General features: G+C 42.7%; 35 protein-coding genes and 7 pseudogenes (1 of these 42 running past the window's edge). 22 read left to right on the forward strand and 20 right to left on the reverse strand.

What is annotated here, in order from left to right; genetic code table 11:
• Together dnaK and JCM10512_RS13940 are read right to left on the reverse strand one after the other, a co-directional pair.
• A protein-coding gene (dnaK, locus tag JCM10512_RS13935; protein ID WP_044164006.1) for a molecular chaperone DnaK crosses the window boundary here: on the reverse strand, positions 1-499 show its beginning. 1,403 nt of this gene lie to the left of the window's left edge; the window shows 499 of its 1,902 coding nt (coding positions 1-499); the start codon lies at positions 497-499; its stop codon lies off the left edge, out of view.
• A gap of 316 nt (positions 500-815) precedes the next feature.
• Complete coding sequence (locus JCM10512_RS13940) at positions 816-1,607, reverse strand: META domain-containing protein (RefSeq protein WP_044164073.1); 792 nt, start codon at positions 1,605-1,607, stop codon at positions 816-818.
• Between the two features lie 150 nt (positions 1,608-1,757).
• Between JCM10512_RS13940 and JCM10512_RS13945 the strand changes: the two genes are divergently transcribed.
• The 4 genes from JCM10512_RS13945 (at position 1,758) to recA (ending at position 5,924) form a co-directional block, all read left to right on the forward strand.
• Positions 1,758-3,044 (forward strand): hypothetical protein, encoded by a 1,287-nt coding sequence (locus tag JCM10512_RS13945; protein ID WP_044164008.1) that lies wholly within the window; start codon positions 1,758-1,760, stop codon positions 3,042-3,044.
• Positions 3,045-3,152: 108 nt separating this feature from the next.
• Entirely contained in the window at positions 3,153-4,346 is a 1,194-nt protein-coding gene (locus JCM10512_RS13950) for a saccharopine dehydrogenase family protein (RefSeq protein ID WP_044164010.1), read from the forward strand.
• Between the two features lie 14 nt (positions 4,347-4,360).
• Complete coding sequence (gene bcp / locus JCM10512_RS13955; RefSeq protein ID WP_044164012.1) at positions 4,361-4,816, forward strand: thioredoxin-dependent thiol peroxidase; 456 nt, start codon at positions 4,361-4,363, stop codon at positions 4,814-4,816.
• A 115-nt stretch (positions 4,817-4,931) separates the two neighbouring features.
• Entirely contained in the window at positions 4,932-5,924 is a 993-nt protein-coding gene (gene recA / locus JCM10512_RS13960; RefSeq protein ID WP_044164013.1) for a recombinase RecA, read from the forward strand.
• A gap of 106 nt (positions 5,925-6,030) precedes the next feature.
• Here the strand turns inward: recA and JCM10512_RS13965 are convergent, their stop codons facing one another.
• Together JCM10512_RS13965 and JCM10512_RS13970 are read right to left on the reverse strand one after the other, a co-directional pair.
• Positions 6,031-7,023 carry a YeiH family protein gene (locus JCM10512_RS13965; protein ID WP_044164075.1) on the reverse strand — a complete coding sequence of 331 codons (993 nt, stop codon included), beginning with the start codon at positions 7,021-7,023 and terminating at the stop codon, positions 6,031-6,033.
• A gap of 552 nt (positions 7,024-7,575) precedes the next feature.
• Positions 7,576-7,908 (reverse strand): YegP family protein, encoded by a 333-nt coding sequence (locus JCM10512_RS13970; protein ID WP_044164015.1) that lies wholly within the window; start codon positions 7,906-7,908, stop codon positions 7,576-7,578.
• A gap of 215 nt (positions 7,909-8,123) precedes the next feature.
• On the opposite strand from JCM10512_RS13970, the gene JCM10512_RS13975 reads away from it, so the two are divergent.
• The 10 genes and pseudogenes from JCM10512_RS13975 to JCM10512_RS23100 all read left to right on the forward strand — a co-directional run bounded on the left by JCM10512_RS13975 (position 8,124) and on the right by JCM10512_RS23100 (position 17,736).
• Positions 8,124-9,107: an aldo/keto reductase gene (locus JCM10512_RS13975; RefSeq protein WP_044164017.1), complete on the forward strand. Its 984-nt coding sequence runs from the start codon at positions 8,124-8,126 to the stop codon at positions 9,105-9,107.
• A 148-nt stretch (positions 9,108-9,255) separates the two neighbouring features.
• A complete protein-coding gene (locus JCM10512_RS13980; protein ID WP_317168520.1) occupies positions 9,256-10,101 on the forward strand; it encodes a helix-turn-helix domain-containing protein in 846 nt (281 codons plus the stop codon).
• Positions 10,102-10,187: 86 nt separating this feature from the next.
• On the forward strand, positions 10,188-10,757 hold the full coding sequence (locus tag JCM10512_RS13985; RefSeq protein ID WP_044164022.1) for a flavodoxin: 570 nt from the start codon (positions 10,188-10,190) through the stop codon (positions 10,755-10,757).
• A gap of 32 nt (positions 10,758-10,789) precedes the next feature.
• Complete coding sequence (locus JCM10512_RS13990) at positions 10,790-12,313, forward strand: 4Fe-4S binding protein (protein ID WP_044164077.1); 1,524 nt, start codon at positions 10,790-10,792, stop codon at positions 12,311-12,313.
• Positions 12,314-12,325: 12 nt separating this feature from the next.
• Positions 12,326-13,732 (forward strand): aldo/keto reductase, encoded by a 1,407-nt coding sequence (locus JCM10512_RS13995; protein ID WP_044164025.1) that lies wholly within the window; start codon positions 12,326-12,328, stop codon positions 13,730-13,732.
• A 6-nt stretch (positions 13,733-13,738) separates the two neighbouring features.
• A pseudogene (locus JCM10512_RS14000) lies at positions 13,739-14,163 on the forward strand (DUF1893 domain-containing protein).
• 17 nt (positions 14,164-14,180) lie between these two features.
• The gene (locus tag JCM10512_RS14005) at positions 14,181-16,058 is read left to right on the forward strand and encodes a TonB-dependent receptor plug domain-containing protein (protein WP_052517230.1); all 1,878 of its coding nucleotides are present in this window, start codon (positions 14,181-14,183) and stop codon (positions 16,056-16,058) included.
• An 18-nt stretch (positions 16,059-16,076) separates the two neighbouring features.
• The gene (locus JCM10512_RS14010) at positions 16,077-16,589 is read left to right on the forward strand and encodes a hypothetical protein (protein ID WP_044164027.1); all 513 of its coding nucleotides are present in this window, start codon (positions 16,077-16,079) and stop codon (positions 16,587-16,589) included.
• Between the two features lie 5 nt (positions 16,590-16,594).
• Positions 16,595-17,329, forward strand: a complete 735-nt coding sequence (locus JCM10512_RS23095) for an aldo/keto reductase (RefSeq protein WP_200869105.1) — start codon at positions 16,595-16,597, stop codon at positions 17,327-17,329.
• Positions 17,320-17,736: a 4Fe-4S dicluster domain-containing protein gene (locus JCM10512_RS23100; RefSeq protein WP_200869106.1), complete on the forward strand. Its 417-nt coding sequence runs from the start codon at positions 17,320-17,322 to the stop codon at positions 17,734-17,736. The genes JCM10512_RS23095 and JCM10512_RS23100 overlap by 10 nt, the downstream gene beginning before the upstream one ends.
• Positions 17,737-18,500: 764 nt before the next feature.
• Here JCM10512_RS23100 and JCM10512_RS14020 read toward each other — a convergent pair.
• The gene (locus JCM10512_RS14020) at positions 18,501-19,397 is read right to left on the reverse strand and encodes a LysR substrate-binding domain-containing protein (protein WP_044164029.1); all 897 of its coding nucleotides are present in this window, start codon (positions 19,395-19,397) and stop codon (positions 18,501-18,503) included.
• Between the two features lie 19 nt (positions 19,398-19,416).
• Positions 19,417-20,003, reverse strand: a pseudogene (locus JCM10512_RS14025) (DUF6621 family protein).
• Between the two features lie 374 nt (positions 20,004-20,377).
• On the opposite strand from JCM10512_RS14025, the pseudogene clpB reads away from it, so the two are divergent.
• A pseudogene (gene clpB, locus JCM10512_RS14030) lies at positions 20,378-22,964 on the forward strand (ATP-dependent chaperone ClpB).
• Between the two features lie 275 nt (positions 22,965-23,239).
• Here clpB and JCM10512_RS14035 read toward each other — a convergent pair.
• The 8 genes and pseudogenes from JCM10512_RS14035 to nusB form a co-directional block, all read right to left on the reverse strand.
• Entirely contained in the window at positions 23,240-24,331 is a 1,092-nt protein-coding gene (locus JCM10512_RS14035; protein WP_044164031.1) for an OmpA family protein, read from the reverse strand.
• Between the two features lie 87 nt (positions 24,332-24,418).
• Complete coding sequence (locus JCM10512_RS14040; RefSeq protein ID WP_044164033.1) at positions 24,419-28,090, reverse strand: coiled-coil domain-containing protein; 3,672 nt, start codon at positions 28,088-28,090, stop codon at positions 24,419-24,421.
• Positions 28,091-28,647: 557 nt separating this feature from the next.
• Positions 28,648-29,585: pseudogene (locus JCM10512_RS14045) on the reverse strand (tyrosine-type recombinase/integrase).
• Positions 29,586-30,600: 1,015 nt separating this feature from the next.
• Positions 30,601-31,041, reverse strand: a complete 441-nt coding sequence (locus JCM10512_RS14050) for a DUF5606 family protein (protein WP_044164035.1) — start codon at positions 31,039-31,041, stop codon at positions 30,601-30,603.
• A 13-nt stretch (positions 31,042-31,054) separates the two neighbouring features.
• Positions 31,055-31,682, reverse strand: a pseudogene (coaE, locus tag JCM10512_RS14055) (dephospho-CoA kinase).
• Positions 31,672-32,694: a CdaR family protein gene (locus tag JCM10512_RS14060; protein WP_221240106.1), complete on the reverse strand. Its 1,023-nt coding sequence runs from the start codon at positions 32,692-32,694 to the stop codon at positions 31,672-31,674. Before JCM10512_RS14060 ends, coaE begins: the two are co-directional and overlap by 11 nt.
• Before the next feature lie 17 nt (positions 32,695-32,711).
• Entirely contained in the window at positions 32,712-33,032 is a 321-nt protein-coding gene (gene yajC, locus JCM10512_RS14065) for a preprotein translocase subunit YajC (protein ID WP_044164037.1), read from the reverse strand.
• 40 nt (positions 33,033-33,072) lie between these two features.
• Positions 33,073-33,998: pseudogene (gene nusB / locus JCM10512_RS14070) on the reverse strand (transcription antitermination factor NusB).
• A 168-nt stretch (positions 33,999-34,166) separates the two neighbouring features.
• Here nusB and JCM10512_RS14075 point away from each other — a divergent pair.
• The 4 genes from JCM10512_RS14075 to JCM10512_RS14090 all read left to right on the forward strand — a co-directional run bounded on the left by JCM10512_RS14075 (position 34,167) and on the right by JCM10512_RS14090 (position 36,399).
• Positions 34,167-34,562, forward strand: coding sequence for a PUR family DNA/RNA-binding protein (locus tag JCM10512_RS14075; RefSeq protein ID WP_044164085.1), 396 nt, complete (start codon positions 34,167-34,169; stop codon positions 34,560-34,562).
• 137 nt (positions 34,563-34,699) lie between these two features.
• The gene (locus JCM10512_RS14080; protein ID WP_044164039.1) at positions 34,700-35,290 is read left to right on the forward strand and encodes a 50S ribosomal protein L25/general stress protein Ctc; all 591 of its coding nucleotides are present in this window, start codon (positions 34,700-34,702) and stop codon (positions 35,288-35,290) included.
• A 118-nt stretch (positions 35,291-35,408) separates the two neighbouring features.
• Positions 35,409-35,975: an aminoacyl-tRNA hydrolase gene (pth, locus tag JCM10512_RS14085; RefSeq protein WP_044164088.1), complete on the forward strand. Its 567-nt coding sequence runs from the start codon at positions 35,409-35,411 to the stop codon at positions 35,973-35,975.
• Positions 35,976-35,979: 4 nt separating this feature from the next.
• Positions 35,980-36,399 carry an RNA-binding S4 domain-containing protein gene (locus JCM10512_RS14090; RefSeq protein WP_044164041.1) on the forward strand — a complete coding sequence of 140 codons (420 nt, stop codon included), beginning with the start codon at positions 35,980-35,982 and terminating at the stop codon, positions 36,397-36,399.
• Between the two features lie 74 nt (positions 36,400-36,473).
• Here the strand turns inward: JCM10512_RS14090 and JCM10512_RS14095 are convergent, their stop codons facing one another.
• From JCM10512_RS14095 to JCM10512_RS14115, 5 genes and pseudogenes are all read right to left on the reverse strand, one after another.
• On the reverse strand, positions 36,474-36,899 hold the full coding sequence (locus JCM10512_RS14095; RefSeq protein WP_044164043.1) for an HIT family protein: 426 nt from the start codon (positions 36,897-36,899) through the stop codon (positions 36,474-36,476).
• Between the two features lie 48 nt (positions 36,900-36,947).
• On the reverse strand, positions 36,948-39,218 hold the full coding sequence (locus JCM10512_RS14100; RefSeq protein WP_044164045.1) for a cation:proton antiporter: 2,271 nt from the start codon (positions 39,216-39,218) through the stop codon (positions 36,948-36,950).
• A gap of 398 nt (positions 39,219-39,616) precedes the next feature.
• A complete protein-coding gene (gcvT, locus tag JCM10512_RS14105) occupies positions 39,617-40,702 on the reverse strand; it encodes a glycine cleavage system aminomethyltransferase GcvT (protein ID WP_044164046.1) in 1,086 nt (361 codons plus the stop codon).
• Between the two features lie 52 nt (positions 40,703-40,754).
• Positions 40,755-41,977, reverse strand: a pseudogene (gene pepT / locus JCM10512_RS14110) (peptidase T).
• A 120-nt stretch (positions 41,978-42,097) separates the two neighbouring features.
• Complete coding sequence (locus JCM10512_RS14115; RefSeq protein WP_044164048.1) at positions 42,098-43,504, reverse strand: amidophosphoribosyltransferase; 1,407 nt, start codon at positions 43,502-43,504, stop codon at positions 42,098-42,100.
• Positions 43,505-43,666: 162 nt separating this feature from the next.
• On the opposite strand from JCM10512_RS14115, the gene crcB reads away from it, so the two are divergent.
• From crcB to eno, 3 genes are all read left to right on the forward strand, one after another.
• A complete protein-coding gene (crcB, locus tag JCM10512_RS14120) occupies positions 43,667-44,047 on the forward strand; it encodes a fluoride efflux transporter CrcB (protein ID WP_044164052.1) in 381 nt (126 codons plus the stop codon).
• Positions 44,048-44,151: 104 nt separating this feature from the next.
• Complete coding sequence (locus JCM10512_RS14125) at positions 44,152-44,724, forward strand: pentapeptide repeat-containing protein (RefSeq protein ID WP_439644380.1); 573 nt, start codon at positions 44,152-44,154, stop codon at positions 44,722-44,724.
• 172 nt (positions 44,725-44,896) lie between these two features.
• On the forward strand, positions 44,897-46,177 hold the full coding sequence (gene eno, locus JCM10512_RS14130) for a phosphopyruvate hydratase (RefSeq protein WP_044164056.1): 1,281 nt from the start codon (positions 44,897-44,899) through the stop codon (positions 46,175-46,177).
• Positions 46,178-46,397: 220 nt separating this feature from the next.
• Here the strand turns inward: eno and JCM10512_RS14135 are convergent, their stop codons facing one another.
• On the reverse strand, positions 46,398-46,691 hold the full coding sequence (locus JCM10512_RS14135; RefSeq protein WP_044164058.1) for a hypothetical protein: 294 nt from the start codon (positions 46,689-46,691) through the stop codon (positions 46,398-46,400).
• Positions 46,692-47,182: the final 491 nt, after the last annotated feature.

Here is a 47,182-nt window from a genome sequence, read left to right on the forward strand (position 1 = left end):
CAATACGTTTAACTTCTAATCCTGCGATCTGTCCGGCTTCTTTTGTAGCCTGACGTTGAGAGTCAGAGAAGTATGCGGGTACAGTAATAACTGCTTCAGTCACTTCCTGTCCCAAATAGTCTTCAGCTGTTTTCTTCATCTTCTGAAGAATCATGGCCGAAATTTCCTGTGGAGTATACAAACGTCCGTCAATATCAACGCGTGGAGTGCTGTTATCACCTTTCACCACTTTATATGGTACACGCGCAACTTCTTTTTGCACTTGATCCCAGTTCTCACCCATGAAGCGTTTGATAGAGAAAATCGTACGTTCCGGGTTTGTGATAGCCTGACGTTTAGCTGGATCTCCTACTTTACGTTCGCCTCCATCAACGAAAGCTACTACAGAAGGCGTTGTACGCTTTCCTTCGCTATTTGCAATTACAACCGGTTCGTTGCCTTCAAATACAGAAACACAAGAGTTTGTTGTTCCTAAGTCAATACCAATAATTTTTCCCATGTTTGTTATCTTATTAATTTATTATTATTCGATTTATTAATATTCCAGTTTCAAGGCTGAATAATTATCCGTCTAATCGGATTCTTTTCAACCAGACGCTTACTAAAAAACAAACCGTGTGCCAAAGATTGAACCGCCGGAGTAATGACACGGTCTCTGCCAAAACGACAGAAATCGAGCGTAGTATTCTGCCAGAGTAACGCATCGGACAGAAGGATTTATACGAACCGGCAGCCCTCCTTTTCTACTTCTACAAAAAATCCCTGACATACATAAATATATCAGGGATTTATCGTTTTCGGAATATATCCGCTTCTTATTTTTTCTTTAAAGACAATGCAACTCCGTTGCTAGCATCATAAAGAGCTAATGTGCCATCTGCCTGCACTTTGAACGACTGAACCTCATTCAACGCTTTCATCACTTTACCTTCCACTTCCATATCGGGACAAGCCATCATTGTAGACATGACAGCCGGGAAAGAAATAGCTTCCGCATTCTCAACGCTCGTTACAAAACCTCCGTTCATAAGATTACATCCTGCACAGCCATGAATCGTTTTATCTTTCACATTAAATTTAATGAAAGGTTGTTTTTCCATGCCGGTTGGTATTGCTTCTCCATGAACTTTCTGAATCAACCATTCTCCGTTTAAAGACGAAAGGCCGGGATCGGCTGCCTTCTTTTCCAACATCATTACCGGACGTTTGGAAGCATTGCAGAGATACATCTTATTCTTACCGGCTTTTTGATAGCTTTTCACCTGAGCTAAAGCATTCAAAACATTATTTTCTGTAGTCATATCCGGGCACATCATCCGTGTACTTCCCATTCCTTTAAACTCCAGCGTTCCGGGAGTGGAATTTACATCAAAGCTTCCCATCATACGATTACATCCACTACTACCATGCACACGGCCTTCAGTAGTATCAAAGCCAATAAAAGGAGCCGTGCGATTTTCTCCGGAGACAACTTTAGCCCCGTTTACTTCTACGATATTCCATTCGCCGCTGATTGATGACAAAGATACCGCTTTCTCTACAGTGCGGCATGAAGACATGACAAGAACTGCACTTACCATGCAAATTGAAACTAATACTTTTTTCATTGTTGCTATAATGTTTAAGTTAAAATAGATGGCAAAGTTATCAAAAAAGCTGAATACTTCCACCCTTTATTCTATAAAATTCATATATTTGCTGTCACTATAAACAAATACGGTTCCAATATAGTTCACCATAAAAAGATTAAAACGTATATGAGAATAATTGTCAGTATTCTTATTTTCACCTTTTATAGTATCCTGAGCGTTATTGCCCAGAATGAGTATCTTGTTAAGACCTCATCGCCTCAGCAAGCGTCGTCAGCAGATGAAGAAGAGCTATTCATCGAAAAGAATTTCCCATTGGAACTCCTTAATAAATGGACGCCAGGTACAAGATTCATGTTCATCCCCAACAACCGTAATGCAGCTTTTCCTGTTTTTTCTGACTATGAAAGTGAGAAAGACGTTGATAACTATTCATTGAAGAATAAGATCCTAAGCTTTGTCGGCACCGAGGAAAAAGTCAGTAATCTATCCATTGGAACTAATTACTCAACGCGTTTTATTTTTGAATGTGACAGTAAAATGTACTATCATGAAATTAAAAATATGCGTCTGGATGAGATCACTGAGAAGAATCCCCGAGCGGCTATTAACGGACTTATTTTCCTGAAAGATGTAGATAAAGCCAAAGAACTTTTATTAGGACAAACGATCTATATACAGACAGAGTCTGCCCGCATAGACGATGCAAATAGTTACTCCGGTTATAAAGAAGTTCCGATTCCTAAAAACATGTCGGCAACGGTTACAGCTATCGGCGTAGGTAATCAAAACTATCCGGTAAAGATCGTTTTTCAAAATCCACAAGGCCAGTCATACTATTTAGAAGTCGCCATTTCGCGTACCAATTCCGGAATGGATATCAGCGACTTCCAAGCTGATAAGAAGATGAAGTATTTTGCCAATGCCATCAGTCTGACAGATAAAGCGACAGATATAGTGAGCCGGATAAAAAGCAAATACCTAAACCACCCGGTTTATCCCAAAAAGACATTGGAAGCTAAACGTCAAATTTCCCTTGAAACTGATAGAGAAACATCTCGTGTCCTTTTAATACGATATACACCTTTGACAATCAAAGCCATTGAAGCTTACGGCACAAAAAATCAGGCGATTGTGACTCTTGAAGATCAAAACGACATTCTGTATCAAGTAGAAGTAGACTTGAAATATGATGTGATTATAAAGAATGAAAAATACATTGAAGACCTTTTCTGCTTTGAGGATATCCGAAAGAAGTATCCGGGCATTACCGTTGCGCGTTGGAAATTGATTGCTAACGGTAATGTGGAAAGTGGTATGAGTACCGACGAATGCAGACTGTCTTTAGGAAATCCATTCGAGATTCAGTTCAAAAAAGATCATCGTTTTGAAACTTGGTTCTATAACGGGAAAACACTTGAGTTTGAGAGTGGCACCTTGCTACACATCAAATAAAAAGGAGTACGAACAACCGATAATCTAAAAATAATAACGTATATTTGCTCAATCAATTTAGGAAAATTGATAGTTCTAAAATTATAATTAATCATTCGTAGATAGAAAATGGGTAAAGTTCTTATTATCGGTGCAGGCGGAGTTGGTACCGTTGTTGCACACAAAGTGGCACAAAATGCCGATGTTTTCACTGACATTATGATTGCTAGTCGCACAAAAGAGAAATGTGACAAGATTGTAGCTGAGATAGGTAATCCCCAAATAAAAACGGCCAAAGTCGATGCAGACAATGTAGCGGAATTGGTTGCTTTATTCAATGATTTTAAACCGGAAATGGTGATTAATGTCGCTCTTCCATACCAGGATTTGACGATTATGGAAGCTTGCCTGCAAGCAGGAGTCAATTACCTGGATACCGCCAACTATGAGCCGAAAGACGTAGCTCATTTCGAATACAGCTGGCAGTGGGCTTATCACGAACGTTTCAAACAAGCCGGACTAACAGCTATTTTGGGCTGCGGTTTCGATCCGGGAGTTAGCGGTATTTATACAGCCTATGCAGCTAAGCACTATTTCGACGAAATCCACTACCTGGATATCGTTGACTGTAATGCCGGCAATCACCACAAAGCTTTCGCTACTAATTTCAATCCGGAAATTAACATACGTGAGATTACTCAAAACGGACGTTACTACGAAAACGGCAAATGGGTTACCACCGAACCGTTGGAAATACATAAGGATCTGACTTATCCGAATATCGGCCCGAAAGACTCTTACCTTCTTTATCATGAAGAACTGGAATCATTAGTAAAGAACTTCCCGACTATTAAACGGGCACGCTTCTGGATGACTTTCGGACAAGAGTATTTGACTCACCTACGCGTAATTCAAAACATTGGAATGGCGCGTATTGATGAGGTTGACTACAATGGTGTGAAGATCGTACCGCTTCAATTCCTGAAGGCAGTTCTTCCTAACCCACAAGATTTAGGAGAGAACTACGAAGGCGAAACATCAATCGGATGTCGCATTCGCGGACTGAAAGATGGTAAGGAACGCACATATTACGTTTACAACAATTGCAGTCACCAGGAAGCTTATAAAGAAACCGGTATGCAGGGAGTAAGCTATACAACAGGAGTTCCGGCTATGATCGGAGCCTTAATGTTCTTCAAAGGCGAATGGAAACGCCCGGGAGTAAACAACGTAGAAGAATTCAACCCGGATCCATTCATGGAACAACTAAACAAACAAGGATTGCCATGGCATGAAGTGTTTGATGGAGATTTGGAACTATAAAAAAAGTAATAAGCATGATTAATGTAGGAGACCATGCACCTGAAGTTTTGGGTGTCAATGAAAAAGGAGAAGAGATTCGCCTAAGCAATTACAAGGGACAGAAGATTGTGTTGTATTTCTATCCGAAAGACAACACTTCGGGATGCACCGCTCAAGCTTGTAGCCTGCGCGATAATTATGCAGACCTACGCAAAGCCGGTTATGAAGTGATCGGAGTAAGCGTGGATAACGAAAAGTCACACCAGAAATTTATTGAGAAGAATGATCTCCCATTCACACTGATAGCGGATACTGACAAAAAGTTAGTAGAAACATTTGGCGTATGGGGAGAAAAGAAACTTTATGGACGAGCATACATGGGCACTTTCCGCACAACATTCCTAATCAATGAAGAGGGAATAGTGGAACGGATTATCACTCCTAAGGAAGTGAAGACGAAAGAACATGCCGCACAGATTTTAAATCAGTAAAATCCGGCAATCCAAACAGTACTTTATAGACATTCTTGGAGAGAAAAACAACTAAACTTATAGATAAAAGGTATATGCCAAGAAAGACGAACTTAATTTTGAAACAAGTAATAAAATGGCAGCAAGCGAAAAACTGAAAGCCTTACAGGCAGCCATGGAGAAGATAGAAAAGAACTTCGGTAAAGGTTCTATCATGAAGATGGGAGATGAGAGTATTGAACAGATAGAAGTAATCCCGACAGGATCGATTGCACTAGACGTGGCACTTGGAGTCGGAGGTTATCCGAGAGGACGAATTGTCGAAATATACGGACCAGAATCATCAGGTAAAACAACTTTAGCTATCCATGCGATAGCTGAAGCTCAAAAAGCCGGTGGCATTGCTGCCTTTATTGATGCCGAGCATGCTTTCGATCGTTTCTATGCTGCTAAATTGGGTGTAGATATCGATAACCTATTAATATCACAGCCGGACAACGGTGAACAAGCATTGGAAATTGCGGAACAATTGATCCGTTCTTCTGCTATCGATATTATTGTAGTTGACTCGGTAGCAGCATTGACTCCTAAAGCTGAAATCGAAGGTGATATGGGAGATAATAAAGTAGGCTTACAAGCACGCTTAATGTCGCAAGCATTACGTAAACTTACGGGTGCTGTAAGCAAAACCCGCACGACATGCGTTTTCATTAACCAGTTGCGTGAAAAGATCGGTGTTATGTTCGGTAATCCCGAAACTACAACCGGTGGTAATGCTTTGAAGTTCTATGCATCTGTACGCTTAGATATCCGTGGTAGTCAGGCTATCAAGGACGGAGAAGAAGTTCTTGGTAAACTAACCAAAGTGAAAGTTGTAAAAAACAAGGTAGCACCTCCTTTCCGCAGAGCAGAATTCGACATCATGTTTGGTGAAGGAATCTCGCATACCGGAGAAATCATTGACTTGGGAGCAGAGCTAGGCATTATCAAGAAAAGCGGTTCATGGTACAGTTATAATGACACGAAACTCGGACAAGGTAGAGATGCTGCAAAACAATGCATGGCCGACAACCCGGAATTGTGTGATGAACTGGAAGGTTTGATTTTTGAAGCATTAAAATCGAAATAAGTACAACCGGATAAAACCGTTTCATATAATAAGGTGGGGAGCATCTGTTTTAGACAGATATTCCCCACCTTTATTTATTGTCAGACAATTGTAGTTTGCTGGCTTATTAAGTCAGATAAATATAGGCAAGCGTACTCAGGCTAATAATGATCCACAATAATACTCCCTGAATCAAAGGCTTTACCCCTACAGTTTTCAATACATCAAACGAAAGCGATGCACCAATAAAAAACATAGTAATGGTCAGCGTCTTACGAGCAAACTTATTAATAGCCTCTCCCAGTTCCGGCACCCCGTTCAAGAAATAGGTATTAGCAACCATTGCCAACACAAAGAAGAATATAAACCAAGGTATGCTAATTTTCTGTCCCTTACTTTTAAATAGAAATGAGGAACCAAAAGCAACCGGAATAATCCACAATGCACGAGTCAGTTTAATAGTAGTGGCAACTCTCAGAGCCTCTTCTCCGTAAGCGGCCCCCGCTCCTACTACCGAACTCGTATCATGAATAGCAATAGCCGCCCATGTACCAAATGCGTGCTGGCTCATATTTAGTGCATGCCCAATTACCGGAAAAATAAAAAGCGCAATCGCATTCAGCACAAAAATAGTACCTAACGCAATCGACATTTCACTATCTTTTGCATTCAACACAGGACCGACTGCCGCTATGGCACTACCTCCGCAAATGGCAGTCCCTGAACTAATCAGATACGAAGTGTTCCGATTTATCTTCAAGACTTTCCGCCCGATAAACCAACCAATCAATAAGGTGCCCACTACAGATAGTATTGTAAATTCCATGCCTTCTTTGCCGGAAGCTAATGCAGCATGCAAATTCATGCCGAACCCCAATCCGACCACGGAGTATTGCAACAAATATTTAGAGGTCTTTTTATTAAACTTAGGATGTGCTTGCCCGCAAAGTAATGCAAAAAGAAGCCCGAGGAATAAAGCAACTGGCGGAGTCACCCACGCCGCCCACGCTGTTAAACCCGGAATATAATCTAAGAATAAAAACAGAGTCAATATAGAAAGTAACGCCACATAAATAGCTTTATTATTCTTTTGCAATGTTCTGGTAGCTACTGAAATCATATGTATAACTTTTAATTTGTTTTCCGGCTGCAAAAATACAGCAAACAATTAGTTTCTGCCAATCACATCTATCTATGCAATATAACTTCTCGTTATAACAGAGTTATATTCTTGGTTAAAGTACTTCTTGCGCAGTATAAACAGTGGACTTCTAAGGAGAATCAAGAAGAAGGTAGAAAATTAATTGAAAAGGTATTGGTAGTTTCAAGGCAATACAACCAGTGGCATAACTATTCTAAGCTGTTGTCACAGCGGTATTCCCTATTGTCAAAGTGTGCCATGTAGTTGGCACGGTCGTGCCAGTGCGATGTCACAACTGTGCCATGCGGTTGGCACAACTGTGACAAGGGTTTGGCATAGCCTGGCACTCTACTTACTTTTAGAAAGAGATAGTATGTAAAGCTAAAAAGCCCAGACGGTTTTCAACCAAATAACAGAAGAGCCAAGTGACTCAGCAACTTCCGACTGATCGGTATACGTAAATTAAAACCGCTATAAGTTTGTAGAAACTCAATAGCGGTTTTAAAAGCCAGAGATGAAATCTTTACTGGGTTACAAAGTTAAATCTACGACCGTAGCAATAGGAGCATTTTTCTTAACAGAAGCAACTCCACCTTCGCAATTAGCTTTGTTTTCGTACATCTGACTTGTACCAATTACTTGCCCATTGGTTGCCTTTAGATTAAAGTACCACTTACCGTTCTGAGATTCTTTACGTTCATACCGATTATCATCGACAGAATTACTTTTAACGGAATCTATTCCATTCTTACAATTAGGCTTAGTGGTATAGCCTTCACTAGTTAGGATAATCTCGCCATTAGCTGCTTTTAAATTGAACTGGAACTCATTGTTTTTCCGCAATGTGATTTCAAATTTACTCATAACTGTATATTTTATAGATTATTATCCCATAACAACACAAAGAGGGAATAAGTTTTTTCAAATGAATGAATTAGATTAAATTAAATGTAAAATAGGCAGATAGCTAAACGATTTATCGAAATTGTTTGTTTTAAACAAGTTATAGTTTGAATCGCGAAAGTGCATAAGTTCATCTATTCGTACCTTTGTATCTATCTAAAATAAATAGCAACATTATGGAAACAAGAAAATTAGGCAATAACCTCGAAGTATCAGCAATCGGGCTGGGATGTATGGGGATGAGTTTTGCATACGATCCAATACCCGATAGAAAAGAGATGATCTCACTGATTCATTCAGCCTATGAGGCCGGAGAAAGATTCTTTGACACAGCCGAAGTATACGGTCCTTATACAAACGAAGAGTTACTGGGTGAAGCTTTGGCCCCATTTCGAAGCAAAGTTGTGATAGCTACTAAATTCGGTTTTAAAATAGTTGAAGGAAAGCAAGCCGGATTGGACAGCCGCCCTGAGCATATCCGTAAGGTAGTTGAAGAGTCATTGAAAAGACTGAGAACCGATTATATCGACCTGTTATATCAGCACCGCGTTGATCCGAATGTTCCGATTGAAGACGTTGCCGGAACCGTGAAAGATTTAATTCAAGAAGGCAAAGTAAAACACTTCGGTCTTTCGGAAGCCGGTGTAAAGACGATACGCCGTGCTCATGACATACAGCCCGTTACTGCGTTGCAAAGTGAATATTCACTTTGGTGGAGACATCCCGAGCAAGAATTAATCCCCGTATTGGATGAACTGGGAATTGGCTTTGTACCCTACAGCCCGCTGGGAAGAGGCTATCTGACCGGTAGTCTGAATGCCGGAACAACGTTTGGTAAAGGAGACTTCCGGAATTTTCTTCCACGATTTACACCGGAAGCATTAGCTGCCAATCAAGCCATTGTAGATCTGCTCCAATCGATAGCCAACGAGAAAGAAGCGACTCCCGCACAAATAGCATTAGCCTGGTTACTAGCTCAAAACTCCCGAATCGCTCCTATTCCGGGAACGACCAAGTTACATCGTTTGAAAGAGAATTTAAAGGCGGCCGACATCCAATTAACAGCAGAAGATTTGGCCAAGATTAATGAAGCAAGTGCCCGAATAAGTCTAACAAAAGACCGATATCCGGAAGAACTGGAGCGGACAACCGGAATCTAAATACACAAAAAAATTAAAAAGTAAGGGTGCATACACATGTATCCTTACTTTTTTTAATAAAGTTTCGTATATTTAGAAGCAAATTTCACTAAACATGATAGAAAGCCTTACCGATTTTTATAAAAGGATTAATAACAACAGCCCAGTTATGCCAAACGCTAACGAGGAATATGTAGATGTGTCACCTAATAAATGCCATATAGGCAAAACATCTTTCAGCTACCGTGACTTCTATAAAGTCGCTCTCGTGCTCGACATTGGCAAATTATATTATGCCGATAAGTGGATCATGGTAGACCGCCCGGCCATTCTTTTTTCCAATCCGCTGATTCCTTATGCCTGGGAAGCCATTGAAGCCGGAAAAGAGAGAGGAATATATTGCATCTTCAATGAGTTCTTTCTCAAAACCAGTGACCGTAACAGTTCGCTGGCCGAATCTCCCCTACTCGATATTACGAAAGAACGGATTTATTTTCTGGACGACTCCACAGTTGAGAGGGTTCAGGAGTTATTCAGAAAGATGGAAGAAGAGTTTCATTCGAGCTACGCGGGGAAGTCCGACATTCTCCGCAGCTATCTCCACATCATTATTCACGAAGCGATGAAGTTACAAACGAAAAGCGTTTATCTTCCTCAGAAAAATGCCGGACAACGCACCGCCGAACTATTTCTAACACTGCTGGAAAGACAGTTTCCGGTTGAAATACCCCAACGTGCTCTTACACTTAAAACGGCAAACGATTATGCCGAGCGCTTGTCTGTACACGTTAACCACCTGAATCGGGTCGTGAAATCGACTACCGGAAGAACAACCTCCACCTTGATTACACATCGCATTGTGCAGGAGGGCGTGCAGTTGCTTCAACACTCCAGTTATTCAGTAGCCGAAATCGCTTACGCGTTAGGCTTTGAAGAGCCGGCATCTTTCAGTAATTTTATTAAGAAACATACAAATATATCTCCAACAGCGCATAGAACCTTACAAGCGGTTTGATTTGAACAAGTATTGGTTTGATTGGCAATGATAAAAATAAATACATCCGCCTATTTTTGCAACATAGTAATCAAAGAACTATAGACATGAAAACAAAATCTTTATTATTGCTCATTATTATTATGTTATTTGCCAATGGAACCAACAGTTATGCTCAATCCGCCAAAGGAAATCAGAAAATCCTGATAGCATACTACTCGCTACGCAATGGAAACACCCGCATCGTAGCCGAACAGATTCAAAAGAATGTAGGAGGTGATATCTTCCGAATCGAAACCGTCAACGCCTACCCCAGTGTCTACAACGACGTGACCAGTCAGGCCAAGAAAGAACTCCAATCCGGTTATCGTCCGCCGCTTAAAAGTAAGGTTAAGGATTTCGACCAATATGACATTATCTACCTGGGATCTCCCAACTGGTGGAATACAATTGCTCCGGCTGTGATGACATTTCTGGAAGGTTATAATTTCGGGAACAAAACGATTGTGCCTTTTATCACACACGAGGGTAGCCGCCTAGGTGCCAGCGTCACCGATATAAAGAAACTGACACCACAAGCTAACGTACTGAAAGGGCTTCCAATTCGTGGCGGATCGGTAAACGATGCGATGTCCGATGTGCAACAATGGCTGAGAGAACTTAAAATGATAAAATAAATTGCTTAACTTCTAATACAGTAACGAGAATGATGCTACGAAAGGTTCGGATTCTAATTGCAAGCCTGTTTTTCTTTCTATTAACCTTGTTGTTCCTCGATTTCACCGGAACACTTCATGCGTGGTTAGGCTGGATGGCCGAAGTACAACTTATACCTGCTATATTGGCAGTGAATGCAGGTGTACTGATTGTTTTAATTCTTCTAACCTTCATCTTCGGGAGGTTATATTGTTCGGTGATATGCCCTTTGGGGATCTTTCAGGATTTGATATCCAGCATATCCGGAGTCCGGAAAGGAAAGAAAAACCGCTTTCGTTACTCCCGAGCCAAATCGTGGCTGCGTTATGGAGTATTAGGACTCTTTGTAATCGCACTCTTCGCAGGCATCAGTAGCATCGTATCTCTGCTCGATCCGTATGCAGCCTACGGGCGTATCGCTTCCGGCATGTTTGCACCTCTATATAGATGGGGCAATAATCTGTTGGCCATGGCGGCCGAAAGCATCGGAAGCTACGCCTTTTACTCCACCGAAGTGTGGATGAAAAACTGGATTACCTTCGGCGTGGCAGCACTCACCTTGTTCATTATCGGATTGCTGGCCTGGCGACATGGACGCACCTATTGCAACACCATTTGTCCCGTAGGCACCACCCTCGGTTTGCTATCGAAAGTATCGATATTCAAACCCGTTTTCAACACCGATAAGTGCAACAGCTGCGGACTCTGTGCCCGCAATTGCAAGTCAGCCTGCATGGATGTAAAAAGCCACCAGGTAGATTACAGCAGATGTGTCACCTGTTTCAACTGCATAGACAAATGCAAAACGGGAGGGATTAAATATGTTCCAACCATACCGGGAAAGATAAATAAAAGACAGACAACCGGCTCCGAAGCTAAAATATCGGATAACTCAAACGCGACGAAAGACCTCTCCCGCCGGAACCTGCTGACGCTATTGGGAACAATTGCCCTATCCGGCCTGGCCAAAGCGCAAGAAAAGCATGTAGACGGCGGATTGGCAACTATTGAAGACAAGAAGATTCCCGACCGAAAGACATCCGTTTTACCTCCCGGCGCATCAGCCGCACAAAACATGAAGGCACATTGCACCGCCTGTCAATTGTGCGTGTCAGCCTGCCCCAACGATGTGCTACGTCCATCAAGTCGGTTGGAAACGTTCATGCAACCGGAAATGTCTTTTGAAAGAGGATATTGCCGACCGGAATGCGTAGAGTGCTCGCAAGTCTGTCCCGCCGGCGCCATTAAACCGATAACTCCGGCCGACAAAACGGCGGTATCTATCGGGCAGGCGATATGGATTAAGGACAATTGTGTGGTAAACACGGACGAGGTACAATGTACAAACTGTGAACGCCATTGCCCCACAGGTGCTATTACATTAGTCAGCCGTGATCCTCAATACAGCGATTCGCTCCGGATACCGGTAGTCGATAAAGAACTCTGCATCGGATGCGGAGCTTGCGAGAACTTATGTCCTGCACGTCCGTTCAGTGCCATTTATGTAGAAGGTTATATCCGGCACCACGCAGTGTAAAAAAGTAAAAGTATGGAAAAGAAAAACCGAAAATCAATTAACCGCCGGAGCTTTCTCAAAGCATTAGGTACCGGATCTGTTATTACAACAGCCGCCATATACGGGTGCAAGCCGACTAATAAAGTCTCAGCAGAAGGAGGTTACGTAGGCGAAGTACCTAAAGATAAAATGACTTATCGCATCAATCACAACACCGGCGATAAGGTTTCGCTCTTGGGATACGGATGTATGCGTTGGCCGTTGCGCCAGAAAGCCGACGGAAGTGGTGAAGAAATCGATCAAGATGCGGTCAACCAATTGGTAGACTACGCTATCGAGCATGGAGTCAACTACTTCGACACCGCTCCTCCTTATATACGGGGATGGTCGGAGAAGGCAACAGGTATAGCCCTCAAACGCCATCCACGAGAGAAGTACTTCATAGCAACCAAACTTTCTACGCAACGGGAAGATCCGAATTTACGATCACTGCAAGGTTCCACAGCTTTGTACCATCAATCCTTTAAGGAGCTGCAGGTAGACTACATAGACTATTATTTGCTGCATGCCATCGGAATGGGTGGAATGAAAGCCACCATAGACCGATTCTACGAGAACGGTATGCTTGATTTCCTAAAGAAGGAAAAAGAAGCGGGCCGCATACGCAACTTAGGGTGGTCTTATCACGGAGACATTGAAGTGTTCAACTATCTGTTGACGCAACACGACGAGGGCAAAGTACATTGGGACTTCGCTCAGATCCAGTTGAACTACATCGACTGGCTACACGCTTCGGGGTGGAATACCAACGCTCAATATCTTTTAGGTGAACTGGAAAAGAGGAACATACCCATCGTTATAATGGAGCCTCTTCTGGGTGGCCGCTTATCGCGCCTAAGTGCCGAAGCTCTGAATCTGTTGAAAGAGATTCGTCCCGAAGAGAGTGCCGCGTCATGGGCTTTTCGGTACGCCGGAACTCCCGAAAGCGTGCTTACCGTACTCAGCGGCATGGTGTATATGGAACATTTGCAAGAGAACATTCGTACCTATTCGCCCCTTGATCCGGTCAACAAAGCCGAATACAGCGCCTTGGAAAAGGTTACGGAAATCATGCTGAATGATGACTATGTACAGTGTACCGAATGTAAATATTGCATGCCCTGCCCCTACGGAGTCGATATTCCCGAAGTGTTCTCTCACTACAACCGAATCATTAGCTCGGGGAAAAGGCTGAAAAGTTCGAAGGACGATAACTACAAAGAAGCCCGGCGTGCGTTCCTCGTTGGTTACGACCGCAGTGTGCCGAAGCTCCGCCAGTCTAATCACTGCATCGGCTGTGGCATATGCAAACCCCATTGTCCGCAAACCATCGACATCCCGAATGAGATGCGACGGATCGATTTATATACCGAACAATTGAAACAACAGAGTAGCTTTTAAAATCAAATGAAAGAGATTATCGACATACTACACGAGGGCAATTACTCTTGTGTAATCAGAAACAACGATCAGATATACACATTCACACAACGAGGTGTAGCCGACTTGTATGACCTGATTAAAACCCAACCGGATTTATTGAAGGGCGCATTCCTGGCCGACAAAGTAGTAGGTAAAGGGGCAGCGCCTTAATGATTTTGGGAGGTGTGACCGAGATATACACCGATATTATCAGTCTTTCCGCCTTGATGCTACTCCGAGAAGCGGGAGTACAGGCCGACTACGGACAGGTAGTACCTTTTATCCAGAACAGAGATCAGACCGGTTGGTGTCCGGTGGAAGCTATGTGCTATAACGAAACTTCGGCGGAAGCCATATTTCCGCTCATTGAAGGATTCATTACTAAAATAAGACTCGCAAAACAATTGTAGAGCCCATCATACATAAAATGAAGAAAATCATCTATATCATTACCTTATTTATATTTCCTCAGTTCGCCTCCGGCGAGAACCAAACAGACAGCCTATCAACAAACAAGAACCATCGGCTCGGTGAAGTCGTGATTACGGGTACTCGGAATGAAACCGACGTCCGGCATCTGCCTATGACCGTTTCCGTAGTGAACAGGGACCGCATTGAAAAAAGTTATGAACAATCGCTACTGCCTGTCCTGACCGAACAAATACCCAACTTCTTTACCACCAGCCGGGGCATACTCGGTTACGGGGTTTCAGGGGGAGCGGCAGGTGGCATGACTTTGCGGGGAATCGGTGGCAGCCCCACTGCCGGACTGCTCGTCCTGATAGACGGACATCCGCAATACATGGGATTGATGGGGCATCCGATTGCCGACGCATACCAAACCATGCTTGCCGAAAAGGTGGAAGTATTGCGAGGCCCGGCTTCTGTTCTTTACGGCTCGAATGCGATGGGTGGTGTGATCAACATTGTCACCCGCAAACAGTCGGAAGATGCTATCAAGAATCATCTCCGTGTGGGCTACGGCTCGTACAACACGCTTACCACCGAAGCATCAAACAGCATCCGAAAGGGAAAGTTTACAAGCTTCGTCACCGCATCTTACAACCGTACGGACGGACACCGAAAGGATCTTAACTTCGAACAATACGGTGGATATGCCAAAGTGGGATATGATTTCAGCAACAGTTGGCATCTCTTCACCGATGTCAACGTGACGCACTTCAATGCATCCAACCCCGGAGCAATCAGTGCACCGATCCTCGACAACGATTCCCGCATTACGCGGGGAATGACTTCCGTCTCACTAGAGAATACGTATGCTCAAACATCCGGTGCTTTGAAGTTTTTCTATAACTGGGGACGCCACAAAATAAACGATGGGTATAAAGAGGCCGAGCAACCGTTGGAACACCGGTTCAACTCCAAAGATCAGATGTTGGGCATTAGTTGGTATCAGAGCGCAAGCCTGTTTGAAGGAAACCGACTCACGGTTGGCCTAGATTACCAACGGTTTGGCGGAGAAGCATGGAATCGCTTTGTGACTGACGGACATGAAGTTGAATTGTCCGACAAAACAGAAGATGAGATAGCAGCCTATGCCGACTTACGCCAAACGTTCGGACGTTTTACGTTTGATGCAGGCGTCCGGTTCGATCATCATTCCATAACCGGAACCGAATGGATTCCCCAAGTCGGCCTGTCGACCGAATTATCTCGCAGCGCAAGCTTGAAAGCAATGGTTAGCAAAGGCTTTCGCAACCCTACGATTCGGGAATTATATATGTTCAATCCGGCTAATCCCAATTTATTGCCCGAACGTTTGTGGAATTACGAACTGTCTTTCTCGCAAAGCGCATTGAACAACGCTCTCTTTTACGAAGTAAACCTCTTTTATATCAAGGGGGACAACATGATACAAACCATACGCGTGGAAGGCCGGCCGTTGAACATGAATACCGGAGAAATAGAAAACTGGGGTGTAGAGCTGCAAACGGCCTATCGGATTAACCGCAACTGGCGAGTTTCCGCTAACTACAGTTGGCTTCGGATGGTGCATCCGGTGGTTGCCGCTCCCGAACATAAACTCTATGCCGGAGCTGATTTCAGCAAAGGGCGATGGGACATTTCAACCGGAATGCAGTACATCAACGGACTGTATACCGGAAGCAATCTCGCTCAGAAAGAGAGTTTCGTGCTATGGAATGTACGAGGAAGCTATCAACTTCACAAAGCGGTAAGGTTGTTTGCCAAAGGAGAGAATCTGCTGGCGCAACGTTACGAGATAAATGCCGGTTACCCGATGCCTAAAGCCACCGTAACCGGAGGTATTAACTTGACATTTTAATAAACAAACAATATTGATATGGAAACAACTACTCTAAAACTGTACTCGTTGAGCTACAGAAGTGCTAAAACTTATTTGGCGGCGTCACTTTTCATTGTGGGCAATGTGCTGCTGCCTCAGCTTTGCCACCTGATCCCTAACGGTGGAATGACTTTGCTGCCCATTTATTTCTTCACGCTCGTCGGGAGTTATAAATACGGTTGGAAAGCCGGGTTATTGATTGCAATCTTCTCTCCGTTGGTGAACTCTGCCCTATTTGGTATGCCGATGCCGGCAGTGCTACCTGCGATCTTACTTAAATCCGTCCTGTTAGCAGGTATTGCCGGAATAGCAGCTAAAAGATTTCAACGTATCTCGCTCCCCATTCTGGCGTTGGTAGTCTTGTCTTACCAACTGATCGGTACGTTGGGCGAATGGTTTTTATCGGGAAGTTTCTTCCTGGCTATACAAGACTTCCGCATAGGCATACCGGGTATGCTACTGCAAATTATCGGAGGTTTCTTAATCATTAAACACATACTTAAAGAATAGAACAGATGGAATATCGTAACATAGGAAAAACAGGAATGGCTGCCAGTGTAATCGGACTGGGAGCGGAACATTTGGACGGCAAGCCGTATGCCGTAGTGGAAGAAACAATTCACGCGGCGTTGGAACACGACATCAACATCATCGATATCTTCATGCCGGGCGACGAAATACGGAGTAATATCGGAAAAGCACTGGGTAGCCGCCGGAAAGATATGATTATACAAGGACATATCGGTTCGGTGGATTTGAGCCAGCAGTACGACATCAGTCGGGACTTGGATACTTGCAAAAGATATTTTGAGAAACTGCTAACGAACTTGCAAACCGACTACATTGATGTAGGTATGCTCTTTTTCATGGATACGCACGAGGCGTTTCAGCAAATACAAGATAACGGAATTATAGATTATGTGTTAGAACTGAAGAAGCAAGGCGTTGTCCGTTCCATCGGCACCAGTTCGCACAATCCGGAAGTAGCCCGCAAAGTATTAGAAAGCGGTATCGTCGACTTAATGATGTTCAGCATCAATCCGGCTTTCGACATGACTCCTGCCGAGACCGATGTATTGGGAACAATCGGCAATCTGGCCGAGCAGCAATATGTAACCATCGATCCCGTGCGTGCGGAACTTTATAAGTATTGCGAACAGCAGGAAATCGCCATAACAGTCATGAAGACGCTGGGTGGCGGACGACTTTTGTCTTCCGAACACTCTCCTTTCAAGAAGCGATGTCGGTGACACAATGCATTCATTACGCGTTGACTCGTCCGGGAGTGGTAAGCACCCTCGTCGGATGTCAGTCGGCCAAACAGGTGGAAGAAGCGGTGAGCTACCTCAAAGCTACGGAAGAAGAACGAGACTATATGCATATAATCGATGGCTATCAGGGCGAACTCAGCGGAAAATGTGTTTATTGCAATCACTGTCAGCCGTGTCCCAGTGATATTGATATTGCCATGGTTAATAAGTATCTGGATATCGCAATGCTGGACACGAACAAGATCCCGCCAAGCATTAAACAACATTATCAGTCGCTATCGGCTAGCGGAGCGGATTGCATCGCTTGCGGAAGCTGTGAAGATCGGTGTCCGTTCTCCGTTCCCATCATTGAGAATATGGAACGTGCGGCTACATTGCTCGGATAAAAGAAGAAGCAGGCTGATAGAATCTCTTGGTTGGTGATGCAGATAGAGCAATGCCTCTAAGAAAGCATTCTCCTCTCTCAAGAAATGAAGCAACATATAACGAGAAGTGTACCTAAAATTGATGAGAGATCCCACAAAAATGATGAGAGATAAGTCAAAAAAGGGGCAAAAACGCGAGAAAATGATGAGAGATACCGCTTTTCAAAAGTATCTCTCATCATGTATATTACTGATTATATGATAATTAAAGAAAAATCATGAGACCATGAGAGATCAAATATTTTTTCTACTTGTAGAGGGGATGGATGCAAGTACCAAACGAAAGCGTTAGGTGAGAGAGAATCAGGCTCTCTTTCAATCGACTTCTCAACTAACAACACTTAAGTTTTCAGGCATTAACAGACTATCAGTCAAGTATTAACAATCGAAAACTCAAGTATTAACAGGCTAGTAATCGGGGTACTTCATCCAAAGACTCGGGATGCTTCAACGAAGTAACAGGGTTACCCTAACCAAGTATAAGGGTTGCCTCAATCAACTACAAGGGTCAATCCGATCAAGTACAAGGGTCAATCCAACCAACTACAACGGTCAACCCAACCAACTACAACGGTCGATCTAATCAAGTACAAGGGTCAATCCGATCAAGTACTAAGCCCGAATGCTCTTAGCTAATAACAGAAAGCCTCAACCGATTGCCGGACTTTACTTAGTAATCCGGTAATCGGTTGAGGTTTATTATGACCTTAAGGAGAAACTTTTGTTTATAAGTCTTTGCTATGATGTCCGGCAAATCGCATAAAGGCTTGTGATAGCCCACCTGCCTGACCTTGCAGTTGTACGAAGTTAAACTGGCGTTGCATCGGCATCCCTTTGATGTCGACCACCCGCAAACGTCCCGTCATTAGTTCCTGCCGGACAGAACGGATCGAAACAATTCCCATGCAATTGGTATGTTCCAAAAACAGTTTAATGCTTTCTGTGCTACCCAAATACATCAATACTTGCATAGACGAGAGTTTGAGGTTATGTTGCGACAACGCTCGCTCGAAGACATCCAAGGTTCCCGAACCTCTTTCCCGGAGCACCAACGGAATGTCCGGCAACATCTCCGGAAGTATTTCATCAGCCGTACAGAACTTATGCCGCGCATCTACCACAGCTACCAGTTCGTCTTCCAGAAAAGTCGTATATTTCAAGTTAGGCAAACGGAGAATACCTTCTACCAAGCCCAGATCAATGCGATGTTCTTGCAAAGCCATCTCAATCTCACGGGAGTTGCCATTGAGCAAAGACAGGTTGACCTTCGGATAGCCGGCAATAAACTTAGCTAGCAGTGGCGGGAGTACATATTGGGCAATGGTCGTGCTGGCTCCGAGTTTTAGTTCGCCGATGTATTCATCATGCAACAGATGCATTTCATACTCCAACTGTTTATAATCGTCCAGAATCTTATCGCTGTGCTGCAAAAGAAGTCTGCCGGCATCAGTCAGAGAGATTCGCCCGCCTTGCCGATCGAACAGACGTGTCTGATAGCATGTCTCCAGTTCCTGAATATGGCGTGTGATGGCCGGTTGACTAACAAACAGCTCTTGCGAAGCCTTCGTAAAACTCAGGTTCTTGGCCACACTCTGAAATACCTTTAAACGAAAATCGGACATGAGCGAACGATGAAATGATTTACTGAAGTTCCTCAGCTTTGATGCCGAGTGCCTGCATAATAGGGAAAGCTAGCATATCCCATTTGTATTCGATAACCGATTCGGGTTCGTCCATGCGAAACTGAATCACCTCTTTTTCTTTCACCTCATTCAAGAAGTTGGTTACCTTATGACCGTATTCTTCGTTGTAAGAGATGACCATCATCTTTTTCACATCGGCTGAATCGGCAACAATAGCCAAAAGATCCATAAACAAATCTCCCCGCGAAACCATGCCTTCCGAAGGTACGCTGGCAAACGAGTACTCCCCATAGGGCGACTGAAAGGCAACTCCATTGAGTTCGTTCTGCAAATCGGCCGGGTAACAGTTTTGTAATCGGCCCGACTCTTGATCATAAATAAAGAAGAACTGCACCTCGTTGTTTTCTCCGCTAATGCCCGCATCAAGGGTAAGGAAAGTGACTAAAGTAGAAAGGTCGATGTCTTGCAAAGGGCGTTGCAGAGTTTTCTCGAAGTAGCCTTCATATCTGTTATTACAAAGTTTAGGAAAGCAGCATCAATCAATACCACTGCTTCTGAAAGCTTTATCTGCGGTTTATCGCTCATAGTTTGTTGTTTTTATTGCGGATAAAGATACTACAATACTTTTATTTATCCACGCTTCGCGTTTTCATTTTCTATTCTTTAACCTGCCGACCGAATGACGGGAGTAGTCGTTAGAGCCAAAAGACACCGCTGCTTCGCTGCTTCACACAGCAATCAGTAAACACGGGAAACTTTTTTCTCGTTCGGAGAACACGAACTATTACTTGGCGAAGCATCCTCCTGTTAAACCGTCAGTGGTTCGGATGAGAAACAAGTCAATTTGTCTTCTAACTCCCTAGCTACCATGCTATTTTGTCACATTTTTATACTTGGCAAATCTTTTGCGCCCTTTGAAGTGTTATTAGAAATGTAAAATAAGAAAGGAGAACAACTATATGAATTTCAACAATTTTACCATTAAATCGCAAGAAGCAGTGCAAGAAGCTGTCAATTTGGTACAAAGCCGGGGACAGCAGACCATTGAGCCTGTACATATTCTGCACGAGTTAATGAAGGTGGGCGAGAATGTAACCAACTTCATTTTCCAGAAGCTAGGAATGAATGGGCAGCAGGTAGCTCTTGTGGTTGACAAACAAATTGATTCGCTACCGAAAGTTTCCGGTGGAGAACCGTATTTAAGCCGTGAGGCCAATGAAGTGTTGCAAAAAGCAACGCAATATTCAAAAGAGATGGGCGACGAATTCGTCTCATTGGAACATATTCTGTTAGCCCTGCTGACGGTTAAAAGTACCGTTTCTACAATCTTAAAAGATGCCGGAATGGTAGAAAAAGAACTACGCAGTGCGATCAGCGAATTGAGAAAAGGCGAGAAAGTAACGTCTCAATCAAGTGAAGATACGTACCAGTCGCTCGAAAAATACGCCATCAACCTGAACGAAGCCGCACGCAACGGTAAACTCGACCCGGTCATCGGACGTGATGAAGAGATACGCCGGGTGTTGCAGATTTTAAGTCGCCGTACCAAAAACAATCCGATCCTGATTGGAGAACCGGGTACCGGTAAGACGGCAATTGTGGAAGGTTTGGCTCACCGTATCCTCCGTGGTGATGTGCCCGAGAACCTGAAAAACAAACAGGTCTATTCATTAGATATGGGTGCATTGGTAGCCGGAGCTAAATACAAAGGAGAGTTTGAAGAACGCTTAAAGTCGGTGGTCAACGAAGTGAAGAAGTCGGAAGGCGACATCATTCTGTTCATCGACGAGATACATACGTTGGTGGGTGCGGGCAAAGGAGAAGGAGCTATGGATGCCGCCAATATCCTCAAACCGGCACTGGCTCGTGGCGAACTACGCTCCATCGGTGCGACAACGCTCGACGAATACCAGAAGTACTTCGAGAAGGATAAAGCTTTGGAACGCCGTTTCCAGATTGTGATGGTGAACGAACCGGATAACCTGAGTACCATCTCGATTCTTCGGGGACTGAAAGAGCGGTACGAGAACCATCATCATGTACGTATCAAAGATGATGCTATCATAGCGGCTGTCGATTTGAGTAGTCGTTACATCACCGATCGTTTTTTACCGGACAAGGCCATCGACTTGATGGATGAGCTGCCGCCAAATTACGTATGGAGGTAGATTCTGTTCCGGAAGAGTTGGATGAGATCTCTCGTAAGATCAAACAGTTGGAGATTGAGCGTGAAGCGATTAAACGCGAGAACGATAAGCCCAAACTGGAGCAAATCGGCAAGGAACTTGCTGAGTTGAAAGAACAGGAGAAATCTTACAAAGCCAAATGGCAAAGTGAGAAGACCTTGATGGATAAAATCCAACAGAACAAAGTAGAAATAGAAAACCTGAAGTTTGAAGCTGAAAAGGCAGAGCGCGAAGGTGACTATGGCAAAGTAGCGAGATTCGGTACGGCAAACTTCAGGCTCTTGACAAGGAGATTGAAGAGACACAGCAAAAGCTTCGCGAGATGCAGGGCGACAAGGCTATGATTAAAGAGGAAGTAGATGCTGAAGACATTGCCGATGTTGTTTCCCGATGGACGGGAATCCCGGTCAACAAGATGCTTCAAAGTGAAAAAGATAAATTGCTGAATCTGGAAGAAGAACTACATCAACGTGTCATCGGGCAAGACGAGGCCATTGAAGCAGTAGCTGATGCGGTTCGCCGGAGCCGTGCAGGGCTGCAAGACCCTAAACGCCCGATTGGTTCGTTTATATTCCTCGGTACGACCGGAGTCGGCAAAACAGAGTTGGCTAAAGCTTTAGCGGAATTTCTGTTCGACGACGAAAGCATGATGACTCGTATCGACATGAGTGAATATCAGGAGAAACATAGCGTTTCGCGTTTGGTCGGAGCGCCTCCGGGATATGTAGGCTACGATGAAGGTGGTCAGCTGACGGAAGCCATTCGCCGCAAACCGTATTCGGTTGTCTTGTTTGATGAGATTGAAAAAGCGCATCCGGATGTATTCAATATCTTGTTGCAAGTATTGGACGATGGACGTTTGACGGACAATAAAGGAAGGGTGGTGAACTTCAAGAACACGATCATCATCATGACTTCCAACATGGGTAGTTCGTACATCCAGAGTCAAATGGAGCGTTTGAACAGTTCCAATAAAGAACAAGTGATTGAGGAAACCAAACGGGAGGTGATGAATCTGCTGAAGAAGACCATTCGTCCGGAGTTTCTGAACCGTATTGACGAAACCATTATGTTCTTGCCATTGACAGAAGCTGAAATCAAACAAATTGTACGCTTGCAGATTCAAGGTGTACAGAAGATGCTTGCCGAAAATGGTGTCAAACTGGAGATGACGGATGCCGCATTGGACTTCTTATCACAAGCAGGATATGATCCGGAGTTTGGAGCTCGGCCGGTAAAACGTGCTATTCAGCGCTACCTGCTGAACGACTTATCAAAGAAACTGCTTGCTCAGGAAGTTGATCGCAGCCAGACCATCACCATTGATTCCGACGGTCAGGGTCTGACATTTAGCAACTAAGAGAATATATAAAAGAAGAAGCCCGTACTTTCGCAAGCGCGGGCTTCTTTTATCAGTGGGGTTTACTTTTATATAAAAATAAACCGCACTGAAGAATTGGGGAATATGTTAATTCTCAAAAAGATATTAAATCGATTGAGAACTAGGAGAACATTTCTAATAAAGGGATGAAATGTTCCCTTAACATTACAATCGAAAAGCCGGGCTTTCACAAGTGCGTACTTCTCTTATCTTCTAAAAGGGATTTCTTTAATTCCAATTAATGTATTATTATGTTATTCAGCAATACAAATACTTACCCGGTTTTCCGTAGGATTGGAATACGGTTGTACCGTATCTCCTTTGAAGTCGACAGTGATTCGGCTATCTGCAATACCTCTTGCTTTCAAAGCATCGGCTACATTTTTGGCACGAGCCATTGACAACCTCATGTTTATGCTGGCATTACCGGTGTCTTTATCCGCATATCCCGTTACGCTGACTTTGGCAGCAGGATTCTTTTCCAAGTAATCAACCAACGCAATAATCTTTGCTTGTTGGGCATCTTGGATACGAGCGGAATTCAGTGCAAAGAAAATATCTTTCTTTATCGCTTGTGGCACTACAATTTCTTTTTTAGGTTGCGGCTGCTCTACCACAGGGGTAGGCTTTTGCTCTACAACAGGTGCCGGCTCAGCTTTATAATATACCGGAGCTGTTTTCGTATCGCTTTTGCCCAGCTTGATACTCAAACCAACCAGGGCGTTAAACTGCCAGTCGCTATTACCGGCTTTCTTTGAGTTAAACTTATCAGAAAGTACATTGGCGTTGGCTTCTATATTGAAAGCCACGCGATCGCTTAAACGAAGATCACATCCCAATCCGAGACGTCCGGCAATTAAGTTCTTACTATCTTGCCATAAATACTCCATTTCGTGTGTTCTTGTATCCAGCGCATTCGCCTCGTCGTTATCAAACGCATGATTCAAACCTGCACCGGCAAAAAGATAGCCGTTAAAGACGCGCTTCGGATTGAAACCACAGAAGAGAGCACTCAAATCAGTCATTAAATCGACATTCCCCTGTATATACTTAAATTGGTAGTTTTGTTCCGGATTCACCCATCCGCCTTTAGCCTGCCATCCACTTGCACCGGCACGTACACCGAACGCAGGTGCGAACTTATATCCGAAATTAACCGCCGCTGCCGGAGAGATCAAATCTGTAAACTTTACTTCACCAACGGTGTGAGCAGCTCCTACTTGCGCTTGCATAAACCAATGGGGCTTAAAGACAGTTTTACCTTCTTCTTTAATCTGCCTGTCTTGGGCAAACACAACTACGCTATTGGTAATTAGTATAGCTATTAGTAAATTTCTTATTTTCATAAATTACATGGATTATAAAAAGGGTGCTCTAAAACTCAGAGCACCCTTTTAAATGGTATGCTTAAGAATTGAGAAAAAACTTAATTCTTATTTTACCGGGTTCACTGTAATTGTCAATTGAGAAGAAGTTGTTCCCCAACCGTAAGTTACAGTAGCCGGAATATAGATTTCAAAAGAATATCCAATCGGAGCACCTACGTTCTCATACTTAACAGTATTACCTACTTGTACTAAAGTAGCATCTGCAGGCAATTTACCGCCATTATAGGTTAAGCTAGTAGTCGCTTTCGATACATCAGCTACAATATTGCTGAAGTTTCCATAGAAATTCCAATACTGTCCGGCATTCCAGTTAGGCTGAGTCCAGCTAACTTTCGTCCATTCCCAACATCCTGAAGTTTCTCCATAGGTACTACCTTCATGAGTCGGACGACCTGTATGAACGTGTGGCTTCATCTCATATTTACCATCTACCCACTCATATACTGCAGGAACGTAGTCAATACTCTTCACATACGTGTACTCAATAGTTTGTCCCTGAGATACTTTTGATTCAACATATGTGATATCACCAACTCTGCTTGCGATTCTATGATTACTACCAAGTGTCAGCTTATATGCAGCTAATTTAGCATCAAGACCAGCTTCTACTTCTGACTTAGAAAGTTTCTTGTCGGTTATTTCGAATGTTACATTCTTATCATGAACCCAGCCTAGTATGGCAACTCTCTTTTGTTGTTCATAGACAACCTCACCAGTGTACATAGTTACCTCAGTAGTAGCAACAAATGAAACTTCACCATATTCAACATTCAATTTAGCAGGTGTTATCTCTACATAGTGTCCGTCTACATATTCAAATTCCGGTGTACATACACGCTTCCAATACGAACGAACTTTATCAACCCAACTCCAAGTCGAAGCTACAATAGCTTCATTTCTCCAGTCAGTCAACAAACCATTCCATTGGAAGTCTGCAATATCACCACCAGTTTTTGCATCCACAACAGTTACTCCGCTTGGCATATTCAAGTTCACCGGACGGATGAAGTTAACCAAGAACTCATTAACTACGAGTTCATCACCATTCTCTAGCTTATAGATATGCTGTACCTGTGCTTGCAAGCCCTTTGCACTATTCAGAGCCTTCTCAACAGCAGCATTGTTTTTCTTCAAGCAGATATCCAAATTGTTCACATAAACTCCACTCATCACAATTGATGTTGCTACACCGTTATCAAAAGTCTTAACTACTTTAAAATAATTTTCGGTGCAAGTGTTACTTGGTTTGAAACCTACCTCATATTTGCTGTATGCGGTTGGTAGAGAAGTATTAAACAGACACTCGGAAGCCGGAGATGTTTGCGTATTCGGAACCTGGACATTTACTTTGAAAGCCAGATGCTTATCACCGTCTTTTTGCCAGTAAATATCGTTCTCTGTCTTAGCAAGAGTATAAGTCGGCAATGTTACGTTAACAGTAAACTTGAAGGTTACATGAGCCGGGAATTCAGAAGAAACTAACTTGTTCTTCACAGTTACACTACCTACCAATTGAGCGCCAGAACCTACACTACCAATTTGACCATGTGTAAATTTCCAAACGATCTTCTTAGTAGCTGTTCCTGTACCTGTATCACCATCTACAACCGCAGGAGCAGTGATGCCGATAGCTTGGCCATTCTTCATTACTCCACTCTTCTCAAACTCATACATGTTCCAGAATTCTTCATGGCTCAAGCTGGTTTCTTTTCCGTTTGTAATTACACGGTATACGTTTTCACGAATATAATCTTCGTTAAGTTCGTATGTAGCTGATGTACTATTACATAGGAATACAAGGTCGTGAGAAGTACCAACAGTCAGGTCATTAGACTTGTCAACACCGATTTGTACTTTCACAAATGCACGACGTACTACGTTGTCGGATGCGTCTACCAATTCTACTTTCAGAATCGGAGTACGGCCAATAGCTTCTTTGCTAAAGTCTGTAGCTTTGAACAATCCTTCTTTCGCATCGGTACATTCAATCCATTTCTGCTGGTTTGTAGTTGTGTTACCACTCGTAATATTAAATGCACTGGTTGCTACAGAGAATTTGTATTTCAGATTGTAAGCATCAATATCAAATGCTGTATGAATACCGTTAGCCAGACAAGTTTCAATTTTTTCTTTCAGATTGAAGATTTTGTCATAAGCCATATCTATATACCAAATCTTATCTGTCTTAGCGTCGTTGAAAGTGATTGGATAATGTGCAACGTTACCTGTTGACAAAGTAGCCTTGTCAGAGATACGAACATGGTCTGCAGTCAAGAAATCATCTTCAATGCGTACATACGGTGAAGTAACTACTGCACCCGATTCGCCCGCATCAATAGCGTCTCCCTTCAGAGTTGCTTGCAAAGCAATTATATTCGCTTGACTTGATCCCGGTTGAGTAGAGTGAGCATTCAAACGAAGCAATTGGAAGTCTACCGTTCCACTAGCTACATTCAATACCGGTTCACCCTTGATTTCAACCCATTTACTAGCAGCAGCACGAGTCCCGCGAATCTCAGCCGTACGATCAATGAAACCATAATCAGCATTCTTCAATTTAAAGCTAGCCGGATTGAAATGATAACTTGCCGTAGCTAATGCAGCTGAAGAGAGCTTATAATTTGTCGGAATTGCCGAGTTTTCATTAGCAGGGATGTTTGCGTATTTCAGCGTATTGAATATGATTGCTTCAACACCACCTACGAAAGCATCCGGAGCAAATGTGATAGCTGTCAAACGACAAACAATCAAAGTATGCAGACTCGCCAGATTACCTTCAATAGCTATAATCTTATTATTGATATCTACAATATCAGCTTGAATGCCTTTAATATCTTTCTTAACAGCATCCAATTTATCTTCAATGTCACCCTTCAGTGTCTCAATGCTTGCGTTGGTAGCTTTTAAGTCTTGAGTCAGAAGTTCAACAGATGAAGTATTGGCGTCGATCAAACCTTTAAGTTCTTTCTTATCTGCCGTCAACTGATCCCATAGCTTCTGAATGTCAGCCTGAGCTGCTTCAATATCGCCTTGAGCTGTTTCAATAGCTTCTTTGTTGTCAGTAGCTAAGTCTTGAGTAGCTTCTGCATACTCCTTCAACGCCTTCAATTGGGTATCAAGGTCTACATTAGCAGCAATCAGATTGGTGATAGCATCTTGTGCACTTTCAATGGCATTCGCATTTTCTACGATTTTACCATCAATTCCCTCAACCGTATTTTGCAATGTACCCAAATCGGTCTGAATACCATTAATCTTAGCGTTAACTGCTTCAATAGCTGCATTGAAATCTGTTAGATTTACTTTTGAAGCAAGTGCGTTTTCCATAATAGTCTTCAGGTCGGCAACTTCTTTCTTAGCAGCATCAATAGCATCTGCTTTAGCTTTTGCAGCAGCAGCAATGGCCTCTTCTGCTTTCACTTTAGCCGTAGCGGCATCAGCAGCAGCAGTGTCACCGGCCGCTTTAGCAGCATCAGCAGCAATTCTAGCTTCATCAGCAGCTTTCTTAGCAGCATCAGCAGTAGACTTAGCTGCTTCAGAAGCAGTCTGCAATGTAGTCAACTGAGACTGCAAAGCGCTAATAGCACTCCCGCTTTTGTCGACTTGCTCTTGCAGACCATTGATGTCGTCATCGTAGTCTTTACAAGACGTAAATGTCCCTATAGAAGTCGCCATTAACGCTCCAAACAGGGCAACACTTAAAAATTTTTTGTTCATAATAAGAAATTAATTAATTTATAAATTAAAAAAAAATAAAATTTCACTGTTAGATATATGTGCTTCTGTTCTCATATCCTCTCCTGTATAACCTCCTTTTTTTAATACATTTTCATTTGCTCTATCTTTTACTTATTATTTGCAGCCTCCCTAATAACCCTTTAAGAATACCTGGGAAGCTGCATTATATTTCTGATTCATACTAAAAACATTCAAATAACGGAACATAAAAATTCCGGCTTCTCCCCGTTACTTCGTAGGTAACGGGAAAGCCTTTACACCTATCTGCTGGAAGCAGAATACATGAGATACTAAAAGAAAAACATAAAAAGTATTTTACCCCTGCTTTGAAGAAGTGGCAGGGGGTGGGAATTCATTGGCTAAAATTAGAGGTTAACAAAGCTCTAGGACAAGGAAATCAGATGTTTTATCTATTCTATTCTCTTTTTTAGTAGAATATTAAAAAAAAAAGTCAATTATGTTTGCTTGTTTTCAGAAATATTCTCATATTTGCACCGTTGTAGGTTCCCGTTACCTACGAAGTAACAGACTCCCCATCAAGGCTTTAATACCGAAACTGAGTTTATCACGTAGTCCAATACCCGCTTGTTTGCTTCATCAATTTTCTTATCACGGAAAGGCTTCAGATAGGTCTCAGTTACTACTATAGAGGAATGCCCCATAGCTTCAGAGATAATACCCGGATGAATTTCGCAATAATAAGCTGTAGTAGCCCAAGTGTGACGTGCGGTATATGAGCTTAATCTCTCCTGCAAACCTAACTGTTCTCCCAATAAAGCCAATTGGTAATTAAAACTACGCAAAGCTAATTGATACTCGCGGTAAGCTGCATCTGCACTTTTTACGCTCCGAAGAATCGGAAATAGATAAGGAGAAGAGGCATCTTGACTCATATAACGCTCCAACAAAGCCATTGCTTCGGTAGTTAGCGTTACTGACAACGGTCGGCCAGTCTTTCGACGACGATAAGTAATCACATTCCCACGCAGATCACTCTTACGAAGGTAAGCCAGATCTACAAAAGGTAAACCACGAAGCATAAACATGAGCATAAACAACTCATGTGTACGCTTAAGTTCGGCACGAACAATACTAGAAGATGAAGTTGAAGAGAAAACCTTTTGCAAGTCATCGTCCACCAACGCACGCCTACGATCTGCCGTGTGCCGGTATAAACCGAGCGAAATAGGTGAGGCACATAATTGGCCTTCCGCCTATCTATGGCACGGTTATAGACAGCGCGCAGCGTACGCAAGTAAGTCGATACAGTATTCCAACTGCAACCACGTGCACGAATGCTACCCTCGAAGCGTTTCAACCATTCAGGTGTTATCTCCTGAAAAGAAAGTCGTTCATTCCCCTGAAATGCAATTATAGCATTTAAACTGCTATAATATACATGTGCAGTTCCCTGATTCCCATTTTCTCGTAGCTCATTGGCTACTTCCCGCATAAATACAATAAAATTCCCCATTATACTACTTAAATAAATAATGAAACAATTTTAGTCCTTACACCCTATTTACAAGAAAACTTGGGGCATAAAAACCAATTCATACACACCAAGAGAAAGTGAAAAACGCGTAATTGTCTATAAATATAAACAATTCAAAAGAGGAATACAATTATATTTGTAAATAAAGAATTGAAAACAATAGTAATGGAAGACTTACTGAACATATACTTATCTGCAACATTAGTTAGAATGTTTATAAGAAATTATTAGCTATCAAGCAGGCTACAGCTGATTATCAAGTCACAGCCATATCGCCTACAAAGCACAAACATCTCATTTACAGGGTATAAATAGACTTCCAGTCTATCATCTCTTATCTTTTCTTTCCAAGATAAAAAATAACATACAGGAAGATAGAGGTAGAAGAGACTCTCTAACAGAGTATCTTTTTTTTCGCCAGGGCATATCAATGAAGACGATAAAATCCGTAGCGATACATTACTTTCAGAAGCACACAGCTAACAGACTGCGTATAGAAACAGAACGCAAAAGAAGAAAAAATAGCCAAACAACCCGCTTTTCTTTAAATATATAATTTATATTTTATCGTTTGTTATAAGTCTGATGATAGCCTTACTTACCTACCGGTTAAAGACAGTTTAGCAGCGCAAAAAGGTCGATGGTTTAAAGTAGTTGTGGCAGTTGTATTGTGTTCAAGATTTCGGTTGGGAACAGAGGCAATCTACGGATGAACGTACGATATAGGAGAGTTAAAACTCGAAAGGAGTCGGCAGCGAATGAAAGTTTCTAATCAACGTATAACATCAGGGCATCATGATTACTCTCCATACTTTCCCGAGTGACTCCAATCCGCTATGCTAATAAACGTCCTCCCCTACTAAATTAAGGCCTATTTACAAAAAAGATGTAGCATTACTTTCTGAATTAAGAAATATAATGCTACATCTTTAGCTCGTGTGTTACTCATTTATACGCAACACCGTATTTTATCTTAAGTTAAGAGAGCAAGGGTTTACTCTGCCTCTTTCACTTCTTCAGATTCGTCAGCTGGTTCTTCAGCTAATTTAAAATCTGTAATATCATTCGTAATCAAGATATTGTACCAAGAAATTAACTTCTTAATATCGGCTACATAAACCCGTTCGCGATCAAAAGTAGGCAACACTTCTGCCAAATACTCACGAAGTTGTTCAGGAGTAGCTTTTTTCGGATCAATCGAGGCTTTTTCACCATTCTCTTTCTCTTTCAAAGAGCTCAGAACATCAGCCAAAGGAACCTCTTCATCGTCTGTATACATTGCGATATCTGCTAATGAAATAACTTTCTCTGTTCCATAAGCCGGAGAACGTTTTTTATCAGCACTGATTGATTCTACAATCAACATATTCTTTCCTTGTGAAATTAGTTTGTACAGTCCAGGTTTGCCGGAGATCGACAAGATTGTCTTCAACATAGTTGTTAATATATTAATTTTTAATTGAGTTATTTTTTGCTGGGCAAAGGTAAGAATTATTTTTAGATAGCAAAGAGATTAGATTTAAAACCTGCGGGATTAGCGGTGTTTCACCATCATTTATCAGCACAAAATCGGCATGTCCACGCTTCTCTTCGTCACTCATCTGCGAATCAATACGTTTCATGATCTGCTCCCGCAAAGCACCGTCTCTACGTACAGCCCTATCAACTTACGTGCAAAGGAGCGTACACCATTACTACATAATCAACCTCTTCCCTGAAGCCGGCTTCCACCAGAATGGCAGATTCGATTCCGATTAAATCATAGGTGTCGCGGCAAGCCGCCCATTTTCTAAAGTCGTCTTTTACTCGCGGATGTATAATCGCATTCACGGCCTTCGTATGATCCGGATGTCCAAACAAATAAGCAGCTAATAAAGAGCGGTTCAGCTCCCCATCTACCAAAATACCCTCTCCTACTAAAGCCGACAACTCGCGAATAATATACTCATCGGTACATGTAATTCGCTTTGATTCGATATCGGATATATAGACAGGTACTCCCATGATTTCCAACAGGCGGGAAACAATACTTTTCCCACTCCCGATTCCACCGGTTATACCAATCTTAGTACTCATCGGGAACTGGTATTTGCTCTATTAAGAAATCAACCTCCTCCGGTGTGAAACGTACTTGATTAACTCCATGTGGGATCGCTTTCAGCTTAACGGTATATTTGTCGGATCCGAGTTTCAATAATTCCTCATAAGAAACATTAATGACAAAGTCACTTGCTTTAATTCGCCGGAAACGCTTTAAGCCGACTTGGAAAGTAACTGTCACCTTGGAGGGAAAGGTACGCAATACCTTACCAGCAGGGAAATTAACCCCACGTAATGGAACTTCGACTGTTTTTTCGGTGTAGATATCAACAGGGAAAGTCAATTCGATCGCACCCGGAACAAACTTGGCGCCTTTAACATAAGCCAATGCGACTTGATTACGTATCGTATCCGATATATTCTCATACGCCATTCGTTGCGTAAAAGCTGTAGTTATGGTATCTAAGATATTTTTCGGAGCATATACCAATACAGAATCCGGTTTGTAAAGCGTATCGGAAACATAATACTGAGCACCGGCCGACACTTCTCCTTGAAATCGCACAGGTACGCGCTTGGACTTTCCGGTAGAATAGATATAATCCAATGTATCGGGCTTTATAGAAAGCAATCGGGAAGAAGCACTCAACTGGCTCAGAATCTTCCTTTCAAACTCCGTCGCATAAATCCGCACATGATTCCCTCTTCCCTTATAATCGGCAAAACTCAAGCTCACCGGAAAAAAGCTTTTTCCCAGCATATAATTCAGCAATACAGTTCCCTTATCTTTTACCCGAATCCGAAGTTCGGAAGGAGGCTCGGATGTGAGTACTACATTGTTCGGGACATCTTTCAAGCGAACGGGAATGGAATACTCCGCTTCATAATCATTATTTAAGGTCTGCAGCAACCAAAATCCGGCAGCGATTAGGAAGAAAAACAAAAAGATTAAGAACTCTCTGCTTTTTTCACTAAGCAGAAAATCCTTAATCTTCTTGGATATCTTCAAATATATATGCTTAATATATTTACGATCAATCACTGACATTGATTCATAGTTGCTTTTTATTTAGGCTGATTATTAGCAGCCGATGCATCCGCAAAAATAGAACTCTTATCTATTTTAATCTTAACGTTAGAAGCAATTTCAAGCACAACATGATCGTCATTAATTTCTTTAATAACGCCATGAATACCACCAGCTGTGATAACCTGTTGGTTCACTTGAAGTGATTTACGGAAGTTAGCTACTTCCTTTTGTTTCTTATTTTGAGGGCGAATCATGAAGAAATACATGATAACAAACATTGCTATCAACATGATCCACATCATACTTCCTCCTCCGGCTGGAGATGGAGCTTGCATTAATACGGGCAATAAGTTCATAAATAATCAGTTTTAGTTTCTACTTATATAAACAAAGGTATCAGTTTTTGGCTAACTTACCTTCTTTTTTCAATTGATTAACTATTCCATCCAATGTGCCATTAACAAAGCCACCGCTCTTGAAAGTACTATACAGTTTAGCGATTTCCACATATTCATTCAACGACACGCTAACCGGGATATTTGGGAAACTCAAAATTTCCGCCAAAGCTGACTGCATAATGATTACATCCATAAATGCAATACGGTCTAATTCCCAGTTTTTCGTATTCTCGCTAATAAGGTGGCGATAGTAGTCGGCATTCAGAATGGTGCGACGGAAAAGACGGCGGGCAAATTCTTGATCCTCATCATCTTTGAACTCCGGCAATAATTCTTGATTAGCTCCATTCTTCTCATCAAAACGTTTAATTGTTTTAAGCACGAAAGTATCTACAATTTCTTTATCATCATTCCAATAAAGACTTTGATCTTCCAATACCTGATCCAAAGGATCGTTGTTAAACACATAGGTTTTATAAATCTTCCGCCATAATTCACGGTCAGCCTCATAAGAGTTGTCTTCAGAAGCCATATATCTTTATAAATATCCGACTCTACAATTTTCTCATAAAACTCTTTCACAAAATCCTGATCGTTCGCCCAGGTTCTCTTCTGATTGGCGACGAATTGAGATAATTGCTTATTGACTTCTAACTGAGCAATAAACTTGTTTTCCACAAATTTCATATTGGGATACAATTCATCTTTGCTAGGTGCCAGTTTTGCTTTTGCCGTGTCAATGCGTTTTTGTGCATACTCTGTCAATGCTATCATCAGCATTAGCAAATAATTATAAAGGTCGTACGCCTTCGAAAGACTAAAGAATAATTCCTTCTCCGCTGAGTCTAGATTTTTACTGCCGTTCTGATAATAGGCATAGACGATCTGTATAATCTTAAGACGAATAAGAACTCGATTGATCATAATTCTAATTAATACTGTTATTATCGAACTGCAAAAGTAGATATTTTTAGCGAGTCTACACAAATAAATCACATTTTTTAATGTAGAAATTCAATCTCTACCCTTTTTCTTTTGACAGTTTAAAAAAAATATCCAATTTTGAAGCCGATTATAAACGGACTGAATGATATGGAAGATTTTAAAAAGAAATTGAGTGCAGATGTTAACGACAGGGAGATTGTATTCTCTAAGTCTATTAAAGCGGGTAAACGTATTTATTATCTGGATGTTAAGAAGAACCGTAAAGACGAAATGTTTCTAGCCATCACAGAGAGCAAAAAGGTTGTAATGTCAGATGGAGATGATTCGCAGGTTAGCTTTGAGAAACATAAGATCTTCTTATATAAAGAGGATTTTGAAAAGTTTATGTCGGGACTGACGCAGGCCATTGGCTTCATCAAGCTACAACAGCCTTGCGGCCAAGCCGACCAGAACAGTGAGATGGGTAGTATATGCGAGATACTGGATAAAAAAGTTAAAAGTGACTCTCTGGAAGGAGAAATAAAGATCGACATTGACTTTTAAGATCAGAACTTTTGATATTAAAAAAATAAATGGTACTTTTGCACCGCTTTTTTGCAACATCGTGTGGTTTAGCTACATCGTGTAATGGTGAATTAAGCAAAGTAACTTAATTTAGAGTAACACAAAAAATCAAGAAAATGAAATCAATTGAAGTAAAAGGAACTGCAAGAACTATTGCAGAACGCTCTTCTGAACAAGCTAGAGCTTTGAAATCAATCCGTAACGAAGGTGGTGTACCTTGCGTACTTTATGGAGGTGAAGAAGTTGTTCACTTTACTGTGGCTAACGATGCACTCCGTCACTTAGTTTATACCCCGCACATCTACGTGGTAGACCTAGTTATCGATGGCAAAAGAATAAACGCTATTTTGAAAGATATTCAATTCCACCCGGTAAAAGACTATATCTTACACGTAGACTTTTACCAAATCGACGAAGCTAAACCTATCGTAATGGAAGTTCCGATTCAGTTGCAGGGCTTAGCCGAAGGTGTGAAAGCCGGTGGTAAGTTAGCATTGCAAATGCGTAAGATCAAAGTAAAAGCATTGTATAATACAATTCCTGAGAAGTTGACTGTTAACGTATCTCACCTTGGATTGGGTAAATCAATTAAGGTTGGCGAACTAAACTTTGACGGTCTTGAACTGATCAGTGCAAAAGAAGCTGTGGTATGTACTGTTAAGCTGACTCGTGCAGCAAGAGGTGCCGCCGCTGCAGCAGCCAAATAATTAGCATACCTGTAAAGAGTATACTTACACGCAGATTAATGCAGATTAAAGCAGATGTTCAATCTGCATTGGTTTGCGTTAATCTGCTTTTTTATTTTCTAGAATCCTTTCATTTATGATAAAGTATCTCATTGTCGGATTGGGAAATATAGGTCCCCAATATCATGAAACCCGCCACAACATTGGGTTTATGAGTGTAGATGCATTAGCCAGAGTAAACAATGCACCTCCATTCATAGACAGGCGTTATGGGTTTACGACTTCTTTTTCTATCAAAGGGCGTCAACTCATACTACTGAAACCCTCAACGTTCATGAACCTGAGCGGGCTGGCTGTTCGCTATTGGATGCAGCAAGAGAAAATCCCCTTGGAGAATGTTTTGGTCGTAGTAGACGATCTGGCACTACCTTTCGGCACCCTGCGATTAAAAGGCAAAGGAAGCGATGCAGGCCACAACGGTTTGCGACACATCGCAACCACCTTAGGTACACAGGAATATGCTCGTCTACGGTTCGGTATCGGGAATGATTTTCCCCGTGGAGGACAAGTAGACTACGTGCTCAGTTCATTTACGGATGAAGATTGGCAGACTATGGAAGAGAGACTGAACGCTGCCGGAGAAATCATAAAGAGTTTCTGTTTAGCGGGGATTGATATAACGATGAATCAATTCAATAAAAAATAAGCATATGCCTGAAGCAAGAATAGACAAATGGATGTGGGCTGTGCGTATATTCAAAACGCGCACCATCGCTGCGGAAGCTTGCAAAAAAGGACGAGTCACAATCAATGGCTCACTCGTGAAAGCCGCTCGCATGATTAAGCCGGGGGATGTTATTCAAGTTAGGAAGCCGCCTATCACCTACTCGTTCAAAGTTTTGCAACCCATTGAAAAACGCGTAGGCGCCAAACTGGTACCTGAAGTAATGGAAAATGTAACGACTCCCGACCAATACGAATTGTTGGAGATGAGTAAGGTCAGCGGATTTGTTGACCGCGCACGTGGTACCGGACGCCCCACAAAGAAAGATCGCCGAAGTCTGGAAGGATTCACTACACCCGAATCCATGGATGACTTTGATTTCGACTTCGACTTTGAAGAAAAATAGGTCCTTCCGACCCTTTTAGTAAAATCTCTCCCCGATTCGCCTGAGAAAGGAAATCAGGGAGAGATTTTTAGTTCTTACAAATTCACCTTTACAGCCTCTACCAAGTTCTGATATTCAGCATCAGTCAGATAAACCTTGCCCGGATTCATTTGAAATGTAGCTCCATAATCGGGTCCGTCAACATACTTCGGAGCCAAGTGGAAATGTAAGTGAGACAGTTTATCGGAATAAGCTCCATAATTGATCTTCTCCGGATGGAAAGCACGTTGCATCGCACGAGTAGCACGCGCTACATCATCCATAAATGCATTACGTTCTTCGTTACTCAATTCATTCAAGTCATTAATATGGCCGTTATAAGCCACCAGGCAACGTCCATGATAGGTTTGTTCCTTAAACAGGAAAACACGTGACACGCTTAACTCCGCAATTTCAATCATCAGATTATGCAGCGTTTCATTATTCTGGCAATACAGACATTCTTTCGGATCGCTTTTCATGATAAAGTTATTTTATGTTTTGATCAGACAAAAATAGTGCTTCTATCTCTATCCGACTTGTACTTTCTCGTTTTTTTGATTAATTAATTGGTAAACATTGGCTTTTTCGCCTACCACCCATACAATATCCTCCGCTTCGAAAGGAATATTCACATCCGGTACCATCAATGTTCCGTCTTCACGTTCTACCCCGGCAATCATACAATGGAACTTATCGCGAATCCCGGATTCACGAATCGTCTTACCCAAGAAGACCGAATCACTATCAATAATGAATTGTTTCAATGTCATTTCGCTCTGTTCGTACACATCCGAATCAATAGCAGCCCCTTTCTGCATCGCTTCACTAAAGACAGCCAACTGTTCATCGGTTCCTATTACTTGAAGTTTATCCAACGGAAAGAGACGAGCAGAGCCTCCCGGAATATTAAATCTCCGCTTCCCCCGAAGAATAGATACCACATGCACTCCATACTTCTTTCCCAGATTCAACTCCATCATTGTTTTTCCTGCCCAGAATGATTCTTCCGGAATTTCAACATCGGCCAAGTGCAGATCATGAGTCAACAGGCGACCGGCATATTCCGGTTTCTTCTGTCCCAAATACTCTGCCCGGACATCTCTGGAGCGTAGGTTCTGAATAAACTTCCGTTCAATCAAAATCGAATGCTTTTTCAAACTGCGCGACCAAACCATTAACACTACGACAAGTGCAGCCATTCCGATCATCAATCCGGTAGAAAGTTCGAATAGGCCGGAAATGATAAACACCACAAAAGATACTGCTACGATAATACGAAGAATCACCGTTGAAATTAATGGAGCGCGATTCGCTCGATTACCATTCCACAAAGCCATAAATTCAACTGAATGGTTTTTCTTTACGATGATAGCCCGTAAGAAAGGCGAGATACACAAGATCGTAAACAAGGCACCTGCCAATGAAGCCCAGAAAGGAGGTAGATTCGTTTGAAAGAAAGGTATCACAAACCGAAAAGAGAGAACGACTACAGAGACACTTACTATGGAATAAACCACCGTGATACGCGCCATGGCAAACAATAGTTTTTTCCATATATTCTCATGATTGAGCACGGTTTGCGAGGATGAATAACGGGTTAACATTTTCCTCCACGAGTCTGGCAGATGAGCATCGACGAATGTTGAAGCCGGCTCGGCCAAACGAATCATATAAGGAGTCAGGAAGGTTGTGATGACAGAAACAGCCACAACGATCGGATATAAGAAGTCGCTGGTTACATGCAACGAAACTCCCAGTGAGGCAATGATAAAGGCAAACTCTCCGATCTGCGTAAGACTAAAGCCGCATTGCATGGCCGTCTTGAGGGGTTTACCGGAAAGGAGTACGCCAAACGTACCAAAGAATGCCTGACCGAGAATTACGGCAAAGGTGATTGCAATGATGGGAATGGCATATTCTCCGATCATCGCCGGATCAACCATCATACCAACCGACACAAAGAAAATTGCGCCAAACAAGTCTTTTACCGGCTTCACCAGATGATCGATCGACTCGGCTTCGATTGTCTCCGCCAGAATAGACCCCATAATGAAAGCACCGAAAGCAGCCGAGAATCCGGCATGCGAAGCCATTACTACCATACCGAAACAGAGTGCGAGGGATACAATCAGCAGCGTCTCTTCCCCCATCAGTTTGCGATAACGCTTCAACAGGCCGGGGATAAGATAGATACCAACTACAAACCATAGGATCAGGAAGAAGATAAGCTTTCCGATACTCTCCAGCATCTCCACGCCTTCAAAGTTATTGCTTACTGCCATGGTAGAAAGCATCACCATCAATACAATGGCTAATATATCTTCCAATATCAATATACTCAATACCAGACCCGTGAATTGTTTCTTGCGCAGGCCCAAATCATCAAAAGCCTTATATATAATGGTAGTAGAAGACATGGCGATCATACCACCCAGAAAGATGCAGTCCATACGTGACCAATGGAAGAGAGTTCCAACCCCAATACCCAACAGGATCATACAGAAGATAATGGTACAGGCCGCTATGATGGCCGAACCTCCAACCTTCACGATTTTCTTAAAGCTGAATTCCAATCCCAACGCGAAGAGCAAGAAGATGACACCGATGTCTGCCCAGGTTTCAATATTGGCAGTATCCATCACAGACGGAGTGAAAGACATGTGAGGGCTTGCCAAAAATCCGGCAACAACATACCCCAAAACCAGGGGCTGTTTCAATCTTTTAAATAATAGAGTCATTACCCCGGCACAAATCAAGATGAGTGCAAGGTCGGCTATGAGGGTAGGCAAATTGGACATCGATGTTATTTTTTATATGAGGTTTTGGCTACGGTTCTCAGTAAACTGCTGACAAAATTACAAAAAGAAGAAAAAAGCATCAACAAAAAACTCGTTTTTTAGCAACCGCCAACGAAAAAAGAATGAGACCTCTGTCACTTTAGGGACAACTTCACCTGACTACGAGCACACGACACACATATATTTCACTGATAATATGGCAGTTGATAGGAATCAAGTTTCTCGACACCCTACCCATCATTCAAGGCTGATAAAAAATGTACAAAGAACTCGTAAAAGTCCAAAAGACAGCAGGCTTGATTCGTAATTATTCGCACTCCAAGGGCCCCAAAAGCACAAACTCCCGGAAATCCAAAGAGGGTTTCCGGGAGTTTGTTAGTTAAATATAACGTGCGCGTTTATTTTCTGAAAGGCGGCTTCACTACCACAACTTTCAGCTTACGTCCGCGCATATCAATAAACATTTCCGTGCCGACAGTGCTATATTCCGGTTTCACATACGCCAGTCCCACTCCGATTTTACGAGTAGGCGACATGGTTCCTGAAGTTACCGTTCCGATTGTTTCACCTTCCGCATTCATCAGCGTATAGCCCGAACGAGGGATTCCACGATCTACCATCTCAAAGCCTACCAGTTTACGAGTTACTCCTTCGGCTTTCTGCTTCTCCAATAGCGGGCGACTGATAAAATTCTTGCCTTCTACAAACTTAGTAATCCAGCCTAGCCCGGCTTCGAGCGGAGATGTTGCATCATCCAGATCATTGCCGTACAAACAAAATCCCATTTCCAAGCGCAGCGTATCGCGAGCACCCAACCCTACCGGCTTGATGCCGTACTCCTCTCCTGCTTCAAAAACCGCCTTCCATATTTTATCGGCCTCTTCGGGATAAAAATAGAGTTCAAAACCTCCAGATCCCGTATACCCCGTATTGGATATTATTACATTTTTCGCTCCGGCAAACTCTCCTTCTTTAAATGTATAGTAAGGAATAGAGGCCAGATCAATAGCCGTTAATTTTTGCAAGGCCTGAAGCGCTTTCGGTCCTTGTACGGCAAGCTGTGCCATATGATCTGAAGCATTTTCCAACTCCGCACCCTCCGTATTATGAGCCACACACCAGTTCCAGTCTTTTTCTGTATTCGCAGCATTCACTACCAACAAATACTTCTCCGCCTCGTATTGGTAAATCAGGAAATCATCGACAATACCTCCCGCTTCATTGGGGAAACAAGTATATTGTATCTTACCGGGGGCAAGCGCAGCCACATTGTTAGAAGTCACCTTCTGGAGGAAAGGTAATGCCTGAGGCCCTTTAACCCAAAATTCGCCCATGTGCGACACATCAAACACACCGACCGCATTGCATACGGTTAAGTGTTCGTCAATAATGCCTGAATATTCGATAGGCATATTGTAACCTGCAAATTCGTGCATTTTGGCACCTAATGCCACATGTTTCTCTGTAAATGGAGTGGTTTTCATAAGCAGCTAGTTTTCTATTTTAATAAAGATTGTATGCTGAAGGCTGCAGCTATCACTTAGCAGCTACCAATTCGACAATTTTTACGATTACTTTCATCGCTTTTTCCATGCTCTGAATAGGCACAAACTCATAGCGTCCGTGAAAGTTCACCCCGCCGGCAAATATATTCGGGCAAGGCAATCCTTTGAATGACAATTGTGCACCATCAGTTCCCCCACGGATTGGCTTTACATTGGGTTTTACCCCGGCGGCTTCCATAGCGGTAAAAGCCGTATCAATAATGTGCATCACCGGTTCAATCTTCTCGCGCATATTGTAATATTGATCACGAAGTTCGAGCACAGCAGTTCCTTCTCCAAACTCAGCATTAATCTTATTCACCAGAAGTTCGATTTCTTTTTTCCGGTTTTCAAATTTGACGTGATCATGATCGCGAATGATATACGTCAACGCGCTTTGTTCCACCTCTCCCTGTACACTGATTAGGTGGTAGAATCCCTCATAACCTTCGGTCTGTTCGGGAGTTTCGCTACGGGGAAGCATCGTTATGAACTGATTCGCGATATAGCTGGAATTAATCATCTTATTCTTGGCATATCCCGGATGCACGTTGCGTCCTTTAAATACGATCTTGGCAACAGCTGCGTTGAAGTTTTCAAACTCCAGTTCGCCCACTTCTCCACCATCCATTGTGTAAGCCCATTCGCAACCAAACTTCTCGACATCAAACTTATGAGCACCTTCACCAATTTCTTCATCGGGATTGAATGCGATGCGTATCTTGCCATGTTTAACCTCAGGATGCTCTTTCAGGTAAGCCATTGCCGAAACGATTTCGGCAATACCCGCTTTATCATCAGCTCCGAGCAATGTTTTACCATCGGTCACAATCAAATCTTCTCCCTTATGATTGAGCAGTTCGGGAAATTGTGCAGGAGAAAGCACTACTTTCTCTTCGGCACAAAGCACAATGTCTGTTCCGTCGTATTTTTCTACAATCCGTGGAGTAACATCCTTTCCAGTCATGTCCGGACTAGTATCCAGATGAGCAATAAAGCCGATAGTCGGAACTTCCTTATCAATATTAGCCGGAAGAGTAGCAAAAAGGTAGCCGTTCTCATCCAGTGTAATTTCTTCAAGCCCCAACGCTTCAAGTTCTGTTTTCAGATATTTGGCAAATACCATTTGCCCCGGAGTGCTGGGAGTGAGTCGTGTCGATTCATCGGACTGAGTGTCAAACTCACATACTTTAAAAAGCGTTCTGTTAATGTCATCTTATTTATTTTTTTGCAATTTGTTAATTTAGAGTGGCGTAAAGGTAGCAAAAGAGCCGTGAATTGCCAAGCAATCCACGGCTCTTTTTTTATAATTTACAATCCTTTTTACAGGTCCGATCAATAGCGACTACTTCCGTCAAAGCAATGGGTACACAACTGAGACTTAGGCAGACCAATGGCTTCGACCAAGGTTTCGAGCGTATTGAACTTCAACGAACTCAGGCCAAAACGCTCGGCTATGATACTTACCATCTTTTCGTATTCCGGCGAACCGGTAGTGGCATACTTATCCAGATTTTTGTTCTCGTCTCCTTCCAACTCCTTCACAATGCGACGCGTTATCAGTTCAAGCGCATTTTTAGAAGCCGAGAACCCAACAAACGGGCAGGCGTAAATAAGCGGCGGACAGGCAATACGCATATGTACCTCTTTCGCTCCGTACTCATAAAGTACCTTCACATTGTCACGCAACTGAGTACCGCGCACAATCGAGTCGTCGCAGAACAATAGCCGCTTGCCTTGCATCATAGCCCGGTTGGGTATTAGCTTCATTTTGGCTACCAGCGACCGCATTTCCTGATTGCTCGGTGTAAAACTTCGCGGCCAAGTCGGTGTGTATTTACAGATAGCCCGGTGGTAAGGCACTCCTTTACCTTCGGCATAACCTAACGCCATGCCTACCCCCGAGTCCGGTATTCCGCAGGCACAGTCAACTTCCGACTCATCTTTCCGCCCCATCTTCATCCCACTGGCGAAACGTACTGCCTCCACATTAATGCCTTCATAACAAGAGGTTGGGAATCCATAGTACACCCATAGGAACGAGCAAACCTGCATATCTTTGTTCGGTTTGCGCAGTTGCTTCATGCCGTCGGCACGAAGCTCTACAATCTCACCCGGCCCCAGATACTTCTCAATCTCATAGTCCAGGTTCGGGAAGCAGCTAGACTCACTCGTTGCCGCATAAGCGCCTTCTTTCCGCCCGATTATAATTGGCGTGCGTCCCAAACGGTCGCGAGCGGCAATGATACGATCTTCGGTCAGCAGCAACATTGAACAAGAACCCTTGATGTGACGGAATACGTTTTCAATTCCTTCGACAAAGTTTTTTCCTTGAATGATAAGTAAGGCGATAAGTTCCGTTTGATTGGTCACACCCGAACTGAGTTCGGCGAAGTGCATATTTTTGGCGAGGAGGTCGTCTTCCAGTTCTTTCGTATTGGCTATCTTAGCAACGGTAACAATGGCAAAACGTCCGAGGTGGGAATTGATGATTATAGGTTGAGCATCGGTATCACTGATAATTCCAATTCCGGAATTCCCGACGAACTTATCCAATTCATCTTCAAACTTTGTTCGGAAATAAGTACTTTCCAAGTTGTGAATGGAGCGGATAAAACCTTGTTCTTTGCTATACGTAGCCAGCCCGCCCCGCTTTGTGCCTAAATGTGAATTGTAGTCTGTGCCATAAAATAAATCAGTCGCGCAAGCCACTTGCGAGACCGTTCCGAAAAAACCTCCCATATCCTATCCTTCTTTTATTGAGTTTGTTTTAAGATGTGCAAAAGTACGAAAAAGAATCCGTCTGATAAAAAAAAAGAAATACATAAAAGAAAAAAGAGATTCACTCTAAAGCAATTTGTCTACCTTTGCATCAGTATCAGCAATCCCTTAAAAAAAGAGCAAATGAAAGAAGTTTTCTATGTTTTTATAGGAGGTGGCATCGGGAGTGTCCTCCGTTATCTGGGTCAGTTAATCGTAAACGAGCGAATGGGTAGTTGGGCTTTTCCCTTCTTATGGGGAACATTTGTTATTAATATAACCGGCTGTCTGCTTATCGGACTATTCTATTCGCTGTCCGAACGGTTGCATCTCGCCCTGGAGACCCGACTATTCCTCACCGTTGGCATTTGCGGTGGCTATACCACTTTTTCTACTTTTGCGAATGACGGGTTGAATATGCTAAAGGGAGGGTTCTACGGAACTTTTCTGGCTTACGCACTTCTGAGTACTACCATCGGGCTGCTGGCTGTAATACTAGGCGGGTACTTGGGCAAACAGTTCTAACAAAATCGATAAATCATGATCAAAAAGAGAGACTCCAAACCTATTCGTATCAGCCTCCACAAACAGACGAACAGATCGCTAGCGAAAAATCACTGAAAGAGTGGTTGGCAACAGAAGAAACAGTTTCAGGATTCCTCTTCGAACGGTACCCGGAGGAAGGAATCGACAAACCATATCACAGCGTCCGAAACTGCACTTTCAGGAATCAGACATTCAGTGATTGCCAGTTCCGCTCCATGCAGTTGAGCGATGTACGATTCGTGAATTGCGATCTATCCAATATCTCTTTGGCAGAAAGTGCGCTCCACCGAACGGAGTTCATCTCCTGCAAGTTAGTCGGAACCAACCTGTCGGAAACCACCCTCAACCATGTGCTATTCAGTGATTGCAATGCTAGCTACATCAACCTGTCGATGAGTAAAACAAATCAGGTACGTTTCGCCAATAGTCAGCTACTGAACGGAAGTTTCAACAATTGTCGCCTGACTTCCACCGCATTCGAGAGTTGTGAGCTAACCGAAAGCGACTTCTCGCATACATCGCTGCGAGGCATCGACCTACGTACCTCGCGCATCAACGGGATTTCACTTAACATAAACGATTTGCGGGGCGCCATAATCGGCTCTTTGCAAGCGATGGACTTGCTTCCTTTATTGGGAGTAATCATCAAAGACTAACTTTTATTCACTTTTGCCGTGTAAACAAAACAAGGAGGATCTTTGTTTTTTATTAAACGACGAAGTTACTGATTTGTAGGGAGAAAATGGAAGCCAGAATACCTATTAATAGTGATTTTCCACTTTCACCTAAGTGAGTACCTTTGCCACATCATTATAAACAAGAGAAACGATGAAAATTGAAAAAATTGTAGCACGAGAAATCCTCGATTCAAGAGGTAATCCCACAGTGGAAGTTGACGTAGTATTAGAATCTGGCATCATCGGACGCGCATCTGTCCCGTCAGGTGCTTCTACCGGCGAGCACGAAGCGCTGGAACTCCGCGACGGAGACAAAAAACGTTACGGCGGCAAAGGTGTGCAGAAAGCGGTTGACAATGTAAACAACCTCATCGCGCCCAAACTTGTCGGAATGTCGTCACTCGAACAAAGAAAAATTGACTATGCCATGCTGGCGCTGGATGGTACGAAGACAAAATCAAACCTAGGTGCTAACGCAATCTTAGGTGTGTCTCTCGCCGTAGCTAAAGCTGCCGCTTCTTATCTGGACCTTCCTCTTTACCGCTACATTGGTGGAACAAATACGTACGTCATGCCTGTACCTATGATGAATATCATCAACGGTGGTTCGCATAGCGACGCTCCTATTGCTTTCCAGGAATTCATGATCCGTCCGGTAGGCGCTCCCTCTTTCAAAGAAGGTTTGCGTATGGGTGCTGAAGTATTCCATGCATTGAAAAAAGTATTGAAAGACCGTGGCCTTAGCACAGCTGTAGGTGACGAAGGTGGTTTCGCTCCGGTACTGGAAGGAACAGAAGATGCCCTGAACTCGATTCTTGCCGCTATCAAAGCTGCAGGTTACGAACCGGGAAAAGATATTGTGATCGGTATGGACTGCGCTTCTTCGGAATTCTATCAGAACGGCGTTTACGATTACGCAAAGTTTGAAGGAGAGAAAGGCAAAAAGCGTACAGCAGAAGAGCAAATCGACTTCTTGGAAGAACTTATCAACAAATATCCAATCGACTCTATCGAAGACGGTATGAGCGAAAACGACTGGGATGGCTGGAAGAAGTTGACCGAACGTATCGGTAACCGTTGTCAGTTGGTAGGTGACGACTTGTTTGTTACCAACGTAGAATTCCTGGCAAAGGGTATCGAAAAAGGTTGCGGTAACTCGATCCTGATTAAAGTTAACCAGATCGGTTCGCTTACAGAGACTTTAAACGCTATCGAAATGGCACACCGTCATGGTTACACAACTGTAACTTCGCACCGTTCAGGTGAAACGGAAGATGCTACCATTGCCGACATCGCTGTAGCAACTAACAGTGGCCAGATCAAGACCGGTTCGCTAAGCCGCTCTGACCGTATGGCAAAATACAACCAATTACTTCGTATCGAAGAGGAATTGGGAGAATTGGCTGTATATGGTTACAAAAGAATCAAGTAGTCTGAAATAAGCCTATTCAGATAAATAGAGGATCTCATGAGCGAAGCTTAATAGCATTTGCCTCATGGGATTTTCTTTTTTTCACCAAATTGCTATCTACGAGGGGCTCCACACCTCCTTTAGCTTCCAAGAACTTGAGGAATATGTTTTTTTGACTCTATCTCTTTTCTTCGGCCTCCATCAAGCTCCCCGTTTGCCCGAATATGCTAACAACTCCTGCTCAGCCAGAATCGACTTCTGAAAGAGCAAGCATTGTTTGCGCTTGAAACAAGCTTACTTTTACCTCAAAACAATACTTCTTTCGGTTCAAGAGAAATCCTGCCAGACGGCGATACAAAGCATTCATCCAATTTATACCGGACGGAGTTTGCCTAGCTAGTTCAACAAACTTCCGAAACAAGCCGATCCAAATCTGGACTAGATAACATATCACATTCATTTGCGCAATCATTCGATAACAACCACTGATGTGGCTGGCTTTCTTCTCTTTGTTCCGGTTATTTATTGATTCCATAAGACAATAGGTTTAATGCTTTTTTAAAAAGCTTCCTCATCGGATTCAACAATATCTGCTTCAGTTGCCATTGCAAAGAAAAGTAGTTTTTCTTGAAACACAAAAACGTCTTTTGGACCCCAAAAGGGCTGTTTTAACGTAGTTAGGCTGATTACACGATCAACAAGCCTTTAATACAGTCTACAACACCTTCTAGCGCCATCTACCGAACTATCCACAGACCGCATTTCACACCTCTTATCTTAATTCGTGGGCAGTAGCTGTATTTCTTGGTACGGTCAATTTCAGCCTCCACAAACTTCCTAAGGCATACAAAGCCCATTTTTATTGCAATAATTACTCCTTTGCGACACATCACGCAGAAAACCTTTTTTTGCCTTGTTTTATGCACTAATAACGTTTTTCAGAAGCGAATAATTAACTTTTTTTTTAATTTATAAGCCTCTTATTCTCTATTATGTATTCTATATATATTCTATATAATCGAAGGG

The sequence above is a fragment of the Bacteroides reticulotermitis JCM 10512 genome, from assembly GCF_000517545.1.
GTDB classification, from domain to species: Bacteria; Bacteroidota; Bacteroidia; order Bacteroidales; family Bacteroidaceae; genus Bacteroides; species Bacteroides reticulotermitis.

Coding starts and splice junctions, on each gene's coding strand:
- JCM10512_RS13940 (WP_044164073.1), bottom strand. CDS start 1,607: ATGAAAAAAGTATTAGTTTCAATTTGCATGGTAAGTGCAGTTCTTGTC.
- JCM10512_RS13945 (WP_044164008.1), top strand. CDS start 1,758: ATGAGAATAATTGTCAGTATTCTTATTTTCACCTTTTATAGTATCCTG.
- JCM10512_RS13950 (WP_044164010.1), top strand. CDS start 3,153: ATGGGTAAAGTTCTTATTATCGGTGCAGGCGGAGTTGGTACCGTTGTT.
- bcp (WP_044164012.1), top strand. CDS start 4,361: ATGATTAATGTAGGAGACCATGCACCTGAAGTTTTGGGTGTCAATGAA.
- recA (WP_044164013.1), top strand. CDS start 4,932: ATGGCAGCAAGCGAAAAACTGAAAGCCTTACAGGCAGCCATGGAGAAG.
- JCM10512_RS13965 (WP_044164075.1), bottom strand. CDS start 7,023: ATGATTTCAGTAGCTACCAGAACATTGCAAAAGAATAATAAAGCTATT.
- JCM10512_RS13970 (WP_044164015.1), bottom strand. CDS start 7,908: ATGAGTAAATTTGAAATCACATTGCGGAAAAACAATGAGTTCCAGTTC.
- JCM10512_RS13975 (WP_044164017.1), top strand. CDS start 8,124: ATGGAAACAAGAAAATTAGGCAATAACCTCGAAGTATCAGCAATCGGG.
- JCM10512_RS13980 (WP_317168520.1), top strand. CDS start 9,256: ATGCCAAACGCTAACGAGGAATATGTAGATGTGTCACCTAATAAATGC.
- JCM10512_RS13985 (WP_044164022.1), top strand. CDS start 10,188: ATGAAAACAAAATCTTTATTATTGCTCATTATTATTATGTTATTTGCC.
- JCM10512_RS13990 (WP_044164077.1), top strand. CDS start 10,790: ATGCTACGAAAGGTTCGGATTCTAATTGCAAGCCTGTTTTTCTTTCTA.
- JCM10512_RS13995 (WP_044164025.1), top strand. CDS start 12,326: ATGGAAAAGAAAAACCGAAAATCAATTAACCGCCGGAGCTTTCTCAAA.
- JCM10512_RS14005 (WP_052517230.1), top strand. CDS start 14,181: ATGAAGAAAATCATCTATATCATTACCTTATTTATATTTCCTCAGTTC.
- JCM10512_RS14010 (WP_044164027.1), top strand. CDS start 16,077: ATGGAAACAACTACTCTAAAACTGTACTCGTTGAGCTACAGAAGTGCT.
- JCM10512_RS23095 (WP_200869105.1), top strand. CDS start 16,595: ATGGAATATCGTAACATAGGAAAAACAGGAATGGCTGCCAGTGTAATC.
- JCM10512_RS23100 (WP_200869106.1), top strand. CDS start 17,320: ATGTCGGTGACACAATGCATTCATTACGCGTTGACTCGTCCGGGAGTG.
- JCM10512_RS14020 (WP_044164029.1), bottom strand. CDS start 19,397: ATGTCCGATTTTCGTTTAAAGGTATTTCAGAGTGTGGCCAAGAACCTG.
- JCM10512_RS14035 (WP_044164031.1), bottom strand. CDS start 24,331: ATGAAAATAAGAAATTTACTAATAGCTATACTAATTACCAATAGCGTA.
- JCM10512_RS14040 (WP_044164033.1), bottom strand. CDS start 28,090: ATGAACAAAAAATTTTTAAGTGTTGCCCTGTTTGGAGCGTTAATGGCG.
- JCM10512_RS14050 (WP_044164035.1), bottom strand. CDS start 31,041: ATGTTGAAGACAATCTTGTCGATCTCCGGCAAACCTGGACTGTACAAA.
- JCM10512_RS14060 (WP_221240106.1), bottom strand. CDS start 32,694: ATGTCAGTGATTGATCGTAAATATATTAAGCATATATATTTGAAGATA.
- yajC (WP_044164037.1), bottom strand. CDS start 33,032: ATGAACTTATTGCCCGTATTAATGCAAGCTCCATCTCCAGCCGGAGGA.
- JCM10512_RS14075 (WP_044164085.1), top strand. CDS start 34,167: ATGGAAGATTTTAAAAAGAAATTGAGTGCAGATGTTAACGACAGGGAG.
- JCM10512_RS14080 (WP_044164039.1), top strand. CDS start 34,700: ATGAAATCAATTGAAGTAAAAGGAACTGCAAGAACTATTGCAGAACGC.
- JCM10512_RS14090 (WP_044164041.1), top strand. CDS start 35,980: ATGCCTGAAGCAAGAATAGACAAATGGATGTGGGCTGTGCGTATATTC.
- JCM10512_RS14095 (WP_044164043.1), bottom strand. CDS start 36,899: ATGAAAAGCGATCCGAAAGAATGTCTGTATTGCCAGAATAATGAAACG.
- JCM10512_RS14100 (WP_044164045.1), bottom strand. CDS start 39,218: ATGTCCAATTTGCCTACCCTCATAGCCGACCTTGCACTCATCTTGATT.
- gcvT (WP_044164046.1), bottom strand. CDS start 40,702: ATGAAAACCACTCCATTTACAGAGAAACATGTGGCATTAGGTGCCAAA.
- JCM10512_RS14115 (WP_044164048.1), bottom strand. CDS start 43,504: ATGGGAGGTTTTTTCGGAACGGTCTCGCAAGTGGCTTGCGCGACTGAT.
- crcB (WP_044164052.1), top strand. CDS start 43,667: ATGAAAGAAGTTTTCTATGTTTTTATAGGAGGTGGCATCGGGAGTGTC.
- eno (WP_044164056.1), top strand. CDS start 44,897: ATGAAAATTGAAAAAATTGTAGCACGAGAAATCCTCGATTCAAGAGGT.
- JCM10512_RS14135 (WP_044164058.1), bottom strand. CDS start 46,691: ATGGAATCAATAAATAACCGGAACAAAGAGAAGAAAGCCAGCCACATC.